Origin of the sequence: Streptomyces sp. NPDC091371, from assembly GCF_040684275.1 — a bacterium.
GTDB lineage: Bacteria > Actinomycetota > Actinomycetes > Streptomycetales > Streptomycetaceae > Streptomyces.
This window is the reverse complement of sequence record NZ_JBFBFP010000004.1, coordinates 170,049-226,049: the sequence shown is the minus strand read 5'-3', so window position 1 is coordinate 226,049 and position 56,001 is coordinate 170,049. Positions and strand designations below refer to the sequence as shown.

General features: G+C 73.0%; 51 protein-coding genes and 1 pseudogene (2 of these 52 running past the window's edge). 31 read left to right on the top strand and 21 right to left on the bottom strand.

Translation table 11 applies throughout. The features are described from left to right. Together AB0O21_RS07870 and AB0O21_RS07865 are read left to right on the top strand one after the other, a co-directional pair. Window positions 1-180: the final stretch of an aldo/keto reductase gene (locus AB0O21_RS07870; protein ID WP_365167767.1), read on the top strand. The gene continues 768 nt to the left of window position 1, outside the view; the window shows 180 of its 948 coding nt (coding positions 769-948); the start codon falls outside the window, past its left edge; its stop codon occupies window positions 178-180. A 204-nt stretch (window positions 181-384) separates the two neighbouring features. Continuing rightward, window positions 385-1,053, top strand: a complete 669-nt coding sequence (locus tag AB0O21_RS07865; protein WP_365167569.1) for a transcriptional regulator — start codon at window positions 385-387, stop codon at window positions 1,051-1,053. Window positions 1,054-1,118: 65 nt separating this feature from the next. Here the strand turns inward: AB0O21_RS07865 and AB0O21_RS07860 are convergent, their stop codons facing one another. Next, a complete protein-coding gene (locus AB0O21_RS07860; protein WP_365167566.1) occupies window positions 1,119-2,516 on the bottom strand; it encodes a nucleobase:cation symporter-2 family protein in 1,398 nt (465 codons plus the stop codon). 302 nt (window positions 2,517-2,818) lie between these two features. Next, a complete protein-coding gene (locus AB0O21_RS07855) occupies window positions 2,819-4,114 on the bottom strand; it encodes an MFS transporter (RefSeq protein WP_365167764.1) in 1,296 nt (431 codons plus the stop codon). A gap of 154 nt (window positions 4,115-4,268) precedes the next feature. Here AB0O21_RS07855 and AB0O21_RS07850 point away from each other — a divergent pair, with 154 nt between their 5' ends. Next, window positions 4,269-5,354, top strand: a complete 1,086-nt coding sequence (locus AB0O21_RS07850) for an AI-2E family transporter (protein ID WP_365167563.1) — start codon at window positions 4,269-4,271, stop codon at window positions 5,352-5,354. Continuing rightward, the gene (locus AB0O21_RS07845) at window positions 5,344-7,365 is read left to right on the top strand and encodes a prolyl oligopeptidase family serine peptidase (protein WP_365167560.1); all 2,022 of its coding nucleotides are present in this window, start codon (window positions 5,344-5,346) and stop codon (window positions 7,363-7,365) included. The genes AB0O21_RS07850 and AB0O21_RS07845 overlap by 11 nt, the downstream gene beginning before the upstream one ends. Before the next feature lie 54 nt (window positions 7,366-7,419). Here the strand turns inward: AB0O21_RS07845 and AB0O21_RS07840 are convergent, their stop codons facing one another. Continuing rightward, window positions 7,420-8,115, bottom strand: a complete 696-nt coding sequence (locus AB0O21_RS07840) for a TetR/AcrR family transcriptional regulator (protein ID WP_365167557.1) — start codon at window positions 8,113-8,115, stop codon at window positions 7,420-7,422. A gap of 130 nt (window positions 8,116-8,245) precedes the next feature. Between AB0O21_RS07840 and AB0O21_RS07835 the strand changes: the two genes are divergently transcribed. The 8 genes from AB0O21_RS07835 to AB0O21_RS07800 all read left to right on the top strand — a co-directional run bounded on the left by AB0O21_RS07835 (window position 8,246) and on the right by AB0O21_RS07800 (window position 18,174). Further along, window positions 8,246-9,928 carry an amidohydrolase gene (locus AB0O21_RS07835; RefSeq protein WP_365167554.1) on the top strand — a complete coding sequence of 561 codons (1,683 nt, stop codon included), beginning with the start codon at window positions 8,246-8,248 and terminating at the stop codon, window positions 9,926-9,928. 72 nt (window positions 9,929-10,000) lie between these two features. Beyond that, window positions 10,001-11,656 (top strand): ABC transporter substrate-binding protein, encoded by a 1,656-nt coding sequence (locus AB0O21_RS07830; protein ID WP_365167552.1) that lies wholly within the window; start codon window positions 10,001-10,003, stop codon window positions 11,654-11,656. Further along, window positions 11,653-12,636 (top strand): ABC transporter permease, encoded by a 984-nt coding sequence (locus tag AB0O21_RS07825; protein WP_365167549.1) that lies wholly within the window; start codon window positions 11,653-11,655, stop codon window positions 12,634-12,636. The genes AB0O21_RS07830 and AB0O21_RS07825 overlap by 4 nt, the downstream gene beginning before the upstream one ends. Then, window positions 12,633-13,538, top strand: a complete 906-nt coding sequence (locus AB0O21_RS07820) for an ABC transporter permease (RefSeq protein WP_365167547.1) — start codon at window positions 12,633-12,635, stop codon at window positions 13,536-13,538. Before AB0O21_RS07825 ends, AB0O21_RS07820 begins: the two co-directional genes overlap by 4 nt. Then, on the top strand, window positions 13,538-14,512 hold the full coding sequence (locus AB0O21_RS07815; RefSeq protein WP_365167762.1) for an ABC transporter ATP-binding protein: 975 nt from the start codon (window positions 13,538-13,540) through the stop codon (window positions 14,510-14,512). The genes AB0O21_RS07820 and AB0O21_RS07815 overlap by 1 nt, the downstream gene beginning before the upstream one ends. Continuing rightward, window positions 14,509-15,354, top strand: a complete 846-nt coding sequence (locus AB0O21_RS07810; protein WP_365167544.1) for an ATP-binding cassette domain-containing protein — start codon at window positions 14,509-14,511, stop codon at window positions 15,352-15,354. Before AB0O21_RS07815 ends, AB0O21_RS07810 begins: the two co-directional genes overlap by 4 nt. Before the next feature lie 112 nt (window positions 15,355-15,466). Continuing rightward, entirely contained in the window at window positions 15,467-16,399 is a 933-nt protein-coding gene (locus tag AB0O21_RS07805; protein WP_365167541.1) for a GNAT family N-acetyltransferase, read from the top strand. A 131-nt stretch (window positions 16,400-16,530) separates the two neighbouring features. After that, entirely contained in the window at window positions 16,531-18,174 is a 1,644-nt protein-coding gene (locus AB0O21_RS07800; protein ID WP_365167540.1) for an alkaline phosphatase D family protein, read from the top strand. A gap of 3 nt (window positions 18,175-18,177) precedes the next feature. Here the strand turns inward: AB0O21_RS07800 and AB0O21_RS07795 are convergent, their stop codons facing one another. Then, window positions 18,178-18,609, bottom strand: coding sequence for a nuclear transport factor 2 family protein (locus AB0O21_RS07795; protein WP_365167538.1), 432 nt, complete (start codon window positions 18,607-18,609; stop codon window positions 18,178-18,180). Window positions 18,610-18,712: 103 nt separating this feature from the next. On the opposite strand from AB0O21_RS07795, the gene AB0O21_RS07790 reads away from it, so the two are divergent. Continuing rightward, window positions 18,713-19,282, top strand: coding sequence for a PadR family transcriptional regulator (locus tag AB0O21_RS07790; RefSeq protein WP_365167536.1), 570 nt, complete (start codon window positions 18,713-18,715; stop codon window positions 19,280-19,282). Continuing rightward, window positions 19,269-20,066 (top strand): SGNH/GDSL hydrolase family protein, encoded by a 798-nt coding sequence (locus AB0O21_RS07785; protein WP_365167534.1) that lies wholly within the window; start codon window positions 19,269-19,271, stop codon window positions 20,064-20,066. Before AB0O21_RS07790 ends, AB0O21_RS07785 begins: the two co-directional genes overlap by 14 nt. Here the strand turns inward: AB0O21_RS07785 and AB0O21_RS07780 are convergent. Further along, window positions 20,042-20,722 carry a TetR/AcrR family transcriptional regulator gene (locus tag AB0O21_RS07780; protein WP_365167532.1) on the bottom strand — a complete coding sequence of 227 codons (681 nt, stop codon included), beginning with the start codon at window positions 20,720-20,722 and terminating at the stop codon, window positions 20,042-20,044. The two genes, AB0O21_RS07785 and AB0O21_RS07780, sit on opposite strands and share 25 nt — an antisense overlap. Window positions 20,723-20,904: 182 nt before the next feature. Between AB0O21_RS07780 and AB0O21_RS07775 the strand changes: the two genes are divergently transcribed. The 3 genes from AB0O21_RS07775 (at window position 20,905) to AB0O21_RS07765 (ending at window position 23,300) form a co-directional block, all read left to right on the top strand. Continuing rightward, window positions 20,905-21,669, top strand: coding sequence for an MBL fold metallo-hydrolase (locus AB0O21_RS07775; protein WP_365167530.1), 765 nt, complete (start codon window positions 20,905-20,907; stop codon window positions 21,667-21,669). Between the two features lie 51 nt (window positions 21,670-21,720). After that, a complete protein-coding gene (locus AB0O21_RS07770) occupies window positions 21,721-22,614 on the top strand; it encodes an alpha/beta hydrolase (RefSeq protein WP_365167527.1) in 894 nt (297 codons plus the stop codon). A gap of 128 nt (window positions 22,615-22,742) precedes the next feature. Continuing rightward, the gene (locus tag AB0O21_RS07765; RefSeq protein WP_365167525.1) at window positions 22,743-23,300 is read left to right on the top strand and encodes a hypothetical protein; all 558 of its coding nucleotides are present in this window, start codon (window positions 22,743-22,745) and stop codon (window positions 23,298-23,300) included. 11 nt (window positions 23,301-23,311) lie between these two features. On the opposite strand, the gene AB0O21_RS07760 is transcribed toward AB0O21_RS07765, so the two are convergent. Together AB0O21_RS07760 and AB0O21_RS07755 are read right to left on the bottom strand one after the other, a co-directional pair. Further along, window positions 23,312-24,592 carry a hypothetical protein gene (locus AB0O21_RS07760; protein ID WP_365167523.1) on the bottom strand — a complete coding sequence of 427 codons (1,281 nt, stop codon included), beginning with the start codon at window positions 24,590-24,592 and terminating at the stop codon, window positions 23,312-23,314. Between the two features lie 59 nt (window positions 24,593-24,651). Continuing rightward, window positions 24,652-25,170 (bottom strand): GNAT family N-acetyltransferase, encoded by a 519-nt coding sequence (locus AB0O21_RS07755; protein WP_365167520.1) that lies wholly within the window; start codon window positions 25,168-25,170, stop codon window positions 24,652-24,654. Between the two features lie 89 nt (window positions 25,171-25,259). Between AB0O21_RS07755 and AB0O21_RS07750 the strand changes: the two genes are divergently transcribed. The 3 genes from AB0O21_RS07750 to AB0O21_RS07740 are packed head-to-tail and all read left to right on the top strand — an operon-like array spanning window position 25,260 to window position 30,400. Continuing rightward, the gene (locus AB0O21_RS07750; protein WP_365167517.1) at window positions 25,260-26,099 is read left to right on the top strand and encodes a hypothetical protein; all 840 of its coding nucleotides are present in this window, start codon (window positions 25,260-25,262) and stop codon (window positions 26,097-26,099) included. Beyond that, on the top strand, window positions 26,099-28,258 hold the full coding sequence (locus tag AB0O21_RS07745; RefSeq protein WP_365167515.1) for a bifunctional serine/threonine-protein kinase/ABC transporter substrate-binding protein: 2,160 nt from the start codon (window positions 26,099-26,101) through the stop codon (window positions 28,256-28,258). Before AB0O21_RS07750 ends, AB0O21_RS07745 begins: the two co-directional genes overlap by 1 nt. A gap of 6 nt (window positions 28,259-28,264) precedes the next feature. After that, window positions 28,265-30,400, top strand: a complete 2,136-nt coding sequence (locus tag AB0O21_RS07740) for a bifunctional serine/threonine-protein kinase/ABC transporter substrate-binding protein (RefSeq protein WP_365167513.1) — start codon at window positions 28,265-28,267, stop codon at window positions 30,398-30,400. On the opposite strand, the gene AB0O21_RS07735 is transcribed toward AB0O21_RS07740, so the two are convergent. The 5 genes from AB0O21_RS07735 to AB0O21_RS07715 form a co-directional block, all read right to left on the bottom strand. Continuing rightward, a complete protein-coding gene (locus AB0O21_RS07735) occupies window positions 30,393-31,007 on the bottom strand; it encodes an LPXTG cell wall anchor domain-containing protein (RefSeq protein ID WP_365167511.1) in 615 nt (204 codons plus the stop codon). The genes AB0O21_RS07740 and AB0O21_RS07735 overlap by 8 nt on opposite strands. Window positions 31,008-31,112: 105 nt before the next feature. After that, window positions 31,113-33,185: an RICIN domain-containing protein gene (locus AB0O21_RS07730; protein ID WP_365167509.1), complete on the bottom strand. Its 2,073-nt coding sequence runs from the start codon at window positions 33,183-33,185 to the stop codon at window positions 31,113-31,115. Window positions 33,186-33,511: 326 nt separating this feature from the next. Then, window positions 33,512-34,321, bottom strand: coding sequence for a Cof-type HAD-IIB family hydrolase (locus AB0O21_RS07725; RefSeq protein WP_365167507.1), 810 nt, complete (start codon window positions 34,319-34,321; stop codon window positions 33,512-33,514). A 94-nt stretch (window positions 34,322-34,415) separates the two neighbouring features. Next, window positions 34,416-35,414, bottom strand: a complete 999-nt coding sequence (locus AB0O21_RS07720) for a family 1 glycosylhydrolase (RefSeq protein ID WP_365167505.1) — start codon at window positions 35,412-35,414, stop codon at window positions 34,416-34,418. Beyond that, window positions 35,314-35,757, bottom strand: coding sequence for a PTS transporter subunit EIIB (locus tag AB0O21_RS07715; protein WP_365167502.1), 444 nt, complete (start codon window positions 35,755-35,757; stop codon window positions 35,314-35,316). Before AB0O21_RS07715 ends, AB0O21_RS07720 begins: the two co-directional genes overlap by 101 nt. A gap of 643 nt (window positions 35,758-36,400) precedes the next feature. Here AB0O21_RS07715 and AB0O21_RS07710 point away from each other — a divergent pair. Continuing rightward, window positions 36,401-38,278 (top strand): DNA/RNA non-specific endonuclease, encoded by a 1,878-nt coding sequence (locus AB0O21_RS07710; protein ID WP_365167500.1) that lies wholly within the window; start codon window positions 36,401-36,403, stop codon window positions 38,276-38,278. 138 nt (window positions 38,279-38,416) lie between these two features. Here the strand turns inward: AB0O21_RS07710 and AB0O21_RS07705 are convergent, their stop codons facing one another. The 4 genes from AB0O21_RS07705 to AB0O21_RS07690 form a co-directional block, all read right to left on the bottom strand. After that, window positions 38,417-39,193, bottom strand: a complete 777-nt coding sequence (locus AB0O21_RS07705; RefSeq protein ID WP_365167498.1) for a polysaccharide deacetylase family protein — start codon at window positions 39,191-39,193, stop codon at window positions 38,417-38,419. Between the two features lie 100 nt (window positions 39,194-39,293). Next, window positions 39,294-39,836, bottom strand: coding sequence for an FABP family protein (locus AB0O21_RS07700; RefSeq protein WP_365167760.1), 543 nt, complete (start codon window positions 39,834-39,836; stop codon window positions 39,294-39,296). A gap of 117 nt (window positions 39,837-39,953) precedes the next feature. After that, a complete protein-coding gene (gene fusA / locus AB0O21_RS07695; RefSeq protein ID WP_365167496.1) occupies window positions 39,954-42,011 on the bottom strand; it encodes an elongation factor G in 2,058 nt (685 codons plus the stop codon). 288 nt (window positions 42,012-42,299) lie between these two features. After that, the gene (locus AB0O21_RS07690; protein WP_365167494.1) at window positions 42,300-42,704 is read right to left on the bottom strand and encodes a DUF2254 family protein; all 405 of its coding nucleotides are present in this window, start codon (window positions 42,702-42,704) and stop codon (window positions 42,300-42,302) included. A 561-nt stretch (window positions 42,705-43,265) separates the two neighbouring features. On the opposite strand from AB0O21_RS07690, the gene AB0O21_RS07685 reads away from it, so the two are divergent. From AB0O21_RS07685 to AB0O21_RS07665, 5 genes and pseudogenes are all read left to right on the top strand, one after another. Further along, complete coding sequence (locus AB0O21_RS07685; RefSeq protein ID WP_365167491.1) at window positions 43,266-46,016, top strand: LuxR C-terminal-related transcriptional regulator; 2,751 nt, start codon at window positions 43,266-43,268, stop codon at window positions 46,014-46,016. Window positions 46,017-46,094: 78 nt separating this feature from the next. After that, on the top strand, window positions 46,095-46,292 hold the full coding sequence (locus AB0O21_RS07680; protein ID WP_365167489.1) for a hypothetical protein: 198 nt from the start codon (window positions 46,095-46,097) through the stop codon (window positions 46,290-46,292). A gap of 27 nt (window positions 46,293-46,319) precedes the next feature. Next, window positions 46,320-46,724: a hypothetical protein gene (locus tag AB0O21_RS07675; protein ID WP_365167487.1), complete on the top strand. Its 405-nt coding sequence runs from the start codon at window positions 46,320-46,322 to the stop codon at window positions 46,722-46,724. A gap of 159 nt (window positions 46,725-46,883) precedes the next feature. Next, complete coding sequence (locus AB0O21_RS07670) at window positions 46,884-47,717, top strand: hypothetical protein (protein ID WP_365167777.1); 834 nt, start codon at window positions 46,884-46,886, stop codon at window positions 47,715-47,717. After that, window positions 47,714-47,911, top strand: a pseudogene (locus AB0O21_RS07665) (FAD-dependent monooxygenase); the annotation flags it as partial. The gene AB0O21_RS07670 and the pseudogene AB0O21_RS07665, both read left to right, overlap by 4 nt. A gap of 200 nt (window positions 47,912-48,111) precedes the next feature. Here the strand turns inward: AB0O21_RS07665 and AB0O21_RS07660 are convergent. From AB0O21_RS07660 to AB0O21_RS07650, 3 genes are all read right to left on the bottom strand, one after another. Continuing rightward, window positions 48,112-48,723 carry a dihydrofolate reductase family protein gene (locus AB0O21_RS07660; protein ID WP_365167484.1) on the bottom strand — a complete coding sequence of 204 codons (612 nt, stop codon included), beginning with the start codon at window positions 48,721-48,723 and terminating at the stop codon, window positions 48,112-48,114. Between the two features lie 111 nt (window positions 48,724-48,834). Next, on the bottom strand, window positions 48,835-49,680 hold the full coding sequence (locus tag AB0O21_RS07655; protein WP_365167481.1) for a hypothetical protein: 846 nt from the start codon (window positions 49,678-49,680) through the stop codon (window positions 48,835-48,837). Window positions 49,681-49,727: 47 nt separating this feature from the next. Continuing rightward, window positions 49,728-50,345, bottom strand: coding sequence for a hypothetical protein (locus AB0O21_RS07650; RefSeq protein ID WP_365167479.1), 618 nt, complete (start codon window positions 50,343-50,345; stop codon window positions 49,728-49,730). Between the two features lie 137 nt (window positions 50,346-50,482). Between AB0O21_RS07650 and AB0O21_RS07645 the strand changes: the two genes are divergently transcribed. Both AB0O21_RS07645 and AB0O21_RS07640 read left to right on the top strand, forming a co-directional pair. Beyond that, complete coding sequence (locus tag AB0O21_RS07645) at window positions 50,483-51,160, top strand: response regulator transcription factor (RefSeq protein WP_365167476.1); 678 nt, start codon at window positions 50,483-50,485, stop codon at window positions 51,158-51,160. A 115-nt stretch (window positions 51,161-51,275) separates the two neighbouring features. Then, entirely contained in the window at window positions 51,276-52,649 is a 1,374-nt protein-coding gene (locus tag AB0O21_RS07640) for a HAMP domain-containing sensor histidine kinase (protein ID WP_365167757.1), read from the top strand. Here AB0O21_RS07640 and AB0O21_RS07635 read toward each other — a convergent pair. Next, a complete protein-coding gene (locus tag AB0O21_RS07635; RefSeq protein WP_365167474.1) occupies window positions 52,576-53,007 on the bottom strand; it encodes a VOC family protein in 432 nt (143 codons plus the stop codon). The two genes, AB0O21_RS07640 and AB0O21_RS07635, sit on opposite strands and share 74 nt — an antisense overlap. A 90-nt stretch (window positions 53,008-53,097) precedes the next feature. After that, entirely contained in the window at window positions 53,098-53,868 is a 771-nt protein-coding gene (locus tag AB0O21_RS07630; protein WP_365167472.1) for an MBL fold metallo-hydrolase, read from the bottom strand. 117 nt (window positions 53,869-53,985) lie between these two features. Between AB0O21_RS07630 and AB0O21_RS07625 the strand changes: the two genes are divergently transcribed. From AB0O21_RS07625 to AB0O21_RS07615, 3 genes are all read left to right on the top strand, one after another. After that, on the top strand, window positions 53,986-54,657 hold the full coding sequence (locus tag AB0O21_RS07625) for a hypothetical protein (RefSeq protein WP_365167470.1): 672 nt from the start codon (window positions 53,986-53,988) through the stop codon (window positions 54,655-54,657). A gap of 97 nt (window positions 54,658-54,754) precedes the next feature. Further along, a complete protein-coding gene (locus AB0O21_RS07620; protein WP_365167467.1) occupies window positions 54,755-55,570 on the top strand; it encodes a PP2C family protein-serine/threonine phosphatase in 816 nt (271 codons plus the stop codon). A gap of 72 nt (window positions 55,571-55,642) precedes the next feature. Beyond that, window positions 55,643-56,001: the beginning of an MASE1 domain-containing protein gene (locus AB0O21_RS07615; protein ID WP_365167464.1), read on the top strand. The gene runs 595 nt beyond the window's last position; only the first 359 of its 954 coding nucleotides appear in the window; its start codon is at window positions 55,643-55,645; its stop codon lies beyond the right edge, outside the window.

Genomic DNA, 56,001 nt, shown 5'->3' with positions numbered 1-56,001 from the left:
CCCGAGTCGGTGCTGCTGTGGTGGCTGACCCGGCATCCCGCCGCCATCGCCCCGGTCATCGGCACCGTGAACCCGGAGCGGATCAGGGCCTGCCGCGACGCGGCGACGCGCGAGCCGGACCTCACGCACGAGGAGTGGTACGAGCTCTGGACCACGGCCCGCGGCGTCCACCTGCCCTGAAACCTTGACCCGGGCGTGACCTTTGAATCCAAGGTGAATGGATGGTTCCGCCCCATCGAACATCTGTTACTGTGCCCGCGCTTGGTGTTCATCCATCAATCCGTCTCCCCTCGCGCGCCGCCGGGCCCGAGGGTGCTGCGAGGTGTCTCGTACGTGTACAGCACTCCGTTTTCCCCCGCCGAGGCCAGAGCCGCGCGAGCGCGCATGGGTCTGTCCGTCGAACAGGTGGCCCACTCCATGGCGGCCTGCGGCGTCCCCGTCCACCCCCAGGCCGTCCTCGCGTGGGAGCACGGCTCCCACGCGCCCTCGGACGTCCAGCTCTTCTCCCTCGCCTCCGTGCTGTGGTGCGACACGGCCACGCTCATGGGCATCGAGCCGCGGACCCTGGCCGAGCACCGGCTGGCCCGCCAACTCACCGTGGAGCGGCTGGCGTACCGCATAGGCATGGGCCCGGCCGAGTACCGCGCGGCCGAGGACGCGCGGCAGTGGCACGGGGACGCCCGGCAGACCAGGGCCCTGGTGGAAGCGCTCGGGCTGTCCCTGCGCGGGCTCGTCGGGATCATGGGCCGGGTGGAGGAGTTGGAGGAGTGCCTGCGCGCGGCCGTGGCGGGGCGCTGGAAGACGTACGTCGAGCCGGTGGCGGAGATCGTCGTGGTCGACGAGACCAGCGTCGGCGACGCGCTGCGGGCGATGCACGCCGAGCTCGCCGGTTTCTCCGAGCGGTACATGGGCCACCTGGTCGCCCGCAACGACGACGTCCGGCTCAAGGAGATCGCGGCCGAGCGCGCCGCCTTCCTGCGCCGACTCGTGGACCACTTCTGGGAGTTGATCGGCGAGGCCGGTGAGGCGCCGCCCTTCCCCGCAGGGGGCTGACGGGCGCGCGCCGCGCGCCGGGGAGCCCCCGGCGCGCGGCCGTCCACCTGGACGTCGGACCCGCCTCAGCGGGCGGGTTCTCCGATGTCGTCCCAGTCGATCTCCATCGTGGTGCGACTGGTGAAGACGTTGAACAGCAGGTTCAGCGCGATGGCCGTGAGGGCGCCCAGCGTGATCCCGCTGTCGAGCACGGCCCGTACGTCCTCCGGCATCCGCGCGAAGAACGACGGGACCGTCGCCGGCAGCAGCGCGGCGCCCAGACTCACCGCCAGGATCAGGGTGTTGCGCTCCTCCCGCAGGTCGACCTTGCCCAGGATCTGCACCCCGACCGCGGCCACGATGCCGAACATGGAGATCGCCGCCCCGCCCAGCACCGGATGCGGGATCGAGGCGACCAGGCTGCCCGCCTTCGGCAGCAGCCCCAGCACGACCATGAACACCCCGGCCGCGACGACCACGTACCGGCTCATCACCTTCGACATGCGGACGATGCCGATGTTCTCGGCGAAGGCCACGTACGGGAACGAGTTGAGGACACCGCCGAGGACCGTCGCCGCCCCGTCGGCGCGCAGCGCCCTCGCGACCGTGTCGGCGTCGACGTCCTTGCGGGTGATCTCCCCGATGGCGTAGACGTCACCGGTGGTCTCCACCATGGTGATCAGCATGACGACGAGCATCGCGGCGATCGGCAGGAGCTCGAACCGCGGCATTCCGTAGTGGAAGGGGGTGGTGACCCCGAACCAGTCGCTGTCGCGCACCGCCGAGAGGTCGACGTCCCCGAAGACCCACGCGACCGCCGTGCCGCCGACGAGTCCGAGCAGGACGGCGAGGCTGGACAGGAACGGCTTGCCGACGCGGACCATCGAGAGGATGAAGAGCAGCGTGCCCAGGGCGTAGGCGAGGTTCTTCGGGTCCCCGTACGCGGAGGTGCCGATCAGGTGCGCGCCGCCCGCCGCGTCCTGCAGGGCCACGGGTATCAGCGTGATGCCGATGATCGTGAGGATCGTGCCGATGACGACCGGCGGGAAGTACTTCACCAGCTTGCTGAACAGCGGCGCGAACGCGAACGTGGCGATGCCCGCGGTGATCACCGCTCCGTAGACGACGAGCAGTCCGGCCGTGCCGCCGCCCGCCCCCGTCCCGATGGCGATCATGGGGGAGACCGCGGTGAAGGTGACGCCCTGGACCAGGGGCAGCCGGGCGCCGACCTTCCAGACGCCGAGGGCCTGGATGATCGTGGCGATGCCGCAGGTCAGGAGGTCCGCGTTGATGAGGTGGACGAGCTCCTCGCGGGAGAGCCCGAGCGCGTTCCCGACCAGGACCGGGACGATGACGGCCGCCGCGTAGAACGCGAGGAGGTGCTGGAAGCCGTAGAGGGCGAGCTGGGGGACCGGCAGCAGTTCGTCGACGGGATGCGTCGGCCGGGAGGACTGCCGGGAGGACTGACGGGTGGTGCGTGCCATCTCTGCCTTGCCTTGCGAGGTAGGTGAATGAGAAGACCGCCGCCCTCGAGCCCTGGGTGGCAGGGCGAGGGCAGGCCGGGTCGTACCGAGCCGACGCCGGGCGGTGTTGCCGACAGCGCGTCGCTCTGCACGATGAGAATTGCGTCCCGGATTGACGGGATCTTCTTCGATCGGCGTATCGGAACCGGATTTACCCATGGGATCCGAAGGTCGTTCGACCGGAGGGCGCTCACCATAGCCAAAGCCGGTGTTTCCTCGCGAGTAACCGCGGCAGCGCCGTCAGCCCCCGGCCACGGCCCGCGCTACGGCCGCAGGGCCATGCCCTCCCGCTCCTTCGCCATCTCCCGCTCCTGCGCGGCCCGCCGCAGCCGCGCGTCCTCGTCCGTGTCGGCGTCGTACGAGATCAGCTTCGGCAGCAGCGCGGCGAGGACCGCCACCGACGCCACGCAGGCCAGACCGCCGCTCCAGAACGCGGTCCGGGTACCGGTCCACCCGGCCATGGTGCCCGCCCGGACCTGGCCGAGCTGCGGGCCGACGCTGTACGAGAGCACCTCGATGCCCGCGAGCCGCCCCCGCAGCTCCTCGGGGATCGTCTGGTTCCAGATGGTGCCGCGCCCCAGCCCGCTCAGCATGTCCCCGGCGCCCGCGACCGCCAGGCACAGCAGTACGAGCCAGATGCCCGGGGCCCAGCCGGCGGCCGCGACCGCGAGCCCCCACACCATCGCACCGCACACCACGAGCAGCCCGTGCCGGCGCACCCGCGACAGCCAGCCGCTGGTCACGCCCAGCAGCAGCGAACCCACCGCGCCCGCCGCGTACATCAGGCCCAGCGCCCACACGGCGTCGAGCTCGTCCGCGAGGAAGGGGTAGATGGCGTTCGGGAACGCGAAGAACATCGCCGCCAGGTCGACGGCGTACGTGCCGAGCAGCACGGGCCGGCTCCACGCGTACCGCGCGCCCTCCGCGATGGACCGGAGCGAGGGTCGCTCGGCGCCCTCCGACGCCGGAGCCGGGCGCAGCCGCAGGCACAGCAGTACCGAGACCACGAAGCCGGCGACGGTGACGGAGTACGCGGCGGGGTATCCGGCGTAGGCGACGACCACCCCGGCCAGCGAGGGACCGGCGATCGCGCCGAACTGGTAGCGCAGCCCGTTCAGCGCGGCGGCCGCGGTCTGCTGGTCGTGCGGCACGATCCGCGCCATCAGCGAGTCCAGGGCCGGGCGCTGGAGCCCGGTCAGCGCCGACACGCCCGCCGCGACCACGTACAGCGGCCACAGCAGCGGCTGCGGGAGCAGGGCGTTCATCAGAAGCACCAGCGCGAGCACCCCGAGCCCGGCCTCGGTCAGCAGGATCATCCGGCGCCGGTCCACGGCATCGGCGAGCGCGCCCCCGTACAGCCCGCACACCACCAGCGGAACCAGCTCCACCGCACCCATGGCCCCCACGGCGAGCGGCGAGTCCGTCAGGTGCTTGATCTGGAGCGGCAGCGCGATCATCGCCATGAACGAACCGAGGAACGTGACGATGCCCTGGTAGAACAGCAGCCGGAAATCGGGGCTGGACCGCCAGGGGGCGAGGTCGGGGAGGACGGCGGCCATACGGGATCTGCTCACGACGTGCCATGTTCCGCCCGCGCCGGGCCCCGCGGCAACGGATTTTCGGCGGGCCGGCGCAGCGGCGCCCGGCGCCACGGACGGGGGAATCCGGCTCCCGGCGTGTGGCAACGCGGCTCCGCCGTGGGAGCCATGGACCATGCAGCCGGTGTCACCTCTCCTGCGTACGGCCGCGTCGTACGCCTGGCGCCTGCTGGTCGTCGGCGCCGCCGTCTACGCGGTCTTCGCCGTGCTGGGCCGGTTCCACGAGATCGCCGTCGCGCTGTTCCTCGCGCTGGTGGTGGCGGCGCTGCTGTCCGCGCCCACCCGCAGGCTCGCCCGCACAGTGCCGCGGTCGCTCGCCGTCGCCCTCTGCCTGATCGGCAGCGCGGCGCTGCTGCTCGGCGTGCTGGCCCTGGTCGGCGAGGCGGTGGCGGGGGAGAGCACCACACTGGTCCGGGAGTTCCGCCAGGGACTCGACAGCATCGAGGAATGGCTGGAGAAGCCGCCCTTCCGGCTGAACCCGGACGCGCTCTCCAACATCCAGGCGCGGGTCGGCGAGTACCTGTCGACGCACCGCTCCACCCTCCTCAGCCGGGCCGCCAGCGGCGCCGGGCAACTGGTGCACGTCCTCACCGTCGTCGCCCTCGCCCTCTTCTGCTCCGTCTTCTTCCTCTACGGCGGCGACCGGCAGTGGGCGTGGTTCTGCGCGCAGCTGCCCGCCCCGGCGCGGGGCCGCGTGGGGATCGCCGGGCGCGCGGCCTGGCGTACGTTCACCGGCTACACCCACGGGATCGTCATCGTCGCGGCCGTGAACGCCGTCCTCGTCGGGCTGGCCCTGTACCTCCTCGGGGTCCCGCTGGCCGTTCCGCTGGCACTGCTGGAGTTCCTCGCCGCCTTCATCCCCCTGGTGGGATCGCCGGTGGCCCTGGCCGTCGCCGCCGTGGTCGCGCTCGCCGCGAAGGGGCCGCTGGTCGCGGGACTGGTGATCGCGCTGATCGTGGTCATCGGCCAGATCGAGGGCCACCTGCTGCACCCGCTCGTGATGAGCAGGGCGGTCCGGCTGCACCCGCTCGTCGTGGCGATCTCCGTGGTCGCGGGGACCATCGCGGCCGGAGTGGTCGGCGCGGTGGTCGCGGTCCCGCTCGTCTCGGTGGTCTGGTCGGTGCACACCGCCCTGCGCGAGGACCGCCTCGCGGCGCGGACCCGCGCCGGGCATCCTGCACAATCGGCGGATGAGCGATGAAGACCCCTACCTCTGGCTGGAAGACGTGTCCGGCGAAGAAGCCCTCGCCTGGGTGCGGGAGCGCAACGCCGAGACCGTTGCCGCGCTGACCGGATCACCCCGGTTCAAGGTGCTGGAACGCGAGGTCCGCGAGGTGCTCGACGACGACGGCCGGATCCCCTGGGTCGCCCGCCGCGGCCCGCACCTGTACGACTTCTGGCAGGACGCCGACCACGTGCGCGGCGTGTGGCGCCGCACCACGCTGGAGGAGTACCGCACCGAGCGGCCCGCCTGGGAGGTGGTCCTCGACCTCGACGCGCTCGCCGAGGCCGAGGGCGAGAAGTGGGCCTGGGCCGGTGCGGCCGTACTGGCCCCGGAGTTCCGGCACGCGCTGGTCATGCTGTCGCGGGACGGCGCGGACGCCTGCGTGGTGCGCGAGTTCGAGCTGGAAACCCTGGAGTTCGTCGAGGACGGCTTCGCCGTCGCCGAGGCCAAGACCCGGGTCGGCTGGATCGACCGGGACCGGATCTGGATCGGCACGGACTTCGGCGAGGGCTCGATGTCCGGGTCCGGGTACCCGCTCCAGGTGCGCCGCTGGCGGCGCGGCACCCCGCTCGCCGAGGCCGAGAAGGTCTACGAGGGCCGGCCCTCGGACATGACGGCCTCCGGCTGGCACGACGACACGCCCGGCTTCGAGCGGGATTTCGTCCACCGCCAGATCGACTTCTGGAAGCAGGAGCTGTTCCTCCTCTCCGAGGACGAGGGCAGCGGGCCGCTGAAGATCGACGTACCGGACGACGCGAGCGCCCACGTCCACCGCGACTGGCTGACCGTCACCACCAAGTCGCCCTGGCTGGGCCACCCCGAGGGCACCCTGCTCGCCTTCGGGTTCGAGGCCTTCCTCGCGGGGGACCGGGAGGCGGAGGTGCTGTTCACCCCGGACGAGCGCACCGCGCTCGCCGGCTACAGCTGGACCCGGAGCCACCTCATCCTCAGCACCCGCGCCGACGTCTCGTCCCGGATGGAGCTCCTCACCCCGGGCCCGGACGGCTGGCGGCGCGTGCCCCTGCCCGGCGTACCGCCGCTGTCCACGGCCTCGGTCACCTGCACCGACCCGGACGCGGGCGACGAGTACTTCCACCACGTCACCGGCTTCCTCCAGCCCTCCACCCTCTACCGGGGCACGGCCGGCGGGGACAGCGAGAGCCTCAAGCAGGAGCCGGGGCTGTTCGACACCGAGGGCCTCGCGGTCCGCCAGTACTTCGCGACCTCCGCGGACGGCACGCGGGTGCCGTACTTCGTCGTCGGCCGTGAGGACAGCCCGGGCCCCGGGCCCACGCTGCTCTACGGGTACGGCGGCTTCGAGATCTCCATGGTCCCGGGGTACAGCGCGGTCACCGGGCGCGCCTGGCTCGCGCGCGGCGGCACGTACGTGGTCGCGGGCATCCGGGGCGGGCACGAGTACGGGCCCGCCTGGCACAAGGCGGCCCTCGGCGCGAACCGGGTCCGGGCCTACGAGGACTTCGCCGCGGTCGCCCGGGACCTCGTCGCCCGGGACATCACCACGCCCGCCCAGCTGGGCATCGAGGGCGGCAGCAACGGCGGGCTCCTCATGGGCGCGATGCTCACCCGCGACCCCGAGCTCTTCGGCGCGGTCGTCGCCCACGTGCCGCTGCTGGACATGCTCCGCTTCCACAAGCTGCTGGCCGGCGCGAGCTGGATCGCGGAGTACGGGGACCCGGACGACCCGGCCGACCGGACCCACCTGGCACGGATCTCCCCGTACCACCAGGTCCGCACGGACGGGCCCCCGTACCCGCCGCTGCTCCTGCTGACCTCGACCCGCGACGACCGGGTCCACCCCGGCCATGCCCGCAAGATGGCCGCCCGGCTGCGCGAGCACGGGCATCCGGTGTTCTTCCACGAGCACCTCGGCGGGGGCCACTCGGGCGCCACGGACCACGGGCAGACCGCCTTCAACGAGGCGCTCGTCCACACCTTCCTGTGGGAGCGGCTGACCCCGCAGAGGTGACCGGACGGCGAGCGGCGCGGCCCAGTCCCGGCCGCGCCGCCGTGCGCGTGCGGGCTATGCTCCGCGCAGCGTCCGGACCCGCGTCTCGATCGAGGTGATCAGCGCCTCGACCCGGGCGTGGAAGATCTGTTCGTCCGTCACCGCGGCGAGCTCGCTGCTCAGTCGGGTGATGTGGGGGAAGCCCTCGGGGTCCACCAGGCGGTACTCGCGGTTCCAGGAGTTCTCGTCCGCCTCCCGGATCTCCGGGTCGAACAGCAGGTAGGCGGCGCGCTGGCCCACGTACGCGAGCACGGAGTCGCCGACCATCCGGTAGTGGACGGCGGCCTCGGCCCCTTCGAGGCCGGCCTCCGTCACCGCGCCGAGGATGAGCTCGACGACCCGGAACTCGTTGGGCCTGCGGGTGGTCCGGCTGGCCATGGTCGAGCCGACCACCGGGTACTTGAGTGCCACTTCGAGGGAGCCGTCGGCGAGCGCCCGCAGCCGGTCCTTCCAGTCGAGGCCCTCGGGGATGCTGTCGAGCACCTCGCCGAGCGTGCGGTCGGCGACGGAGAGCAGCAGGTCGTCCTTGTCGCGGAAGTGCCGGTAGATCGCGGTCGGGTCGGCGCCGAGTTCCTCGCCGAGTCGTCGGACGGTGAAGGCGTCCTCGCTGCCGCGGGCCGCGATGCGCAGGCTGGCTTCGATGATCGCGTCGGGTGTGAGCTGGCTGCCCGCGCGCTTGGACCGGGTGGTGGTCTCAGATGACTTCGGCATGGTGCGGTCAGTGTATCGATTTGGAACAGAGCCAGCGCAACATCGTTGACAACATTGTTGCGCTCCCGTTCACTCCTCCTCAACGAACAAGCCGAGCGGGCTTCTCCCCGCCGAGCCGGAGGATGCGTCGATGGGCAAGACCACGCAGCGGGCCGACACCGTCTTCGTAGGAGGGCGGGTCTTCACCGGGACCTCACCCACCCCGATCGACGCGGCCGTCGCCGTGGCGGGCGGCCGGATCCTCGCCGTCGACGACGAGGCGGCGGTACGGGCCCTCGCCGACGGCGCCACCGAGGTCGTCGACCTCGCCGGAGGACTCCTCATCCCGGGCTTCCAGGACGCCCACGTGCACCCGGTGGTGGCCGGCGTCCAGATGCTCGGCTGCGACCTGAGCGAACAGCGCACCATCGACGGCTACCTGAGCGTGGTCGCCGCATTCGCCGAGGACCACCCCGACGCGGACTGGATCCGCGGCGGCGGCTGGTCGATGGACGTCTTCCCCGGGGGCACCCCGACCCGCGCCATGCTCGACGCGATCGTCCCCGACCGGCCCGTGCTGCTCAGCAATCGCGACGGCCACGGAGCCTGGGTCAACACCCGCGCGCTCGAGATCGCCGGCGTCGACCGCACCACCCCCGATCCGGCCGACGGCCGGATCGAGCGCGAGCCCGACGGCAGCCCGGCCGGCACCCTCCAGGAGGGCGCAGTGGAACTGGTCGCCCGCCACGTGCCCCTCGCCACCCCGGACGAGGCCCACGCCGGCCTGCTCGCCGCGCAGGAGCACCTGTTCTCCCTGGGCGTGACCAGCTGGCAGGACGCCATGATCGGCGCCTTCCCCGGCCACCCCGACAACTACGGCGTCTACCTGCGCGCCGCCCGCGAGGGCTCCCTGCGCGCCCGCGTCGTCGGCGCCCTGTGGTGGGACCGCGAACGCGGCCTGGAGCAGATACCCGGACTGGAGGAGCGCCGCCGCACCGGACAGGTCGGCCGCTTCAACGCCACCAGCGTGAAGATGATGCAGGACGGCATCGCCGAGAACTTCACCGCCGGCATGCTGGAGCCCTACCTCGACGGCTGCGGCTGCCCCACCGGCAACTCCGGGCTCAGCTTCATCGACCCGGAGGTCCTCACCGAAGCCGTGTCACGGCTCGACCGCTCGGGCTTCCAGATCCACTTCCACGCGCTCGGCGACCGCGCCGTGCGGGAGGTGCTCGACGCGCTGGCCGTCGCCCGCGCGGCCAACGGCGCCAACGACAACCGGCACCACCTCGCCCACCTCCAGGTCGTCCACCCCGACGACATCGGCCGCTTCGCGACCCTGGAGGCCGCCGCCAACATCCAGGCACTGTGGGCCGCGCACGAACCGCAGATGGACGAGCTCACCATCCCCTTCCTCGGACCCGAACGGGCCGCCCTCCAGTACCCGTTCGGCGACCTCCAGCGTGCCGGAGCCCGGCTCGTCGCGGGCAGCGACTGGTCCGTGAGCAGCCCCAACCCGCTGTGGGGGATCCACGTGGCGGTGAACCGCTCCGTACCGGACGAGGCCCCCAACGCGACGGAGGCCTTCGAACCGGCGCCGCCGTTCTTCCCCGAACAGGCCCTGACCCTCTCCCAGGCGCTCACCGCCTACACCGCCGGCAGCGCCTGGGTGAACCACCTCGACGAGGTCACCGGCACCGTCGAAGCCGGCAAGTACGCGGACCTCGTCGTCCTCGACCGCGACCCCTTCGCGCACCCCCCGCTGGAGATCGCCGACACCCGCGTGCTGCGCACGTACATCGACGGCGAACAGGTCTTCGCCGCCACCGACTGAGCCCCCGGCCGGTCCGCCCCGGCCGGACCCGCGTCACCACCCCACCGAGCTCATCCCTCAGGGAGTCAGACGATGTCTTCAGCCCGTACGAGAACCCCGCTGCCCCGCCGCACCGTCGCCGCCGCCCTCGCCGCGGCCGCGGTGCTCGTCACGAGCGCGTGCAGCGGCACCGCGAACCCCGCGAAGGACGGGGCGGTCGCCTACGAGATCACCGACCGGACGCCCGCCGCCGCCGGGAACCTGGACTCCTTCACCTGGTCGACCTACGCGGAGCCGGCCACCATCGACTACGCCCAGTCCTTCGACTACCCGCCGAACCAGATCCTCGCCAACGTCTGCGAGAGCCTGCTGCGCTGGAACCCGGACCTGACGACCTCGCCGAACCTCGCGACCTCGTTCCTCAACCCCACGCCCACCACCTGGGTCTACCAGATCCGCCCCGGCGTGCGCTTCCACGACGGTACGAAGCTCACCGCCGACGACGTCGTGGCCTCCCTGCGCCGCAACTTCGACCCGGAGACGGCCAGCGTGTGGGCAGGCCCCTTCCGCAACGTCAAGTCCGTGGACAAGACCGGGCCGATGGAAGTCACCGTCACCCTCACGCAGCCCGACTCCAAATTCAGCAAGTACCTCGCGGCCGGCCCCGGCACCGTGGAGTCCGCCGCCACCCTCGCCAAGTCCGGCAAGAACTACGGCAATCCGCAGACCGGCGTGAACTGCACCGGTCCGTTCGCCTTCGACACCTGGACCGCCGGCCAGTCGCTCACCCTCAAGCGGTTCGACGACTACTGGAACCCCGCGCTCAAGGCCAAGTCCGGCCAGGTCAAGTTCGTCTTCCTCGCCGACCCCACCACCCGTGTCAACGCCTTCCAGAGCGGCGAGGTGGACGGCGGCTGGATGGTCCCGCCGAACGCGTTCGCCCAACTGGGCGAGACCCAGGCCGGAACGCTCTACTTCGGCCGCAACACCACCGTCGCCGACGAGGTCGTCAGCAACCTCAAGGGCCCCCTCGGCGACCCACGGGTGCGCCAGGCCCTGCTCATGGCCACCGACCGCAAGGGCATCGTCAAGGCCGGCGCCGGCGGGGTCGGCGAGGTCGCCCACTCGCTCGTCACTGACAACCTGTGGGCCGACGCCCCCGACGCGGTCCGCGACAAGCTGCGACAAGACCTGCCGAAGTACCCGTACGATCCGGCCAAGGCCAAGGCACTCGCCGCCGAGGCCGGAGTGAACGGCCAGAAGGTCGTGATCGCGACGAGCCCGCTCGACTCGCAGACCACCATCATCACCCAGGCCATTGCCCAGGCCGCCACGGCCATCGGCCTCAAGCCTGAGATCAACTCCCTCTCCGCGGAGAAGTACAGCACCCTCTTCACCGACCCGGCCGCACGCGAGGGCATCGACCTGTTCCTCACCTTCTGGTACACGTCGATCACCGACCCGCTCGACATGTACGGCGCCCTCCGCACCGGCGACTACAGCAACTACGGCAACTGGTCCAACCCCGCCTTCGACGCGGCCGTCGACAAGGCCATCGCCTCCTACGAACCGGGCCTGCGAGCGGAAGCCAACGCCGAGGCCCAGAAGATGGCCCTGCAGGAACTGCCCTGGCTGCCCCTGTACACCCAGCCCGTCAGCCTGTTCCTCGGCAAGAGGGTCACCGGAGTCCAGCCCTCCATCGCCTACCTCTACTACCCGTGGGCGGCTGAGATCGGAGCCAAGGGATGACGGCCCTCGCGGCGAACGCCGTCGCGACCAGGGCCGCACGGGTGCTGCGCCGCCTGGCCGGCATGGCGGCGACCCTCCTCGTCACCTCCTTCCTCGTCTTCTCTTCCCTGTTCCTCGCCCCCGGGGACCCGGCGAGCTTCCTCACCAAGGGCCGCAGCCCCAGCCCCGAGCAACTCGCCGAGATCCGCCACCAGTACGGCTTCGACGAACCGTTCCTGGTCCGGTACTGGAACTGGCTCGAAGGAGTGCTGCACGGCGACTTCGGCCGCTCGTACCTCTTCCACCAGGACGTCAGCTCGGTCATCTGGTCGCGGCTGCCCTCCTCCCTGCTGCTGATCGGGGTGTCCGCCCTGATGATCGCCGTGTTCGGCATCGGCTCCGGGATCGTCGGCGCACTGCGCCGCGGATCGCGCACCGACCGCTCGCTGATGCTCATGGTGACGGTGGGCGCCGCGGCACCTGCCTTCGTCGCGGCCCTGCTGCTCAGGTCGGTGCTGGGCGTACGGCTGGGCTGGTTCCCGACGATCGGCAACGGAACGGGCGTCCTGGACCGGCTGCACCACGTGATCCTGCCCGCCGCCGCCCTGTCCGTGACCTTCACGGCCCTGGTGACCCGGGTGACCCGCTCGGCCATGCTCGACGAACTGCGCCGCGAACACGTGGAGGTCGCCCTGAGCCGCGGAACCCCGCGGCGCACCGTCATCCGGCGCCACGTCCTGCGCAATGCGCTCGGACCGATCGTGACCGTCTCCGCGCTCCTCGTGTCCGGCATGCTCGTCAGCACCGCCATCGTGGAGACCGCCTTCGGAATGTCCGGAGTGGGCTCCCTGCTGGTGCAGTCCGTGGACCAGCTGGACTTCCAGGTGGTCCAGGCGATCGTGCTGCTGGTGGTGGCCGCGTTCGTCGTCGTCAACGCCCTCGTGGACCTCGTCCAGCCACTGATCGATCCGCGCACGGCGGCGGCGGGGAGCGCCCGATGAGCACGCTGCACGAAGCGGGGACCAAGCCCCGCACACCCAACGCCCCGCGCCCCGCGCGCACCCGCCCCGACCGGTTCGCCCGGCTCCGCCGCCTCGGCGGCGGACCGCTCCAGCGGACCTGCCTGGTGCTGCTCGTCCTGTTCGTCCTGGTCGCACTGTTCGCCCCGTGGATCGCCCCGCAGGACCCGACCTTCGGCCAACTCGGCGACACCCTGCTGGGGCCGAGCCCCGAGCACTGGCTGGGCACCGACCAGGGCGGCCACGACACCCTCTCGGCACTCATCGTCGGCACCCGCACCAGCCTCGCCGGCCCGCTCGCCGTCGTCCTGTTCTCCACCGTCCTCGGCATCGCCGTCGGCCTGTTCGCCGGCTGGCGCGGCGGCCGGCTCGACACCGCCATCGGCCGGGTGCTGGACGTGCTGTTCGCCTTCCCCGCACTGCTGCTGGCCATCCTCGCGGTCGCCCTGTTCGGCAAAGGGATGACAGCGCCGGTGATCGCCATGGCGATCGCGTACATGCCCTACACGGCACGCCTCGTACGCGGGCTCGCCGTCCAGGAGAAGTCCCGCCCCTACATCGCCGCCTACCGGGTACAGGGCCACTCCGGCCTCTACGTCACCGTCCGCGGACTGCTGCCCAACATCGCCCCGACCCTGCTCGCCCAGTCGACGGTGAACTTCGGCTACGCACTCCTCGACCTCGCCGCGCTCTCCTTCCTCGGGCTCGGCGTACAGCCCCCCACCCCCGACTGGGGCGCCATGATCAACCAGGGGCAGGCCGCCGTCCTCCAGGGGCAGCCGCTGTCCGCGATCGTGCCGGCCGTGGCGGTCGTCCTGGTCGTCGTCGCCTTCAACGTCGTCGGGGAAGACCTCGGCGACCGGCTCGCGGGGAGGGACTCGTGATGAATCTGCTCGCCTACGACGACCTGCGCGTCACCCTCCCCTCGACGGCCCGCCCGGTCCTCGACGGCATCGGCCTCACGGTCGCGGCCGGGGAGGTCGTCGCCCTCGTCGGCGAATCCGGCTCCGGCAAGTCCGTCACCGCCCGCGCCGCCCTCGGCCTCTTCCCCGAGGGCGCCGAGATCGGCGGCCGGGTCCGGGTGGACGGCACCGACCTGGTCGGCGCCGACCCCGCGAGCCTGCGCGACGTACGCACCAACAAGGCGGCGATGATCTACCAGGATCCGCGCGCCGCCATCAACCCGGTGCGCCGGATCGGGGACTTCCTCACCGAGCCGCTGCGCCTCGTCCACGGCTGGACCAAGGCGCGCGCCGCGACCCGGGCCGCCGAACTCCTCGACGCGGTCGGCCTCCCGGATCCCGTCCGGCACCTGGGCCAGTACCCGCACGAGCTCTCCGGCGGCATGCTCCAGCGCGTCGTGATCGCCGCCGCCCTCACCACCGAACCGAAACTGCTGCTCTGCGACGAGCCGACCACCGCGCTCGACGTCAGCACCCAGGCCGAGATCCTGGCCGTCCTGGGACGGCTGCAGCGGGAACGGGGCCTCGGGCTCCTCCTCATCACCCACGACATCGAACTGGCGGCCTCCGTCAGCGACCGGATCTACGTGATGTACGCGGGCCGGATCGTGGAGACCGCCCCCGTGGCCGAGCTCTTCGCCGCCCCCCGGCACCCGTACACCGCGGGCCTGCTCGGCTCCTCCCCGCCGCTCGCCGGCCCCCAGGCCCGGCTGAACCCCATCCCCGGCGCCCCGATGGGGCTGCTGGAATCCGCGCCCGGCTGCGCCTTCGCACCGCGCTGCCGGTTCGCCGAACCGGGCCGCTGCGACCAGAGCCCGCCGGCACTCGAACGGCACGGCCCGGCCGAGGCCGCCTGCCACCGCGTTGCCGAACTCACCCGCCAGGAGGACAGTTGACCAGCGGAGAACTCCTGAAAGTCACCGGCCTGCGCAAGACCTACCGCACCGGAGGCACGGAGGTCGTCGCGGTCGACGACCTGTCCTTCTCCCTGCGTACGGGCGGCGCGCTCGGCATCGTGGGGGAGTCCGGTTCCGGGAAGACCACGACGGCCCGGATGCTGATCGGCCTGGAACGCCCCGACGCGGGCGAGATCCTGGTCCAGGGCACACCGCTGGCGGCCTCCGTACGGGGGAGGCCGGCCCGGCTGGCGAGGGCCAAGGCCGTCCAGATCGTGTTCCAGGACCCGTATCTCTCCCTGGACGCCCGCCTCACCATCGGCGCCACGATCGACGGGGTGCTCCGGCTGCACGGCACGTCCGACCGCACGGCCCGCGCCGCGCGGGTCCGGGAACTGCTCGCCCAGGTGGGCCTCGGCGACCGCGAGGCCGCGGCCCTGCCCCGGCGGCTGTCAGGCGGGCAGCGCCAACGGGCGGCGATCGCCCGGGCGCTGGCGGTCGAACCGGCCGTCCTCGTGCTCGACGAGGCGGTGTCCGCGCTGGACGTCTCCGTCCAGGCACAGGTGCTGAACCTGCTGTCGGACATCCGCCGCGACACGGGCATCGGCCTGGTCTTCGTCAGCCACGACCTGGCCGTCGTGCGCTACGTGTGCGACGAGGCGCTCGTCATGTACCGGGGCCGCACGATGGAACACCGTCCGGTCTCCGAGCTCCTCACCGACCCCCACCACCCCTACACGAGGCTGCTGCTGGCCTCCGTACCCCGACCGGGCTGGGACCCCGACTCGATCAGCCGCCGCCGCCGCGAACTGGACCCCTTCAGCGGCACCGCGACGACATGACGCGGGGGCCGGGGCCCCGGAGCGGGGCCCCGGCGGAAACGGCTGGCCGGAGGCCGGGCCGGGGGATAGGTTCGGGGGGGTCTTGACCGTTCCCGCTCCCGAAGGCCGCCAGGTGACACTGATCCGTTCCGCACATCCCCACGAACTCCCCGCGCTCCTCGCGTATCCGGACGACGCCGAGCGCAACGCCGCGACCCGTGCCTACCTCGACGGGCTGCTGGAGGCGAAGTGCACCCGGCCCGACTGGTGCCTGGTCGCCGAGGACGGCGAGGGGAGGCCGGTGGGGAGCGTGGTGCTGTGGACCCTCCCGGGGCAGGAAGTTCCGTACGCCTTCGTACTGTTCGAGGCCCCTGCCGGGGACCCGCAGGTGGGGGCGGCCCTGCTGGAGGCGGCGGCCGCGAAGGCGCGCGAGCTCGGTGCGCGGGAGCTCGAGCACGTCGTGGACTCGCCCGCGCAGGCACCGCAGTTCCAGCGGGAGCCGGAGCGCCGGGGCGAGCTGCTGCGGGGCGCCGGCTTCCGCGTGGTCCGCGACGGGCGCAGGTTCGGGCTGCGCGTTCCCGACGCGCTGCCGGCCGACGATCCCCGGCTGACCTTCCGATCGCTCGCCGAGCTCGGCCCCGGCCCGTTCGTCGACCTCCTGGAGGAACTGCTCGCCGAGACCGCGGACGCCCGGCTCGCCGAGGACGTACGGACCCACGGTGCGCGCGGGGCGGCAGAGCGGCTCTTCGAGGAGACGGCGGAGCTGGCGCACGAGCCGGGCTGGTGGGAGATCGGCTACGACACGGACGGCACCCCCGCGCTGATCAGCCTGCCGGCCCGCAACCCGAGCGTGCACGTGATCGGCTTCGTCGGCGTAGCCCCCGCACACCGGGGCAAGGGCTACGCCGCCTCCGCCGTGCTCCGCGGCACGCGCGTCCTCGCGGCCGCCGGCGCCGCGGAGATCCGCGGTGACTGCGACGCTGCGAACACGGCCATGGCGAAGGCCTTCACTCGGGCCGGCTACGAGAACTTCGCCGACAGGCTGGAGTACAGCCGCGCCCTGTGACCGGACGGATGTCGGCTGTCCGGGTGGCGGCCCGGGCGTCCGGAAGCAGGTTCCGGTTCATGGCCGGTCCGTTCCGCGAGGATGGCTTCCGCTCCAGCAGGTGATGCTGACGCTACTTCAGGAGGCCACCGGTGCCGTCCACGATCGATTCTTCCTCCACCCCTGGCGGCCCCCGGCCGCCGGCGATCAGCCGACGCGGACTGCTGGTCGGTGCGGCCGTCGCCGCGGGGGCTCAGGCGTTGGGCATCCGTACAGCCCACGCGGAGCGGGTCCAGCAGGACCCGTTCAAACTCGGTGTGGCCAGCGGTGATCCGCTGCCCGACGGGATCGTCCTGTGGACGCGGCTGGTGGCCGACCCCTATGACGCTGCCTCCATGGGGACCAGCCCCGTGCGGGTGGAATGGGAGATCGCCGCCGATCCGCAGTTCCGCCGGGTCGTCCGGCGCGCCGCCGCGGTCGCCCACCCCGAACTCGCCCACAGCGTCCACGTCGACGTACGGGGCCTGGCCCCGGCCCGTGACTACTGGTACCGCTTCCGGCAGGGCGCGGAGCTCAGCCCGGTCGGCCGGACGCGCACCGCCCCGGCGCCGCGCTCCCGCCTGGGGGGCCTGCGGCTCGGCGTGGTCAACTGCCAGAACTGGCAGAACGGCTACTGGCCCGCCTACACCGCGCTCGCCGAGGAGGATCTCGACGCGGTGCTGCACCTGGGCGACTACATCTACGGGTTCGACCCCAGGAGCGCCTACCCCGACCGGCTGCACACACCCCCCGCGACCCCGGGCCTCGACCAGCTCGTCACCCTCGCCGACTACCGGGCCAGGCACGCCCAGTACAAGACCGACCCGGCGCTGCGGGCGGCCCACGCCGCCTTCCCCTGGATCGTCACCTGGGACGACCACGACGTCGAGAACAACTACGCCGACCTCGTGGACGAGATCGGCGACACCGGCGCCCGCTTCCAGGACCCCGCCGCCTTCGCCCTTCAGCGCGCCGCTGCCTACCAGGCCTACTACGAGCACCTGCCGCTGCGGCACCGCATCGATCCCGGCTCACCGGACTACCAGCTCTACCGCCGGTTCGACTTCGGCGACCTGCTCCGGCTGAACGTGCTGGACACCCGCCAGTACCGTACGGACCAGCCGGGTGGATTCCCCGGCGACTTCGGCCCCCCGGCGGCCGGCACGCAGAACACCGCCGGCACGCTCACCGGCGACGTCCAGGAGAACTGGCTGAGGCGCGGACTGGCCTGGTCCCCGGCCCGGTGGAACGTCATCGCCCAGCAGGTGATGATGAGCCAGATCCGGCTCCCCAACTTCTTCAACCCGACCCAGCCGCTGCCCCCCATCGCCAACCTCGACCAGTGGGACGGCTACGGCCCCGCCCGCACCCGGCTGCTCACCTTCCTGCGCGACGCGGGGGTCGCGAACCCGATCGTGCTCGCGGGGGACGCCCACTCTTCCTGGTTCAGCGATCTGCGGATCGCACGCGACGATCTCAGCAGCGATCCGGTCGCCGTCGAGTTCACGGCCACCAGCGTCAGCTCGGACTTCCCCATCGCCTTCGATGCACCGCTCAAGGCGTACAACCCCGTCCTGAATCCGCACGTCCGCTATTTCGACGGGTCCCGCCGCGGCTATCTGCGGTTGAACATCGACCGGCAGCGGTGGATCACCGACCTCCGGACCGTCGACAGCATCGCGGTCCGTCAGTCGCCGGTGCGGACCACTGCCTCCTGGGCCGTGGCGGCCGGTGAACCGGGCCTTCAACCGGCCTGAGCGTCAGGCGCCGGCGGGATCGGGGACGAGTCCGTCGGCGATCAGGCCGGCCAGGACGGCCTCGCCCAGGACGCGCACCGCGGACTGCGGGCGGACCATCACCGTGAACTCCTTTACGCGGCCCTCCCCGTCGAACTGCAGCAGGTCGATCCCGTGCACCTCCTTGCCCCGCACGGTGGCCCGGAAGGGCAGGATCGCCGACGGGGCCTCGGCCCCGTCCCCGCTGGTCTGCGCCGTTCCCTCGAAGTGGCCCACGTACCGCAGGTCCTCGAAGGTGCGCAGCAGCACGCCGAAGAGGCCCAGCACCATCGGCTTGCCCTCGAAGGGCCTGAACTTGACCGGGCTGTACAGCCGGATGTCGTCGGTGAACAGCTCGTCCAGCGCGGTCAGATCGCGCTTCTCCACCGCGGTGCGGAAGCGTTCGGCCGTCTCCATGACCCCTCCTCGTGCCCAAGAACTACCTACTCATGAATATGAGTAATCATGTTCATGAGTAGGATGCAGAGGAGAACGGGAAAAGGGAAGGGGGGCTGCTTCCATGGCGTTGAGACATGCCGTGCTGGCGGCGCTGCTGGAAGGCGAGTACAGCGGCTACCAGTTGACGAAGGTGTTCGACCTCGGTGTCGCGAACTTCTGGTACGCGTCGCCCCAGCAGCTCTATGCGGAGCTGGCCAAGCTGGAGCAGCAGGGCCTCGTGGCCGGGCGCGAGGTGGTCCAGGAGTCGCGGCCCAACAAGCGGCTGTTCCACGTCACCGACGCGGGCCGGGCCGAGCTGGAGGCGTTCGCCGAGGGCCGCTTGAAGCCGTCGGTCATCCGCGACGACCTCCTCGTCATGGTCCAGGCCGCCGACGGCATCGACACGGAGCCCGTCATCAAGCAGCTCGAAGAGCGCGCGGCCGAGGCCGAAGCCAGGATCGAGGACCTCGGCGAGCTGCTGGGCCGGATCCGCGGCGACATGGACGAGGAGGAGTTCCTGCTCCGCGGCGAGGGAGTAGGCGGATACCTGACGGCCCTGCGCGGCGTGGCCTTCGAACAGGGCCACCGGGACTGGTGCCTGCGCGCCATGTCCGTACTGAAGGAAAGGCGGGCGGCCCGTGCCGAACGGTGAGTACCTGCGATACGTCGCCCTGGGCGACAGCCAGACCGAAGGGCTCGGCGACGGCGACGACACCGTCGGCCACCGGGGCTTCGCAGACCGGCTCGCCGAGCACCTCGCGGCCGCCGAACCCCGGCTCCAGTACGCCAACCTGGCCGTACGCGGACGCGTCGCCGCCCAGATCCACGCCGAACAGCTGGCACCGGCGCTGGCCATGCGCCCCGACCTGGCCAGCGTGGTCGCCGGGGTCAACGACCTGCTGCGGCCCTCGTTCGACGCCGCGGTGACGGTCGGGCACATGGAGGAGATGTTCGCCGCGCTGACGGCGGCCGGCGCCGACGTGGTGACCGCGACCTTCCCCGACATCGGGAAGATCGCGCCCCTCGCCCGGCCCCTGCGCCCCCGGGTGTCCGAGCTCAACGACCGCATCCGCGCCGCGGCTGCCCGGCACGGGGTGACCGTCGCGGAGACCGGCCGGGAGGCCGTCTCCACCGACCCGCGGCTGTGGGCGGTCGACCGGCTCCATGCGAGCCCGCTCGGCCACGAGCGGATCGCCGCCGCCATGGCCCACGCGCTCGGGCTGCCCGGCAGCGACGCCGGCTGGGCCGACCCCCTGCCGCCCCTCCCGCAGGCCTCGGGGATGCGCACGGCGGTGGCCGAAGTGCGCTGGCTGGGCGGCTTCCTCGGCCCCTGGCTCGGCCGCCGCCTGCGCGGCCGCTCCTCCGGCGACGGCCGCACGGCCAAGCGGCCCCGGCTGCTGCCGATGGACGCCTACGAGGTGGGCGGTACGGCGTAGCGCGCCAGGAAGAGGTCGACGCCCGAGGTGACCACGCGGGTGAGCTCCGCGTGGTCGATCTCGGAGTCGGGGGCGAACGTGCGGACCAGCTGGAGGATGCCGACGGTGGCGCCGAGGAGCTGCTGGGCGGCGAGTGCGGGATCGGGGGCGTCGAGCCTCCCGAGTTCGCCCAGCTCGGCGATGGCCTGCGTCAGCGGCCCGTTGTTCATGTCGTACGTGACGCGGTACCAGAGCCGGCCGAGCTGCGGGAAGCGGTCGATCTCGCCGATGACCAGGCGGCGCAGGGACATGATGTCGGGGCGCAGCAGCACGGTCGCGAAGTCGGAGGTCAGGCCGATCAGGGCGGCCCGCAGGTCGGGGGCCTGCGTGAGGGTGGAGTTGCAGGGCTCCAGGCCGGCGTACGTCTCGGGCAGTATGCCGGCGATGACGGCGAGGAAGAGCCGCTCCTTGTTGCCGAAGTGCTTGTAGATCGTCGCCTTGGACACGCCGGAGCGGCTGGTGATCGTGTCCATCGAGGCGGCCGAGTACCCCTCGGCGAGGAACTCCGCGACGGCCGCGTCGATGATCGCCTGACGCTTGCGCTGGGCGTTGTCGGAGGGGTCCGGAATGATCGGGATGCCGTATGCGTCCGTGGGGTTCGTGGCGTCGGCGTCCATGGGTGTCCTTCGGTTGGGTGGGGGGTCTCAGTATATGAACTGAACGGTTCGGTAGAGACGCGCCCTCCCCAATGAACTACACCATTCGGTTCATTGTCAATACTGAACTGTTCAGTTGACGAAGTGAACTGATCGGTTTAGTTTTGGTGCATCGAGATCGCCTCACCCTCGGAGCGCCAGCCATGTCCTCCTCGATCACCGCGACCCACCTCGGCACCGCCACCGTCCTGCTGCGCATCGGCGAGCTGACCGTCCTCACCGACCCGGCCCTCGACCAATCCGCGACCCAGTACCCGGCCGCGCGACCGCTGCGCCGCACCGCCGGAGCCGCCCTCGCGGCCGCCGACCTCCCGCCCGTCGACCTCGTACTGCTCTCCCACGACCAGCACGCCGACAACCTCGACGTATCGGGCCGCGAGGTCCTCGCCGGCGCCGGCCGGGTACTCACCACGCCCGAAGCGGCCGGCCGGCTCGGCAGCGACGTGGAGGGGCTGGCGCCCTGGGAGAGCCGGAAGGTCACCGTCGGCGGCACGACCGTGCACGTGACGGCGACCCCGGCCCGCCACGGGCCGCCCGGCACCGAGGGGGCGACCGGGACCGTCACCGGTTTCGTGGTCCAGTACGACGGCGGCACCCTCTACATCTCCGGCGACACCGTCCGCCACGACGCGCTCGACGAGATCGGCGAACGCTTCGCCGTCGACACGGCCTTCCTGCACCTCGGCGACGCCCACTTCCCCACCAGTGGGGACAAGGCCTTCTCGCTCAGCGCCGCCGAGGGCGCCGAACTCGCCCGCACCCTCGGCGCCCGCACCGTGATCCCCCTGCACTTCGAGTCCTGGGAGCACTTCACCGAGGACCCGGCCCGCATCGAGGAGGCCTTCGCCGCCCCCGACCTCGCCGGCCGCCTGCGCCGGCTGACGCCGGGCGTGGCCGAGGAGATCTGACCCCCACCGCCGACAGCGCCGTCACCCACCACGCACCCTTCGGAGGAACAGATGTCCAGCGACACCCCGAACACCACCCGGGTACGCCACCACACCATCGAGATCAAGGGCCTGCCGGTCTTCTACCGGGAGGCCGGCGACCCGGCCAATCCCACCCTCGTCCTCCTGCACGGCTTCCCCAGCAGCTCCGCGATGTTCCGCAACCTGATCCGCGAACTCGCCGACTCCTACCACCTGATCGCACCCGACCACGTCGGGTTCGGCCAGTCGGCCACCCCGCCGGTCGAGGAGTTCCCGTACAGCTTCGAGAACCTGACCGACATCACCCTGGCGCTGCTCGACACCCTCGGCGTCGAGCGGTTCGCGCTGTACATCCAGGACTACGGCGCCCCGATTGGACTGCGCATCGCCAGCCGCAACCCGGAGCGGGTGACCGCGATCGTCAGCCAGAGCGGCAACGCCTACGTCGAGGGCTTCACCCCCTTCTGGGACGTCCTGTTCGCGCACGCCAAGGACCGCGCGCCCCACGAGGCGGACGTCCGGGAGCTGCTGACGGCCCGGGCCACCCAGTGGCAGTACACCCACGGCGTCCCCGCCGACCGCCTCGACCGGATCAGCCCGGACACCTGGACCCTCGACCAGGCCTACCTCGACCGCCCCGGGAACAAGGAGATCCAGCTCCAGCTCTTCTGGGACTACCAGTTCAACCTCGACGGCTACCCGGCCTTCCAGGAGTACTTCCGCACCCACCGCCCCCCGCTGCTCGTCACCTGGGGCAAGAACGACGAGATCTTCGGAGCGGCCGGCGCCGAGGCCTTCGCCCGCGACCTGCCCGACGCCGAGATCCACCTGCTGGACGCCGGCCACTTCGCTCTGGAGACCCACGGACCCGAGATCGCCGCCCTCATCCGCGAATTCCTCGGCCGGGTCCCGCTCCGACCGTGACCCGGCGGGCGTCGTCCATCCCGTGCGTTCACGCGGAATCAATATGGGGGACATCCGGTGTCAACCTCCACCGTCGGCCCGCTTCTGATCCACGATCGGCGGACACAACCCCGGCCAAGGAGGACCCCATGACCACGCCCTTCGCGTCCGACGACCGTCACCGCAAGCCGTACGAGGCGGAGCTCCACGCGCTGCTCGCGGACAGGTTCGTCTTCGACGGATCGCAGACCGTACTGGAGCTGGGCGAGGGCTCCGCCGGCTCGGACGGCCCAGGCCCCCGGCCCGGCGCGCTCGCGCTGTCACTGGCCGCGGTGGTCGACCACGTCTACGCCGTCCACCCGGATCCGGCCGTGCTCGCGGAGGGGGGCCGGCTCGCCGAGGAACGCGGATGTCCGAACCTCTCCTGGCTGGCGGGCGACGCCTCCGCCGTCACCCGCCTCTGCCTGCCGCGCATCGACCTGGGCGTCATCGGCGGCGCCGTCCGGCGGACGGACCTCGAGCGGCTGCTGCCCGACCTCGACACCCTGCTCGCGCCCCGGGGAGGCATCGCCCTGATCACCTCCCCGGACGAGCTCGAGGAGTCGGCCGACCGGCTCGCGAAGTCCGTGTTCTCCCGGACGGAGACCCTCACCCCCGAGCGGCCCGTCGCCTTCGCTGCCATCGTCGCGACGAGACCGGGGCGCTGACGTACGTCGGCTCAGCTGCAGCCGCCCCCGCCCCCGCAGCTGCTGGAACAACTGCTGCCACAGCTGCTGGACGAGCCGCAGCCGCTGGACGAGCCGCTCCCACTCCCGCTGCCCGAATCGGAGCTCCTCGCAGCCCACTCCTCCCGGCGACGGGCCTCCCGCTCCCGTTCCTTGACACGGTACGAGGTCTCGCGCGGCCACCACGATCCCGGCCTGTCGCGGCGCTCGGGAACCAGCTGGACCGCCATGACGTCGGCGTCGATGGTGGCGGCGGTGATCGCCGCGTACTCGAGGACGATCTCGGCGCCCTCGAACGGCAGGCCGTACAGCAGCGCCTCGAAGGGCTCGGCCTTCGGGTCGATGTCGTGGTGCTCGCTGCGCAGCCGGGCCTCGGTGCCGCCGACGAGGGTCCTGGTCCGCTCCTCGGTGTTCCCCCCGCGGTCCCGGAAGGCGATCAGCGCCGGAGCGTCGGTGGTACGGGCGTCCGGGTACAGCCACATGCGGCCCGAGTAGCGGGCGCGGACGCCCACGCGCAGCACCGGCTGGGGCCGGGTGCGCAGCCGCCGGGCGGCCAGCTGCGCGGTGAGGCCGCGGCCGAGCAGGGGAGTGCCCGGGATGAGCGGCAGCAGGGCGAGGACCTGCTGGCCGACGGCGTCGTACGGGGCTTCGCCGCCCTGGGCGCCGCGGTCCTGGACCAGGCCCCAGGCGAGCAGAGCGACGGCGGCCAGGCACAGTCCGCCGCCGATGAGCATCAGCCGCAGGCCGCGCCGACGGTGGGCACTGGGGAGCTTGGAGGGGAGCGGCACGCGGGTCTTCCCGGCGGCGGCGAGGGCGAGTTCGCGCTGCCTGCTGCGGGAGGCGAGGCGCCACAGCGCCCCGGTGAAGGCGTACGCGCAACATCCGAGGATCAGCCACGCGCCGACCAGGCCCGCGGTGTCACCCGCTTCGGAAGCCGGGGGCAGGGAGATGCCGGCGGTCACCGCGACCACCGCCGTGGACACCATGGCCGCCGCCGGCAGGAAGCGGAACCACAAGGGGAGGCAGAACAGCAGGATCGCGGCCCAGTAACCGGCCCAATCGGTGCCGACCCGGCCGACCTCCTCCGGCTCGTTCCAGCCGACCAGGATCGACCCGGCGACCACGAGCGGGGCGAGGACCCAACCGCCGACCGCGGGCGAGAAGAAGCCGGGCGTCCGCGCCGCCCACCACTCCCGGGCGTCGCCGACGGCCCAGTCACCGGCGCCCTCTTCGGGTATCGCGGCCGGGGGCAGGAACTTGACGTTGTCTCTCACGACGTCAGTATGCGGAGCCGTCCGCGCAGGCCAGAAGGGGGTCCCTTGCTACGGATTCGCTACAGCGTGCGGCGCATGCAGACCCTGGGCCACCGGTCCAGGCCGTGCTCCGCCTCCCGCGCCCGGATCTCCCGCAGGCCCGGAGTGAGCGAGGAGTCCTCCAGGGCCCGGAAGCCGCAGCGCTCGTAGTACGGGGCGTTCCACGGGACTTCGGTGAAGGTGGTGAGGGTCAGGGCCGGCGCCCCCTCCTGTACGGCCCGCTCCGCGAGATGCTCCAGCAGGGCCCGGCCGATACCGCGGCGCGCATGGTCCGGGCGCACCGACACCTGCTCGACGTGCAGGCCGCCGTCCACGCGGTCGGCGATCAGGTACGCGACCGGGGGCGCGGCCCCGGCATCGTCCCCGTCGACCGCGACCCAGGCCAGCCCGGTGGTCAGGTAACGGGCGAGTTCCTCGACGGGCAGGGGCTCGTCGTCGGCGATCTCCGGCATGCCGATGTCCCGGAAGCACAGCCCGGCGGCCCTCTCGATGTCCTGGAGGGCGGTCAGTTCGTCCCGGCGTGCGGCTCGAATACGCATGGACCGCATTCTCCCACTCCAAGATCCCTTTTACGTAAGGGAGTTCATTGGATCCGGGCCTGGGTACGATCGCTGCCGTGGGGGGAGACATGACACAAAGAGGCAGCTCCGCGCTGCGCACTTTCGGGTGCCTGGCCGCGGGCTTGTTGGCACTGGCGGGCTGTTCCAGCGGGGGCGGCGGGAAGAGCGGCGGCGAGCGGACCCCGTCGGCCACGGCGTCGACCGCGGCCGGTACGCCCGGCACGCCCGCACCCGCGCCGTCGGCCACGGCCGCCGCTCCGCTCGTCCCCGACCTGGACGAGTCCAAGCAGCCCCGGACGGCCGCCGAGGCCCGCGCGCTCATCGGCCGCATCGTCATCGGCCAGGAGTCCTTGGGCCCCGAGGTGGTGCGCGCCACCCCGTTCGAGAGCAATCCGGCGCGCTGGCCCGTCCTCGGCGAGGACTGCGTCTGGCAGACCGCGGGCCTGCCCGAGGACGTGCTCGCCACCAGCACCCGCTACTTCCAGGTCCCGGCCAAGGACGGCCACGGCCTCGTGCGGATTAACGCGACCGTCACGGTCCACCGCAACCGCCAGGAATCCGGCTGGGAGACCGCCCACGCCATGGAAGAGATCCTGCGCTGCCCCGACCAGCGGCTGCGCGCCGGCGAGGAACTCAAGGGCCTGATCGGATTCTCCCTCTACCAGGGGCAGGGGCTGAACGGCTGGACCGAGGACGCCTTCACCGAATCCGGGGAGTACGTCAGCAAGGAGGGCGGCGGCCCCCACCCCTACCTCTGGTCCCAGGGGCAGTTCGGGCCGGTCACCATCGCCGTGGCGGGCAAGGGCGCGGAGGGCTTCACCTCCGAGGCGCTGAACACGCTCGTCGTCCAGGGCACCGCCCGGATGATGCTGCAAGCGAAGCAGGCGCTCGGAAAGGCGGCGGGCTGATGGAGCGGCTGAACCCCTCGGACCCCTCGCGGATCGCCGACTACCGCCTCCTCGGGCGGCTCGGCGCGGGCGGCATGGGCGTCGTCTACCTCGGGCGCACCGACGACGGCGCGCTCGCCGCCGTCAAGGTGATCCGCGCCGAGTACGCCGACGAGGCCGACTTCCGGGCGCGCTTCCGCCGCGAAGCGGAGATCGCCGCCGAAGTGGACAGTCCGTGGGCCGTCCGGATCACCGGCGCCGACCCGGACGCGCACGAACCGTGGCTGGCCACCGCCTTCGTCGCCGGACCCTCCCTCGCCGAGGCCGTCGCGGCCCACGGGCCGCTCCCGCTGCGCGCCGTACGGGTCCTCGGCAAGGCCATGGCCAAGGCCCTCGGGGTGATGCACGCGCAGGGCCTCGTGCACCGCGACGTCAAACCCGGCAACGTGCTGCTCGGCATGGACCGGCCCCGGCTCATCGACTTCGGGATCGCGCGCGGCGGCGAACACACCGCCCTGACCTCCGCGGACGCCGTCCTCGGCACCCCCGGCTTCATCCCGCCCGAGCAGGCCGAGGGCCGCCCCGCCGAACCGGCCGGCGACGTCTTCGCGCTCGGCTGCCTCCTCGCCTACGCCGCCACCGGGCGGCTGCCCTTCGGCAGCGGCACCGTGGAAGCGGTGCTCTACCGCACCGTCCACGACGAGCCCGAGTTCGGGCCGGAGGTCCTCGCGGATCCCGAGCTCGCCGCGCTGCTGCGGACCTGCCTCGCCAAGCACCCCGACATCCGCCCCACCGCCGAGGAGCTCGACGAGGCGCTGACCGAGGACGCGCCGGGGGAGGGCACCGCCTGGCTGCCCGATCCGGTCGTCGCCACCATCGCCGAGCGGGCCGCCGCCCTGCTCGCCCTGCCCGGCATCGACGAGACCGTCGCCGACCCGGACGCGGCCCCCGCCCCCGGCGCCGAGCCCGCACCCTCCCGCAGGCGCTTCCTCGGCCTCGCCGCCGGCGGCGCCGTGCTCGCGGCGGGCGGCGGCCTGGCCGCCTGGCTGGCGCTGCGCGAGGACGACAAGCCGAAGAAGGGGGCGGCGCCCGCGCCCCGGCAGTGGGTGATCGGCGTACAGGCCGACCTCTCCGGCCCGCAGAAGGCCCTCGGACAGGCCCAGGAACGGGGCGTACGGCTCGCAGTCGACGCCTTCAACTCCCGTAAGGACAAACCCTTCACGCTCACCGTCGCCACCGCCGACGACGCGGGCCGGGCCGACCGCTCCGCAGCCGCAGCCACCGGCCTCATCGCCAACCGCGACGTGCTCGCCGTGATCGGCCCGACCGGCAATGCCGCGGTCACCCCATGCCTGGAGCTGTACGGCGAAGCGGCCCTGCCCCTGCTCACCGTCTCGGCCCTGGCGACCTCCTTCGGCGTCAGCGACCGGCGCAGCTTCTTCCAGACCAGCGCCCTCTCCATCGCCCAAGGATCCGCGGTCAACCTCCAGTTGGCCGGGAAACAGGGAGTCCGCCGCCTCGGTGCCCTCTGCGACCGCGAAGGCGACGCGGAGGGCTGGCAGGCAGTCCAGCAGGCGAACCGCACCCTCGCCTACGTCGCCCCGCAGGCCACCTTGTACGGACGCGTCGTCCCGCGCGGCACCGCGGACCTGGCTCCGGTCGTGGGCGACATGCTGGCCCACGGGATCGACTCCTTCTTCTACTCCGGCACCGCAGCGGGCGCCGCCAAGGCCGCCGGGCTGCTTGCCGCCGCGGGCTTCAAGGGGCCCCGCGTCGCCGACTACACCCTGGCGGGCCCGGAGTTCCTCACCGCAGCCGGCCCGGCCGCCGAGGGCTGGCAATTCCTCGCCCCGTACACCGGCCCGGACGCCCCCGAGGTCGCCGAGATGGCCCGCGCGCACCGGGCAGCCCACGGCACGGCGCCCGAGGTCTGGACGGCGGAGGCCTACGACGCGACCGCTCTGGTCATCGACCGGCTCGTGACCGCGGCCGGCGGCGGCGCCCGTCCGGCCCGCGCCGAGCTGCTCTCCGCCCTCGCCAAGGGCTCCTTCAAGGGCCTGACCAAGGAGTACGTCTTCGACAAATACCAGCAGGTGAAGGGCAGCGCGTACTACGTGCACCAGGTGGACGGCGGCCGGATCCGGTACGTGGGCCCGGTCACCGCGCCCACCGCGACGTAGCGGCGGATGCGCCCCCTCCTGCCCGCCGATCCGGCCGCGATCGGCGGAAACCGGCTGCTGGGCCGCCTCGGCTCGGGCGGCATGGGCACCGTCTACCTCGGCCGTTCCCCCGCCGGGAACCTGGTCGCGGTCAAGGTGATCCGCGCCGACCACGGCGCGGACCCCGCCTTCCGCGCCCGGTTCCGCCGCGAGGCGGAGGCCGCCGCCGGGCTGACCGGGCGCTGGGTGGTCCCGGTGGTCGCCGCCGACCCGGAGGCCCGGGAGCCCTGGCTGGCCACCCCGTTCGTGCCCGGCCCGGCCCTGTCCGAGGCGGTGGGCGGCTACGGTCCGCTGCCCGCCCGGAGCGTACGGATCCTGGGCGCGCGGCTCGCCGAGGCCCTCGCCGAGGTGCACGCGGCCGGGCTGGTCCACCGCGACGTCAAGCCGGGCAACGTACTGCTCGCCCCGGACGGCCCCCGCCTCATCGACTTCGGGATCGCACGCGCGGCCGGCGCGCCCACCCTGACGGCCGCCGACGCGGTCGTCGGCACCCCCGGCTACCTGGCGCCGGAACTGGCCCGCGCGGGCGGCCCCCCGCCGGGCCCGGCCGGCGACGTCTTCTCCCTCGGCTGCGTCCTCGCGTACGCGGGGACCGCGCGGGGCCCCTTCGGCGGCGGACACCCGGCCGCCGTGGTCTTCCGTACCGTCCACGACGAGCCCGAACTGGACGGGCTCCCGGCAGAGTTGCTGGAGGCCGTGGGCGCCTGCCTGGCGAAGGACCCGGACGTCCGGCCGACGCTCGCGGAACTCGCCGCCCTCCTCGGAGACCCTCCGCAGGAGGCCGCCGGCGCGGACTGGCTGCCGGCCCCGCTGCCCCGGCTCATCGCCGAGCGCTCCACCCGGGCCCTGGACCTCCCCGCCCCCGAGCCCACCCGGATCGACACCCCGCAGGTCCCGGCGCGCGGCCTCACCCGCAGGCGGCTCCTCGCGGCGGGCGGGGCCCTGGTCGTGACCGGCGCGCCGATCGCCTGGTTCAGCACGCGCGGGAACGGCGGCGGCAAAACCCCGGCCGGGTCCGACCGGGACCTCCCCGTCCTCACCCTCGGCCTCCAGGCCGATCTGACCGGGCCCGGCAAGGCCACCGGCCAGGCGCACGAGCGCGGCATGCGGCTGGCCGTCGACCGGCACAACGCCCGCAAGGACGCCGTGTTCCGGCTGGCGCTGCGCGTCGCCGACGACGGCGGCGACCGGGGGCGCGCCGCGCAGGCGGTGAAGGAACTGGCCGCGGACCCCGCCGTGGTCGCCCTCACCGGGCCCACCTGGGAGGCCGCCGTGCCCGACCTCGCAGCCGCGAGCAGCGCGGCCGGTCTCACGCAGCTGCTCGTGTCGGTGGCAGGCCCCGGCGACGCCCGGATCCAATGGCGGACGCTCTGCGGCACCCGCCCCGCCGAGGACGCGTTCGCCGAGCCGTTGATCCACTACCTGACCGTGGTGCGGCCCTCGCGCCGCACGGCGCTCGTGGAGGAAGCGGCCGGCGCGGGAGCGGCCTGGCAGCTCAGCCGCGAGCTCCAGCAGAGCCCCCCGGCGGCGGGCTCGGTGAGCGTCCACCGGATGCCCGAAGGCGGCTCCGACTTCGCGGGCGTCGTACGCGCGCTGACCGATGCCGGAGCGGAGGGCGTCGTCTACGCGGGCACCTCTCCGCAGCGCGCGGCCGGCCTGGCCCGTGCCCTGACCGATGCCGGGTTCCGGGGCCCCCGGGTCGGCATCCAGTACGTCATGGAGCCGGAGTTCCTGACGTCGGCCGGCGGCGCGGCCGAGGGCTGGGCGTTCAGCGCCTTCTTCACCGACCCCGTGGCCGTGCCGGCCGCCGCCGAGTTCGTGTCCGCGCACCGGGCCGCGTACGGAGAAGCGCCCGCCCGCTGGGCCACCGAGGCCTACGACGGCGTGGGCCTGGTCGCCGACGCGCTGACAGGGCTGGCGGCGGAGGCCCGTGACCGGGCGGGCCTGGCCCGAAGGATCTTCCGTACCGCGCACGAAGGCCTGGCCAAGCCGCTGGCCTTCGACGCCGACAGCCACGAACTGCCCAGGAAGCGCACGTCCCACCTCTACCGCGTCGAGTCGGGCGCGTACCGCTACCTGGGCTTGTACTCCGAGGTCACCTGAGCCGGAGCCTGCGCCTGCGGCGGATCAGGATCCCGGTGGCCGCCCCCGCCAGGGCGAGTACCGCCACGCCGGCCGTCGTCCACCACAGGCCGCTGTCGGTGCCGGTGTCTTCGGTGCCAGGCTCCGGGGTCGGGGCGGGCGCGGTGACGGGCGCGGCCGGGGTGGTGGCCGCCGGGGGCGCGGTGGAGGCGGCAGGGGTGCCGGTGGTCGGCGCCGGGTCCACCACCGGTACGGCGACCTCGAGTTCGCCGTGGCCGAGCGCCGGGAAGCCCACGTCCACGGTGACCTTCCAGGAGCCCGGCGGCAGAGCCTCCGCCGTGGTCCACGCGGCCCGCGAGGCGCCGGTGTCGCGGACCAGGCGCCAGGGCCCGAGCGTGCGCGAGCCGTCCGGGTTCGTCGCGTTCACGGTGGCGGCGACGGCCTCCTCGACGGCGTCCCCGTCGTTCTCCCAGGTGATGTCCGCGGTGACCCGGCCCTCCCGTTGCCCGGTCACCACCACCTTCACGGTGTCCCCGTGGGCGTGGGCCGCGACGGGCGTCAGGAACATGAGGCCGAGTACGGCGGCCAGGGCGGTCAGTACGGTCGGGGAAGCGATCTTCGTGCGCATCGTCGCGGTGCTCCGCTCGGGAAGAGGGGTCCGGCGGACGGCCGCCGCGCGGGGCGGCCGTCCGCCGGGTGGATTTCACGGCAGCGGTGGATCAGCTACCGGCCGTCAGCCGGCCTTCTGGAGGGTCCAGACCTGGGTCGCGCGGCCGTCCGCGCGCTGGAGGTCGAGCAGCCAGTTCCCGTAGTAGGGGCGGCTGCTCACGGTGAGGGCGAAGCCGCCGCTCGGGTCCGTGACCGTCACCGCACCGGACTTCGACGTGACCCGCCAGGCCTGCGCGGCGCTCCCGCCGCACGGCTCCTGGGCGACCCACATGCCCGCGGCCGGGGTACCGCCCGGCTGGAGGCACTTGCCGGAGACCGCGGACCGGATGCGGACCTGCCCGCCGCCCGCGTCGTCGAAGTACCACTGCTGCTGCGCGTACCCGTTGGCGCGGGCCCCGACGAGGACCGTGCCGTCGGCGGTGCGGCCGCCCCACAGCTCGGCGGCCATGCCGGTGCTGCCGTTGCCGAGCGTGTACTTCGTGCCGGGGGTGGTGGTCGCGCCGCCGCCGCCCGTGCCCGACGCCGTGCGGAAGGAGGTGGTCTTGCCCGGTCCGCTGTCGCGGCCCGATCCGTCGCGTACGGACACGGCGACCTTGTACTCGGTGTCGGGGCGGAGGTTGTAGATGCGCAGCGACTGGGACTGGACCCAGGTCAGGTGCTTGCCGTTCAGCAGGACCTGGTACCAGGCGGCGCCGTCGACCTTCGGCCAGCTGACCACCACGGAGTCGGACCGGATCTGGCCCGCGGTCACCGCCGGGCCCCCGGTGGGCTGCTTCGTCGGGCTCGACGTGGGCTTCTTGGTGGGGGTCGGCGTGGGGGTGGGGTCGGTGCCGCCTCCGCCGCCGCCCTTGGAGCGCATCAGGAACTGGTTGTCGGCGATGTTCCAGTGCGTGGCCAGGTAGCTGCCGGCCTTGGGGCTGGTGTGGAAGTAGTCGTCGTGGTTGCAGTCGAGGATGTTCTCCGACGCCTGGTTGGTGCAGATGTTGCGCATCTGCGGGTAGTACGGGGTGTCGGAGTAGCACATCACGTCGAACTCGTCGGTGCAGTGCGCGCCGCGGCTGGTGTTCGGGGCGCTGTTGTTGACCGCGCCCAGGTTGTGGCCGAGTTCGTGCGCGGCGGTGTGGCCACCCCAGCAGCCGGAGTCCGTACGCCCGTAGGAGGGGCCGAAGTTGCTCTGGTTCGCCTGGCCGGGGCGCTCGTCGCCGTTGAAGGTGCCGATGCCGCAGTAGACCTGGGCGTCGGCGAAGATCATGTACTTGCGGTCGCGGCGGTCCAGGCCCTTGCCGGCCAGCGCGGAGTTCGTCGCGCTGAACTCGGCCAGCGCCGAGGCCGGGAGCTCGATGTTCAGCACCGTCGGGGTGCAGTCGGCGGCCGTCACGTACCGGATGTGGCGGACCCCGCCGGTCTCCTGGGCGCTCGTCGCGTAGATGAGGTCGGCGTCGGCCGCCCACTTGCGGAACGAGGCGGCGTACTCGGCGTACCGGTCGCGGCCGGGGGCGTGCACGTACACGACCTGGACCCGGTTGCCAGTGCTGCCGTCGCCGTCGCACTGGACGGTCTGCCCCGCGGGTCCGGCGGCGACGGTCTGACCCCCCGCCGGGGCGGCGGGGGCGTCGGCCTTGGCCTTGGCGGACCCGGCGTCGGCGGCGGCGGGCGCGTCCTGAGGACGCCCGCCGCCTTCCGTGGTGGCCGGGTCCTCCACGGAGGGGTGGGAGGGATCGGCGGCCGCGGCCGTCTGCTTGACGGCGGGTGGGATCTCCTTGGCGATGTCGACGCCCTGCGGCGGGGCGTCGGGGCCGTGGGTGCACAGGCCGCCCTGGGTGCGGTACACGCCCACGCACCGGTCGCCCTTCGGCGCGGCCTGGAGGCCGTCGTAGACCATCCCGCGGGCGCTCTCGTTGGCGGGAGCGCCGGACAGCGGGGCCGGCTCCTGGTCCCGGGCGGGTTCGGCGGCCATCACGGCCGTGTCCGTACCGGGGCCCGCGGCCTGTCCGGGGGCGGCGGCCTCGGCGCCGTCGCCGAGTCCGGAGTAGGCGATGCCTGTGGTGATCACCGCCGCCGCGGCCATGGCGGCGGTGAGGAGTATCAACCGCCGGGGTTTGCGGCGGTGTTCGCGTCGTCTGCGTCGTCCTGTCATGGGCACCTCAAGTCGTTGGTCGGATGACTGGGTGCGCGGAAGCCTGCCAGACGAATGTGCCGGAGAATTCGGACAAAGGTGAGAGGTGCTCAAGAAATCGTTCTGTTACCTGATGCTCAAATGTGATGAACAATCAACTGCCCATTAAACAAGGCGAGTTACGCGCGTCGCATTGGATTGGTCCAGTCCTTCTCCCGGCTTTCGTTATCGAATCGAGATAGAGCGGGTTTGCTTGTTGACGGGAATTCAGTCAGGGATTCATCCAATTACTACCTGCCGAATTCCCGCCGTTACGACCCGTGAGTAACCGTCAGCCCCCGCCGCCCTCACACCCGCCCGCACTGCTCCAGCACCACCGCGACCCCGTCCTCGTCGTTGGTCGCGGTGACCTCGTTCGCCACCGCCTTCAGCGCCGGGTGCGCGTTGGCCATGGCCACCCCGTGCCCGGCCCACGCGAACATCGGGATGTCGTTGGGCATGTCGCCGAAGGCGATCGTGCTCGACGCGTCGGCCCCCAGGGCCTCCGCGGCCAGCGCCAGCCCCGTGGCCTTCGACAGCCCCAGCGGCAGCAGTTCCACGCACCCCGGTCCCGCCATCACCACGGTGACGAGCTCACCGGCCGCCTCCCGGGCGGCGTCGGCGAGTTCGTCGTCGCTCAGCTCCGGATGCTGGAGCATCACCTTGCCCACCGGGCGGTCCCACAGCCGTGCCACGTCCTCGACCCGTTCCGACATCTCCTCGGCGAGCGGCATCAGTTCAAAGCCGGGGCCGGCCACCACCGGGTCCTCCAGCCGCTCCGGGATCGCGGCGAGCGCCAGCGCGCCGGTGCGGTCCGCCACCTTCGCCACCGCCGCCCCGGCCACCGCGCGGTCGAGCCCCACGGAGCGTACGAGGGTGTGGCTGCCCGCGTCGTACAGCTGGCCGCCCTGGCCGCAGACCGCGAGGCCCCGGTAGCCGATCTCGTCGAGCGTCGGCTTGGCCCACTGCGCGGGCCGCCCCGTCACCACCACGTGCCGGGCCCCCGCGCCGGTCGCGGCGGCCAGGGCGGCCTTGGTCCGCGCCGAGACGGAGTGGTCGCTGCGGGCGAGGGTCCCGTCGAGGTCGGTGGCGATGAGGCGGAAGGGGAACGCGGTCACGGCTGGTCTCTCCAGTTCGGTGGGGGGAAGGGGAGGGCGGAACCCGGGTGGCCGGCCCCCTGCTTGGAGGGGGCCGGCCACCCGGGCAGGGGTCTCAGCTCTCGCCGTTGGACTTGATGAGCTGCTGGTACCAGAAGAAGCTGTCCTTGCGGATGCGCCGCAGCTCCTTGAGGTCGAACTCGTCCCGGTCCACGTAGATGAACCCGTACCGCTTGGCCACGCCCTGGTGGGTGGAGATCAGGTCCATCGCCGACCAGGGGTGGTAGCCGATGACGTCGACCCCGTCGGTGACCGCGAGGCGCATCTGCTCGACGTGCTCGGCCAGGTAGTCGATCCGGTAGCCGTCGTGGATCTCCCCGTTCTCGACCGTGTCGTAGCCCCCGAGGCCGTTCTCGGTGACCATGACCGGCAGCCGGTAGCGGTCGTACACGTCGCGCAGCGTGGTCCGGAAGCCGATGGCGTCGATCTCCCAGCCGAACTCGGTCGTCGCCAGGTTCGGGTTGCTCACCGCGCGGAAGACGCCCGGCTCGCCGACCGCGAGCTGCTGGTCGCCGCCCTCGAAGGTCACCTCGCCGTTGTCCAGGGGGGCGGCCACCGTGGCGGTGGTGTAGTAGTTGATCGCGACGAAGTCGGCGCGGGCGGCGGAGAGGGTCTCCAGGTCGCCTTCGGCGAGTTCGGGGGCGATCCCCTTCTCCGTCATCCAGGCCCAGGCGGTCGGGTTGTAGGTCCCGTACGCCGCCATGTCGAGGTACAGCCAGTTGCGGATGGCGTTGTAGTCGGAAGCGGCGAGGACGTCCTCGGGCCTGCTGGACGCCGGGTAGACGACGGAGATGTTCGGCGCGGGCCCGATCTTGGCGGCGGCAGCATGTCGTGGCAGAGCTTCGTCACCCGGGCCTGGGCCAGCATCATGTGGTGGTTCTGCTGGTACAGCTCGCGCTGCGGGTCGTCGGAGACGGTCCCGGCGGTGCCGATGGCGGCGCCGTGCAGGATCATCATGTTCTGCTCGTGACGTCGACGAGCCGCGCGAGCGGATTGCCGCTCCGCCGGGCCCCGCCCCTGCTCCCGCCCTTGGCCGCGCCCGACCGCTCCCCAAGCCCGGAGATCTTGAGGATCTCCCCGTGGGCCTTGGCCACATCGTTCCCGATGACCACCTGGAACTGACCGCCGCTCTCGACGACGGTGATCACACCCGGGGCTGCCTCGGCGGTGGCCCTGTCCGCTTTCGAGGGGTCCTTGAGGACGAAGCGGAGGCGGGTGGCGCAGTGTGCGAACGAATCCACATTGGATTCACCGCCGACAGCCTTGAGGACGGCCGGGGCCGTCTGTGCGTAATCCACGATGAGCTCTCCCTGCATCGCGCCGGAGTTCCGCGGGACGCCTTCGTCCCGAGGTGCCACCAGTCTCGACGAGGCAAAGAAGAGGTAAAGGAAGGCCAAGGTCCCGAGTCGGACACCCCTTCGGCTCCTCTTTGCCGGCCGGGGACGGACGCGAACTGGCCCGGCTTCCCCTGGACAGCGCGGCCTCCGGTTCGCACCACCTGTCCCACCCGGACGGCATCCACCTGGGTCTGTGCATCGGCATGGGTCAGGGCGGCATTCCGCTCCACTGGGCGCGCTGGGATGGCAGCACGCTGACCGGTTGGGACCTCAACCGGACCATGGACCGCATCCTGATGGACGTTCACCCCGGGATTCCGGGCTTCCTGACGGTCGAGCACTACGGAGCCGACCTGAGCCTGCACGCACTGGACGGCGCCGTGCTCGCCGAGGCGGCGCCCGAGCTGTCCGGCGGTCGCGCGTCCGCTCGGAGACGGCACCTGGCTCACCTTCGACGGCGGAAGCGGGGCGCCCCTCCGGCAGGGGTGGGACGGCCGGTCCTGACCGACGATCAGAGCCGGCCCGCCGGCAGCCGGACCGGCGGCCGGAACCCGTCCGCGGCGCGGGGGCCCACCCGCGCTCGACGCGCCCGGCGACCCCCGCGGTCGTACGCTGGAATCGTACGTATGGGCGGGAAGCCCCAGGCTGTTCGCGTCGAATTCAACTACCTCGGGGGAAGTCACTTGCCCGAAGGGAGCCCCCGATGGCTACCAAAAAGCGTACGTCCGCCAAACCGAAGGCGGCCACGTCGGCCGACGGGGAGGAACAGCTCGTCACTTCGCTGAAGCAGTTCATCCGTACCCGCGGGTCGGGCTACCTCAAGGACCCCAACGTGTCCTCGATCGGCATCGGCTACAAGGAGAAGGACGGGAAACGGGGCAAGGAACTGACCCTCCAGTTCACGGTGGACCAAAAGGTCAGGCCGGAGCTCGTGGGCGATCTGAGCAGCGTGGCGATACCGAAGCTCATCGACATAGGCGGCGGCGTCAAGGTGCCGACCGACGTCGTGCAGCGCAGCTACAAGCCGCACTTCCTCGTCGTGGCCGAGGAACAGACGCCGGAGCGGCAGAAGCGCGTCGTCCCGGTCCGCCCCGGTGTGAGCGTCGGGAACGTCAAGGTGTCCGCCGGAACCCTCGGGTGCATCGTCTTCGACAAGAACGACGGATCCACCTGCCTGCTGAGCAACTGGCACGTGCTGAACGGCCGCAAGGGCAAACTCGGCGACGACGTCGTGCAGCCCGGGACGGCCGACGACAGCCGCCTCGCCCTGAACCGCCTCGGCTCCCTGCGCCGCTCCCACCTCGGCAGGATCGGGGACTGCGCCGTCTCCACGCTCACGGACCGCGAGTTCGACACGGACATCCTCGACCTGGGTGTCACGCCGGCGAAGCTGGGCGAACCGCAGATCGACGACAAGGTCGTCAAGAGCGGGCGTACGACGGGAGTCACGCACGGGGTCGTGACCCGTCCCTTCGCCAAGGTCAGCATCGACTACGGATCCCCGGTCGGGGTGCGGGAGATCGAGTGCTTCGAGATAAGCCCCGACCCCGGCAAACCCCCGGACGGGGACGAGATCAGCCTGCCCGGAGACTCCGGATCGGCGTGGATGTTCACCACGCGCACCGGCAAGCCCACAGACGTCCTGGCAGGGCTGCACTTCGGCGGTGAGGGGGACGCGGACCCGGAGGACCGGGCGCTGGCCTGCTTCCCGCAGGCGGTCTTCCAGGAGCTGAAGATCACCCTGGACCGGCCGGCCCTCGAATCGCTGGAAGCCGTGACGGGCTACGACCCGGGCTTCCTCTCCGTCCCCGTGGGGACGCCGCAGCTCAATCCGTCGATCAAGGCGGACGCCGTCCTCCTCGACGGGTCCGAGGTGATCCCGTACACCCACTTCTCGCTGGCGCTGAGCAAACCGCGGCGCTTCGCCTTCTGGGTGGCGTGGAACATAGACGGCGCGACACTCAAGAAGCTCAGCCGCAGCGGCATCGAGTTCGTCAAGGACCCGCGCCTGCCGGCCACCGCACAGGTCAGCAACGAGCTGTACAAGGACAACCGGCTCGACCGGGGCCACATCGCCCGCCGCGCCGACCTCCTGTGGGGCGCGCTGCCAGAGGCGGAGAAGGCCAACAAGGACTCGTTCTTCTACACCAACATCACCCCGCAGATGGACGACTTCAACCAGAGCGCGCGCAACGGCGTCTGGGGAAGGCTGGAGGACGCCGTCTTCGAGGACGTCGACGTCGACGACCTCAAGGTGAACGTGTTCGGCGGCCCGGTCTTCCACGAGGACGACAGCGTCTTCCGGGGCGTCCAGCTGCCGCGGGAGTTCTGGAAGGTCCTCGTCTACTCCGAGGGCGGAACGCTCAAGTGCAAGGCGTTCCTGCTGACCCAGAGCCTGGCAGTGGCCGAATCGCTCGAACTCGACGAGTTCCGCGTCTTCCAGGTGAAACTGGGCGAGGTCCAGAAGCGGGCCCGGATCCGCTTCCCCGCCGTCATGGCGGACGCGGACACGCTGGTGGTGCCCGAGTCGCTGGACGACCGGACGCCGCTGGAGAGCCTGGCCGACATCGACTGGTCTTGAGACGGCCGGGTGGACCTGTACGCGTCGCACCTGGAGGAGCCCTCGCCCACGGCGACGAGCACGTGATCAAACCGACCGACACCGCGCTCGACGTCGGAGATGACCGGGCGCTCGCCGCCGCCCTCCGCTCGGCCGAACTCAGCGAGCCCTTGCGGAGGTGAGGAGTTCGCGCAGGTCGATGACCTCGTAGCCCGCGTCCTGGACGGCGTCGATGATGCGGGGGAGTGCCAGCGCGTCGAGGACGACACCGTCGCCCGTGCTGCCCACGTGCATCTGGAGGATCGCGCCGGGAGCGAGCGCGTCCACGGCCCGCTCGACCGCCTCGTCGACGCTCATCCCGCCGTCCGGGCCGAGGTAGCCGTTGGTGTCGGTGGTGAACTCGATCGCCGCGTAGCCGAGGTCGTTGACGTCGGCGACGGATTCCTCGGAGGTGGCGCTGTAGGGGAACCGGAAGAACGGCAGCGGCTCCGCACCCGACGCCGCACGGATCGCCGCATCGGCGCGGCGCACCTCCTGCGCCCGCTCCTGCGTGCTCAGGTCGTCGAAGTAGGGATGGCTGTGGGAATGGTTGCCCAGGCCGTGCGCGGCGCCCATGGCGCGCACCGCGGCGGGGTGCGCCTCGGCGAACAGGCCCGTGGGGAAGAACGTCGCGGAGAGCTTGCGGCGGCGCAGCTCGCCGAGGACGGTGTCGATCCCGCTCTCGTCCCAGGCGGCGTTGAAGGTCAGGGCGACGACCTCGCGGGAGGTGGGGATCCGGCGGATCTCCTCGCCGAGGAGCTCCGCGGGCGGCCGCGGACCCGCGAGCACCGCAGCAGCCGGGTCTGACGCCGACGCCGATGCGACCGGACACGGGGCGAGCCCCGCGGCCGCCAGCGACAGCGCCGCCAGCGCGGCGCGTCGTACCGGATCCACCATCGTCGCTCCCTCCAGCCCGGCCGCCGCGTCACGGCCTGCGACGACTATGGAGACCCCGGGCCGCGGTGCCCGGCAGGCCGTGCCGGGCACCCGGGTGATCTCAGACGGGCATCCGGCGCAGCCGGGTCGTGAGGTGGTGCTGCAAGGGCTGACCCACCGCCGCCATGTCGTGCGTGACCGTCATCTCGCCCTCGCCCAGGGCGTAGTGGCGCCGCGTCCCAGTGACCTCCTTGGCCAGCGGGGTGAGTGCCACGTCCTTCGTCTCGATCTCGATCTCCGTGTCCGAGACCCGTCCGACGTACGTCTCGACGATGCCGGTCGGGTGCGCGAGCACAACCTCCAGGGTCGCGTCGGGCGTCACCCGCCACCAGCCCGCCTCGCGCCCCGCCGGGCGGACGGGAGCACCGGACCCGTCGATCAGCCACGCGCGTGCCTCGTAGCGCAGGAACGGCCGGCCGTCGTGGCTGAAGGTGACCTCCTGCTCGTACCGGAAGTCGCTCTCCAGGGTCGGGTACTGGCCCTCCCCCCGCCCGTGCCAGCGCCCGATCAGGGGCAGGACGGGCTTCAGCAGCGGGTGCGGCTCGGGCCCCTCACCGAGGACGTGGGTGTCAGGGTACGGATTGTCCTGCGCCGACTCGAACATGTTCACCTTGCCTGTGTACGAAGATCCCCGGGCTCCGCAGCCTAACGCCCGGGCACCGGCCGGACCCGCCCGTCCCGAGGACCGGGACGGGCGGGTCGGACGAGCGGCTGCCGCCGGCTACCGGGTCAGCACCACCCCGGCGACCGAGGCCGGAACCGGTGCCAGACCGGCCGGCCGGGTGGTGAAGGTGCCACGGCCCTGCGTGCGGCCGCGCAGCCGGGACGCGTAGCCGAACAGCTCGGCCAGCGGCACGGCCGCGGTCACCACCGCGGCCCCGGATCCGGCGGTGGAGGCCGAGACCCGGCCCCGGCGTGCCGCGAGGTCACCGAGGACGCCGCCCACGGCGTCCTCGGGGACGCTCACCGTCACCTCCACGACCGGCTCCAGCAGTTCCACCGTGCTCGCGCGCAGCGCCTCGCGCAGACCGAACCGGCCCGCGGCGCGGAACGCCGGCTCCGAGGAGTCCTTGGAGTGGGTCGCCCCGTCCGTGAGCGTGACCCGCACGCCCGTCACCGGGTACCCGCCGAGCGGTCCCTCGGCGAGGGCGTCCCGGCAGCCGGCCTCCACGGCACGCGCGTACTCCTGCGGCACGCGCCCGCCGACGACCACCGACCGGAACTCGAAGCCGCCCGCCTCGCCCAGCGGCTCGACATCGAGGACGACGTGCGCGAACTGCCCGGCGCCACCGTCCTGTTTGACGTGCCGGTAGACCAGGCCGGTCACCCCGCGCACCACGGTCTCCCGGTACGACACCTGCGGCCGGCCGACGTCGACCTCCACCCCGTGACCGCGGCGGACCTTCTCCACCGCGACCTCCAGGTGCAGCTCGCCCATCCCCGACAGCACGGTCTGACCGGTCTCGGCGTCGGACCGCACCGCCAGCGAGGGATCCTCCTCGACCAGCCGTGCCAGCGCCGCGGCCAGCCGCCCCGTGTCCGTGCTGCGACGGGCCTCGACCGCCACCGACACCACCGGGTCCGCCACCGACGGCGGCTCCAGGACCAGCGGCGCCCCCGGCGCGCACAGGGTCGTGCCCGCCCGGGCCGCCTTCAGCCCGATCACCGCGACGATGTCACCCGCGCTCGCCTCCTCCCGCTCCTCGTGCCGGTCCGCCTGGACCCGCAGGATCCGGCCGACCCGCTCGGTGCGGCCCGTCGCCGGATCCAGGACGGACTCGCCCTTGCGCAGCGTGCCCGCGTAGACCCGTACGTAGGTGAGCCGGCCGGTGGCCGTGGCCGTCACCTTGAAGGCGAGGGCCGCGAACGGCTCCGCCGGGTCGGGGGCGCGCTCCTGCTCCGCGCCGCCCGCCACCGTCCCGCGCACCGGCGGCATGTCCGCCGGCGAGGGCAGGTACGCCAGTACGGCGTCCAGCAGCGGCTCGATCCCGCGGTTGCGGTACGCCGAACCGCACAGCACCACCACGGCATCCCCGCGCAGCGTCAGCTCCCGCAGCGCGCGGATCAGGGTCCGCTCGGTCAGCGCCGACGTCGCGCAGAACTCCTCCAGGGCCTCCGCGTGGAGCTCCGCCACCGCCTCCTCCAGCGCCCGGCGGCGCCGTCCGGCCTCCTCCCGCAGCGACTCGGGGACGGGACCGGCCTCGTACGCGTCGGACCCGGCACTCCAGAGCAGTGCGCGCATCCCCAGCAGGTCGACGACCCCGGTGAAGGCGTCCTCGCGCCCGACGGGCAGCTGCACCACCAGCGGAACGGTGCCCAGCCGCTCCCGGATCGAGGCGACGGCCGTGTCGAGGTCGGCGCCCGCCCGGTCCAGCTTGTTCACGAACGCGATCCGCGGCACGCCGTACCGGTCGGCCTGGCGCCACACCGACTCGCTCTGCGGTTCCACTCCGGCGACGGCGTCGAACACCGCGACGGCGCCGTCCAGCACGCGCAGGGAGCGCTCTACCTCGTCGGCGAAGTCGACGTGGCCCGGAGTGTCGATGAGGTTGATGCGGTGTCCACCCCAGGAACAGCTGACGGCCGCGGCGAAGATGGTGATGCCGCGATCGCGTTCCTGGGCGTCGAAGTCGGTGACGGTCGTGCCGTCGTGGACCTCGCCGCGTTTGTGGACGGCGCCGGTCGCATACAGGATGCGTTCGGTGATAGTGGTCTTGCCGGCGTCGACGTGGGCGAGGATGCCCAGATTGCGGACGGCGGTGAGAAGGGTGCTGCGCATGGCCCGAGGCCTTTCGGATGACGAGGGAGAGGGCAGCGCGATTCCCGGACGCGCACCTCGCCCGCGCCGGCCGGACGGCCGCACGGGGAGGGCGAACTCAGCTGTGCGTCACGGGCATACGGTGCCGGCCGCGCGGCCGGCACCGCACGCTCCGAGACACCGGGATCACGTCGTACCGGGAACGGGGAGCGAAAGCGGCGGTGCGGTCAACGCACATGGCTCGGCTCCCCTTTCTCTTCGCTCGGCATGAGGCGGCGCGGTGCCCCCTCGGCAGCGCGTGTGGCGAGTCTAGGCAGCGAACGCGCCCCGGGGCACGGGAATTTCCGGGGGCACGCACCGCGACCGCGTGTCAGCCCGGTCCCGCGCAGCGGAAGCCGATGTTGCCCGTCGAGGACTCCGGGGTGTTCCCCATCCGGACCGGACCGGTCGGCGGTCCACTCCCAGACGCCGCAGGAAGTCCTCCCAGCCGGGCAGCGGGACCACCAGCCGTACGGCACCTTCCGCGTCGGTGACCTGGCGCGGGCCGGCCCGGGCCCTGACGGACCGGCCGAGCAGGCCTTCGATGCCGTCCAGGGCCTGGACGGCGGTGGCGGGGTCGTTCACGGCGGGGGACAGGGCCCGCAGCGCGATGTCGGCGAGCAGCCGGAAGGTGAGCATCGGGTCCTGGTCGAAGGTCCGCTCGTCCCCGGCCACGAGCCCGTCGAGGACGGCGGAGGCCGCCAGTTCGCCCTCGCATCGGCCAGGGCGGTGCCGTGCCGCAGCAGGGCGCCCGGGACCTCGCGCAGCACGACGACCGCGTCCGCGTCCCGTGCGACGCCGAGCAGCAGTTTCACGTCCACCTGTTGCAGGACGGCCGGGGGGTGCGGCCAGACGACCGTCGAACGCGCGGGCGGCAGCCGCGCCGGGTACGGCTTTCCACGTGCCCCTCGGGGACCAGCTCGTAGGCGACCGCCGCGATCAGGGCTCCCGAGCCGAAGCCCAGGACCAGGCCCGTCGTCCTGGCGACGGCCGGTAGTGAAAGGCCAGCCAGGCACCGATGAGCAGGGAGAACGCCGCGAGGGCGCCCCATCCGGCTGCCGCGAGAGCGTTCATCGGACCTCCCGGACGGCCGTCGGGCCCGCCGCAGGGTTCCGCCCGTGCGGGCCTGAGTGCGTTGCCATGGGACTTCCAGTCTCGAAAGCCGCCGCCGGGCACATCACCCGGAATAGGTGACCCGACTGGTGATCACCACCGAACGCGGCTTCAGTGGAGGGTGTGGGCCGATCACAGGCCGTACCTCCGGCGCAGGGGAGCCGGGCACCGGGCGGCGACCCGATGCTCACGGTCAGGTTCACCGTCCCGGCCGTGCCGAAGCACCTCGTCCACCGGCCCCACCTGCTCAAGCGCCTGACGGCCGGGGTGGAGGGGCCGCTCACCCTCGTCACGGGTCCGGCCGGCTCGGGCAAAACGGTGCTCGCCGCCCACTGGGCCGCCGAGGGGACCGCGCCCGGCCCCCTCGCGTGGCTCACCGTCGAGCCCGGCGACGCTCCCGGCGCGTTCTGGGCGTACCTCCTGGAGGCCCTCCACCGGGGCGGGGCGGCACCGGCCGCCGGGGTGGGCCGGCCGAGCCGCGCCGAAGGGGTGACCCGCTCGTTCCTGGTCCGCCTGGCGGAGGGGCTCGCCGAGTCCCCGCGGCCCGCGGTCCTCGTGCTCGACCAGTTCGACACGGCCGGGGCGCCCGGGATCGCGGAGGGACTGGACTTCGTACTCCGGCACGCCGCCGCGGGCCTGCGCGTCGTCCTCACCAGCCGGACGGACCCGCTGCTGCCCCTGCACCGCTACCGCGCGGCCGGGGAGATCGCGGAGATCCGGTACGCGGACCTCGGATTCGCCGACGAGGACGCCGAGGCCCTGCTGGAGGACCACCGGTTGGAGATCTCGCCGGAGGGGATCCGGCTGCTGATGGAGCGGACCGAGGGCTGGGCGGCTGGAGTGCGGCTGTGCGCCCTCGCGATGCAGAGCAGCCCGGACCCCGAGGCCTTCCTCCGCCAGTTCGCCGCGGACCGCACCACCATCGCCGACTACCTCCTGCGCGAGGTGCTCGACGCCCAGCCGGAGCCCGTACAGGACCTGCTGCTGCGCGCCAGCGTCACCGACCGGATCCATCCGGCGCTCGCCGACGCGCTGACCGGCCGGGACGACGCCGCCCGGACACTGGCCGACCTGGCCCGCGACCACACGTTCCTCGAACGGGTCGACGCCTCGGACTGGTACCGGCCGCACCCCCTCTTCGCCGAAGTCCTCCGCGCACACCTGCGGCAGCGCCGGCCCGGCCTCGAACCCCGGCTGCGCGGGCGGGCGGCGCGCTGGCTCGCCCGGACCGGGCGGCTCACGGAGGCGGTGGCGCAGGCCGCCGCGGCGGGTGACTGGCCGTTCGCGGCCGGGCTCCTCGTCGACGGCCTGGCGCTCGGCCGCCTCTTCACCGGCCTGGAGGCGGACCGCCTCGGGCGGGCCTTCGCCGCGATGCCGGCCGGTACGCCGGGCGCGGCTCCCGCACTGGTCGGCGCGGCCTGCCGGCTCGCGGAGCAGGACCTGCCCGGGTGCGAGGCCGGGCTGCGGCGGGCGGACTCGTACATCGGCCCCGCCACCGCCGCCGCCACCGCGTCCGGCCCGGCGGTCAGGCTCGGCCGCGCCTTCGTCGGCGTGCTCGCGGGGCGGCTGGCCGGTGACCCGGCGGCCACCGAACGGGCGGCGGCCGACGCCGACCGCCTGCTGCGCGAGGTCCCCGGACAGCTGCTCGCCGAGCGCCGTGAGATCAAGGCCCTGGTGCTGGCGGCGCTCGGCGCGGCCGAGCTCGGTGCGGGACGCCTCGACCGCGCCGAGTCCGCCCTCACCGCAGCCGTCGAGGCGTGCGGGGCGCCGGGGGCGGCGGGCAACTCGGCGACCGCGGGGTCTCCGGAGACTCAGGGGACTCCGGAGACGGCGTACCCGCTCTGCGACGCGCTCGGCTCGCTGGCCCTCGTCGAGCTGAAGGGCGGCCGGCTGCGGCAGGCCGCCGGGCACGCGCGCGCGGCGCTGGCCGCCGCAGAGGACTCGGCGCTCCCGCCCGAGCGCCGGCCCGGCGTGGCCCACCTGGTCCTCGCGGGCGTGGCCGCCGAGCACGACGACCTGGCGGCCGCCCGGCGCCACCTGGACCGGGCCACGAGCGGTGCGGGGCCCCGACCGGAGCCCGCGGCCGCGGTCGGGGCCGCCGTCATCGGCGCCCGGATCGCGGCGGCCGAGGGCGACGGGCGGGCCGCGATCGCCGCCCTCCACGCGGTGGCGGCCGCCGGGGTCCCGAAGCCGTCGCAGGCGTGGGCGCAGGCCGAGCTGGCCGTGGCCGAGTCGGCCGTGCACCTGGCCCACGGTGACGCTGCGGCTGCCCTCGAGGCCCTGGACCGCGTGGACGGGACGGCCCGCGACCGGCTGCCGGAGCACGCGGTGGCCCGCGCCCGGGCCCTCCTCGCCGCCGGACGCGGCGACCACGCCCGGGAGGTACTCGCCGCCCTGCCCGCCGACGACCACGTCCCCGTGCCGGTACGGGCCCGGGCGTGCCTGCTCCTGGCGGAGGCGGCCGCGGCGGACGGCGCGGCCGCGGAGGCGCACCGCAGGCTGGCCGAATCGCTCGGCATCGCCCGGGCCGAGGAGCTGCGGCGGATGTTCTCCGAGAGCGGTCCCTGGGTACGCCGGACCCTGCGCCGGGACCCGGCACTGGCCCGCCTCCACGGCTGGCTGCTCTCCCGCGCCCCCGCGCGGGCGCACGCCCCGCCGGCGGCCGGGCCGCCACCCGTACTGGAGCCGCTGAGCCCGAGGGAGACCGAGGTGCTGCGCAAGGCCGCAGAGCTGCTGTCCACGGAGGAGATCGCGGCCGAGCTGTACGTATCGGCCAACACCGTCAAGACCCACCTGAAGAGCATCTACCGCAAGCTCTCCGTCACCCGGCGCAGCGAGGCCGTCCACCGGGCCCAGGACCTCGGGATCCTGTGAGCCGGGGCTCCTCCCCGGCAGCGGCATCCCCCGTACCGGGCGATGCCGCGAGCCCGGGCGAGGGCCGACGATGAGCCCATGCGCTACGAATTCCGCATCTCGGGCGTCGTGCCGGACGCACTCGCCGCCGAATTCCCCGAGCTCGCCAGGATCCCCGTACGGGAACAGACGCTCCTCCACGGAACCGTCACGGACGAGGCACACCTGTACGGGCTCCTCACGCGCTTCCAGTCGCTGGGGCTGCGGGTGCTCGAAATGCGCCGGCTGCCCGCCTGACGTCGAACCAACTGTGAGGTGATTTCCATGGCTCAGCCGACACCGGCCGCGGGGTACGGGAAGACGAGCGGGGGCACGGTGTTCGCCGCGGTCCTCCTCCTGGTCACCGGAATCCTCGCGATCTTCCAGGCCATCGCGGCCATCGCGAAGGACGACGTGTACGCGCGCATCGGCAGCTATGTCTTCGAATTCGACCTGACGACGTGGGGCTGGATCCACCTCGTCATCGGAGTCATCGTCGCCCTCACCGGAGTGGGGCTGTTCGCCGGTTCGGAGCTGGCCAGGGGCGCGGGCATCGCGATCGCGGGCCTCAGCGTGATCGTCAACTTCATGTGGCTGCCGTACCAGCCCTGGTGGTCGATCATCATCATCGCGATCGACGTGTTCATCATCTGGTCCCTGTGCACGAGGTGGACGCCGACGGCCGATTGACGCCTCCGATCGGCAACCCGATCGACGACCTCCCCCGTTCGGACCGTCGATTCCCGGCCCGATACACCCGTGAGGACGCCATACTCGGCCAACCCTCGCGCTCCCCGCCCCCGTCCGGACAGCATCGGCATCAGCATCGGGACGACGGAAGGAGCGGGGATGCGGGGCGGTTCGGTCGCAGTGGTCGGCGGGAGCATCGCGGGCTGTGCGTTCGCGTCGGCGGCCGCGCGGGCAGGCGCGGAGCAGGTGGTGGTCTACGAACGCACCCGCGGCCGGATGGCCGACCGGGGAGTGGGTCTGTGCGTCCACGACGACTGGGCCGCCGAACTCACCGCCGCGGGCACCCTGCCCGCGGGAGTCCCCACGCACCGGCTCACCCGGCGCCGGTGGGTGGTACGGGACGCCGCGGAGCCGGCCGGGAAGCCGTTCTGGGAGCAGCCGTTCCCCTTCCACTCCTACCACTGGGGCCTGTTGTGGAGCGGGCTGCGGGAGGCGACGCCCGCCTCGGTGGTCTACCGGCAGGGCGTCACGGTGGCCGGCGTGACCGGGGGCGGTGCCGGGGCCGAGGTGGCGCTGGCGCCGGCGGACGGGGGAGCGGGGGCGGCCGAACGCCACGACCTCGTCGTCGGCGCCGACGGCTACCGCTCGGTGGTCCGCGACGCCGTCTGCCCCGGATCCCGGCCGCACTACGCCGGATACGTCTGCTGGCGCGGAAACTTCGACGCCCGGCTGCTGGAGCGGCTCGGCGCGGACGTCTGGCCCTCCGACGCCGTGACCACCGTGTGCTTCCCCGGCGGGAGCTGCGTCGTCTACCGCATCCCCGGACCGGACGGCACCCGCGTGAACTGGGTCCTGTACGCCGTTCCCCCGCGGGGCACCCTGCGCCTCGACGACCCCACGAGCTTCCCGCCGGGACACCTGACGGCGGAGCTGGCGACCGGCCTCGCCGAGTTGCTCGACCGGGAGTTCCCCCCCCGTACTGGGCCCGCCTGATCGCGCTGACCCCGCCGGAGGACACCTTCGTCCAGCCGATCTACGACCTGGAGAGCGCCCGTACCACCGCCGGGCGTGTCCTGCTGGCCGGTGACGCCGCCACGGTCGTACGACCGCACAACACCAGCGGGGCGGCCAAGGCCCTGCAGGACGCCGCCGTCTTCGCCTCCGCCTGGCGCGCCGCCGGGTCCTGGGAGGACCTGCTGGACGTCTACCAGACCGCGCGGGGCGCGGCCGGGCGGGAACTGGTCGCCCTGGCCCGCCGCCTCGGCCGCGCCCAGGTGGAGCAGACCCCCGACTGGACCGCGATGGGCCGGCGCGAGGCCGAATCCTGGTGGCAGGGCCAGCTCGCGGGCGCCCCGGGCATCGGTGGCCAGGCCATGCCCTCCGGCGGCTAGTGCTGCGGCAGGTGGGTCTTGGCGTCGTCGTAGGTTCCGTGTCCGGACGAGGTGACGGGGGAGTAGAACAGGTTCAGCACGCCCGTCGCGAAGGCCTCGCAGGAGAGCAGTTCCAACGGCGCCGGGGCATCGCCCTCCTCGAAGAGCCGCAGGCCCTTGCGGACGGCGATGGGGTGCACCAGCAGGTTCAGCTCGTCCAGCAGTCCCGCGGCCAGCAGTTGACGCACGACGGAGACCGAGCCGCTGATCCAGACGGTACCGGTGCCCGGTTCGTTCTTCAGGGCCGTGACCGGCGCGACGAGATCGCCCCCGACACGCTCGGAGTTGCGCCAGCCGGATTCGAGCGGCCGGTTCGACACGACGATCTTGCGGGCGTCTCCGAGCAGCTTCGCGAAGGGGGCGTCCTCGCCGCCGGCCGCCTCCCGTCCGGGCCAGGCCCCGGCGAAGCTGTCGTAGGTCCGGCGGCCGAGGAGCAGGGTGTCGGCCGTGCCGAGGGTGGCGTCGACGGCCGCCCCCATCTCGTCGTTGAAATAGGGGAAGTGCCATTGGTCGGGCGCCTCCACGACGCCGTCGAGGGAGATGAAAAACTGCGCCGCGATCTTCCGCATGCCGGCCCGTCCTCCACAGAAGCCGTCCTGTTCTGACGCTCCCAGTAGACGCCGCCGCCGACCGAACCGGTCGGCGGCGCGTCCGGACGCCCGGTCGGCGGCGCCGCCCGGTCAGCCGATCGGCTGCCGGGCCTCCGCACGTACCTTGAGGGTGGTCTCGGCCATCTTCGGGAGGTCGACGGACCGGGGGGCCTGCTGTGAGGTCTCCGGCGTGACGACGGCGACCGAGGCTCCCGTGTTCCCGTCCGCCCAGGCACACATCGGCAGGGTGACCGTGGCACCTTCCTGCTTCGAGGTCAGCACCTGGCACGAAACGGTGATGTCGGAGCCGTTGGGGGTGATGTCCCGGGCGGGGACCGCGACGGTCGCGCCGTCGGCGTCCGCGGCACCCTTGAGCATCTTCCTGCGGGCGCCCTCGGGATCCTTGAACTGGCCGTACATCCCCGAGAAGACGAGCACGCCAGGCGCCTTCGAAGAGGCCGAGGTGTACTGGCCGACCGCCGGCTCGGGGTTGCGGATCTTCGAGTCGTAGGTGTTCTTGAGCGCCTTCTTGCCCTCGGTCTGCGACAGGTCCTGGGCCAGCTCGTACCGGCCGTCGAGGAGGGTCTTGGGCACCGTCAGTTTGTATTCGGCCGCGGGGAAGCCGGCACCGCTCGCCACGGCTCCCGCCTCCGAGAGCCGGTTCACCGCGAAGCCGAGGACGCCGAGCCCGACCAGCGAGCCCACGACGATCCAGACCACCATGCCGGTCCGGCTCTTGCGCGGCGGCGGTCCCATCGGCGGCTGCCCCCACGCGCCTTGGCCGGAGTAGGGCTGCTGCGGATACGGCTGGTGCTGCTGGGGGAACGGCTGCGGCGGGTACTGCTGCTGCGGGTACTGCGGTGCGCCGTACGGATTCGGGTGCTGCGCGGGCCCGTACGGGCCGGGGGGCTGCTGGGGCGGCGGGGGCATGCTCATGGCTGCACGCTACTTCAGCCGGGCGCGCGGCCGCCGCCCCGGCCCGCTCACCTCCCCGACAGCGCCACGTTGCCCGTGACCGCGCCGTCCGTGCCGGACACCGTGACGGCGTGCCGGACGCCGTCCGGACCGAGCACCACCGCCAGCCACGCGCTGCCGCCGCCCTCCTGGCCGACCACCCGCAGGCTCTCGACCTTGCCGCCGGCCACCGCGGCGGCGGCCTTCTCCGCCGCCTCGCCGATGGCAAGCGACGGGATCGGCGCGGGCGCCGCGCCGCGGGGCAGGCCCGGGCCGTCACCACCGCGTGCCCCGGGCCCGCCGGGCAGCGCCTCGCGGTGCTTGCCCATGCCCTCGGGACCGGCCTTGCCCATGCCCTCGGGCCCCGCCTTGTGCAGGCCCCCGGGACCGCCCTCGCGCACCTCGAACCGGACCGGACGGCCATCGCCGTGGTGGTCGGACACGGCGGCCGCGGTCACGGCCGCCGCCCCGGCCCCCACGAGCACCACGGCCGCGCCGACCGCCGCCCAGCGGGCACCCCGGCTCCGCGGAACCAGGCGTCCGAGGCGGTCGGGCTTCGCCGGCGGGGCGGACGGCTGCTCGGACTGCTCCGGCTGCTGCTCCGGCTGCTGCTCGGGCTGCTGCGGCGGGGGGAAAGACTCAGGCATACGGGTACTCCTCAGGACCACCGGGCACCCCGCCCGGCTGTTCGCCCAGAGCATGCGAGAGGGAACCTGAAGCCCACCTGAAGCCGCCTGAAGACCCCTTCAGCCGGGCGGCCGGGCGGCCTGAGACCCTGGGCGCCATGCGCGTACTGGTGGTGGAAGACGAACGGCGGCTCGCCGTGGCCCTGCAGCGGGGGCTGCAAGCCGAGGGGTTCACGGTGGACCTGGCCCACGACGGCCCGCAAGGGCTGTGGATGGCCACCGAGCACGACTACGACGTCATCGTGCTCGACATCATGCTGCCCGGCCTCAACGGCTACCGGGTCTGCGCCCGGTTGCGCGCGGCCGGCAACGAATCGGGCATCCTCATGCTCACCGCCAAGGACGGCGAGTACGACGAGGCGGAGGCCCTGGACACCGGCGCCGACGACTTCCTCTCGAAGCCGTTCTCCTACCTCGTCCTCGTCGCCCGCCTGCGCGCGCTGGGCCGGCGCACCGGCCGCCGGAGCCCGCAGACCATGCGCTTCGGCGACCTGCTGCTCGACCCCGCCCGGCACCTCTGCTCCCGCGGCGACACCCAGATCCGGCTGACGGCCAGGGAGTTCGCCGTGCTGGAGTACCTCGCCCGGCGGCCCGGCGAGGTGATACCCAAGCGGGAAATACTCGAACAGGTCTGGGACAGCGCCTTCGACGGCGATCCCAATGTCGTCGAGGTGCACATCAGCGCCGTGCGCCGCAAGATCGACGCCCCCTTCGGCCGGGCCGCACTGGAGACCGTACGGGGCGCCGGCTACCGGCTGGCGGCCGACGGTGGCTGAACCCGCGGCCCCGCGCCGCCCCTTCCGCCGTCTCCGCCGTCTCGGCCATACGCTCCGAGTCCGACGCCCGTGGCCCACGACCGTCCGGGGCCGGGCCACCGCGGGCGCCGTCGCCGTGGTCGCGGCCGCCCTGACCCTGGCCTCGTACGCCCTCCTCGGGCTGCTCGAATCCAACCTGCTCCGGGGCGCCGAGGCGGACGCGCTGCGGCAGGCCCAGACCGTCGCCCGGCTCGCCGCCGCCGGGAACCTGGAGCGCGTGCGGCCGCTCGTCCACGGCGTGGACTTCGTCCAGGTCGTCGACGCCGACGGCCGGGTCCTGCTGGCCACCCCCAACCTGGCCGGCGTACCGCCGATCCACCCCGCCGAACCCCTGCCGTCCGGCCGCCGCGTCCACACCTGGAAGGTCCGCCCGCTCGGCGACGAGCACCGCCAGCGGGTCGTCCAGGTCACCGCGCAGACCCCGGACGGCATCCTCACCGTCTACGCCGGTACCTCCCTGCGCGACGTGGACGCGGCCGACGACATCACCACGGCCGCCCTCGCGTTCGGCGTGCCGCTGCTCCTGGCCACGGTGGCCCTCGTCACCTGGCGGGTCACCGGGCGCGCCCTCGAACCCGTCGAGGCGATCCGCGCCGAGGTGGCCGCCATCACCGACCGCGACCTGCACCGCCGCGTCCCGGTACCGGCCACCCGCGACGAGGTGGCCCGGCTCGCGCAGACCATGAACACCACCCTGGACCGGCTGGAGGCCTCCGGCGCCCGCCAGCGCCAGTTCATCGCGGACGCCTCGCACGAACTGCGCAGCCCCATCACCGTGCTGCGGACCCAGCTGGAAGTGGCCCTCGCGGTCCGGGACCCGCAGCTGTTGCCCGAGCTGATCGGCGGGGCTCTCCAGGACATCGAGCGCCTCCAGCAGCTCGCCGCCGACCTGCTCCTGCTCGCCCGCATCGACGCGGCCCAGCCCGTGGCGGCCGTCCCGCTGGACCTGACCGCGCTCGTCGGGGCAGCCGTCGAGGCGCGCGTCGGCGACCGCGTCCCCGTACGGGCGCCCCAGGCTCCGCCGCTCGTGGTGAGCGGCAGTGAACTGTGGCTCACCCGCGTGGTCACCAACCTCCTCGACAACGCCCAGCGCTTCGCGGACCGGGAGGTCCGGCTCGTCCTGCGCGCCGCCCACGGCACCGCGGTGCTGGAGGTCACCGACGACGGCCCCGGCATACCCCCGGAGGACCGGGAGCGGGTCTTCGAGCGGTTCACCCGCCTCGACGACGCCCGCAGCCGCGACCACGGCGGCGCGGGCCTGGGCCTCGCCATCGCCCGCGACCTGACCGCCCACCACGGGGGCACGCTCACCGCCGAGGACTCCCCGGGCGGGGCCCGCATGGTCGTCCGCCTGCCGCTGGCGCCGACGGGGGCACTCAGCGCTCCGACAGCTCCGACGGGGCCTCCTGCACGATCCAGCCGTTCCCGTCCGGATCCTGGAACGTCATGAACGAGTTCCAGGTGTCGCCCTTCCCGTCCTCCCAGCCCGCAGGGCCGAGGTGCCGGACGGGCGACACGTCCACGCCCCGGTCCACCAGCTCGGCACGGGCCGCCTCGATGTCCGTGACACAGAGCTGGAGGCCCTGCAGGGACCCCGGCTCCGCCCGCTTCGCCCCGGGCGCCGGCGGCAGGCCCGATTCCAGGGCGATGGAACAGCGTGAGCCGGTCGGGGTCAGCTGGAGGATGCGCACCCCGGGAGGCACCTCGTCGTCGAGGTCGACCCCGAAGCCCACTTTGCCGGCGTAGAACTCCTTCGCCCGGTCCAGGTCGGTGACGGGCACCAGGACCACTTCGAGTGTCCAGTTCACGGAGAGCCTCCTCACGGGTGCCGGCGGGTCCGGCGGTTCCCACCGTCGCCCACGAGGCCCGCCCCGCGCACGCCGAAACGCCAATGACCGCTAGCGGATGACGAACACCGCGCCGGGCGCGGCGTACTCCACGGGCCCCTCGTAGCGCCCGGCTGCGCGGGTCACCGCCTGCTCCGGCGTGAGGAAGGGCCCGACGTGCGTGACGACCAGCCGTCCGGCCCGGGCCGCGCTCGCCGTGTCACCGGCGTCCTCGGGCGTGTGGTGCACCGGCTCGCCGCCGGCCGGCGCCTCGGCGCTGTCGGCCTCGCACAGCAGCAGGTCGCACTCCTCGGCCAGCGCCGTCAGCGCGGCGCACGGGGCGGTGTCCCCCGAGTACACCAGGGACGCGCCCGCGCTCTCGATCCGTGCGGCGAATGCGGGGATGCCGTGCGCCACCGACCGGCTGGTCAGCGTGAGCGAACCGACGCGCGCGCGGTGTCCGTCGTACAGCTCGTGGACGGCGAACGCGGACTCGACCGGGCTGCGGGACGCCGTGTTGGTCAGGAAGTCCGCCAGCCGGTCGGCGATGCCCGGCGGCCCGTACAGCGGGATCGGCGCGGCGAGCCGCACGTCCGCGAAGAGCGCGCCGTAGTACGCGGTGAGCAGGTCCGCGGTGTGGTCCGCGTGCAGGTGCGAGATCCATATCGCGTCCAGCTCGTCGAGCCGCACGTGCCGCCGCAGCTGCGCCAGGGTCCCGGTGCCCGCGTCCACCCACACCCGGGTGCCGCCGCCGGACACCAGGTAACCGGAGCAGGCGTTGTCCACGTCGGGGTAGGGCGTCGCGGAACCCAGGACGGTCAGACGGAGAAGATCGCTGGTCATCGGGGGAGTCTACGAAGGGCGCGCTCCACTCGGAACGACGAGTCCCAACGGGTCACGACCGCGAACCCCGCGGCCCCGCCGGGCCCCCGCCCGCCATCGCCGGCGATAGCGTGAAGGATGCCTGTTCTGCTCGTGCTCCTCGCGGCAGGCGGTTGCCTGCTCGTTCTCGGGGCCCTGGTCCTGCTCCGGTTCCCCGACCGTCCGGGCGGCAACGTAGAGGTGGAGTTCGGCGGGCAGACGGTGCGCATCAGTTCCCTCGGCGCGGGACTCCCCCTCATCGCCATCGGCGCCGCCCTGCTGGCCCTCGCCTTCCTCAAGCCGCAGCCGAGCGGCTCCACCCCGCCCGCCACCTCTCGTCCGGCCACCTCCGCGGGGCCCACCACCTGCCACGGGAGGCTCCTCTCGGACATTCCCGAGGACCGCCGCAGGACCCTGGAAGCCGGTGCCCGTGCTCAGCCCCTCCTCCGCACCGACCAGTCGAAGACCGGGGACTTCGTTATCACGCTCAGTGACGGGGGGAGCGCGGTCGGAGCGGTCCGCATGCGGTTCCTCCCGTCCGGCCAGATCTTCCAGGTGGTCTCCGTGACGGACGCCCGGTGCGCGCCCGTCGAGGACTTCGTCAACGAGATCCGTCCGGCCGGCGACAAGCGCGTCCTCCAGAACTGGGACACCCTCCGCATCCGCCTGGCCGACCGGACCTACACCCTCAGACCCGGATCCTCGAACGGCGCCGTCAGCGCGGACTTCGAGCGCGACACCGGCGAGGACCCGTCCGCTCCGACCGGATGAGACGCGCGCGCCGGGCGGACCGGAAATACGATGAGGGCGGGCTTTTCGCACGGCGGAAGCAGAGACGAATGGATGCACCTGCACCTCGGAGCGGTCCGTGACCCCGCGGCGCGCCCCGCGGGTGACCAGCGCCGAGCTGCTGACCACCCTGAGGCGGCTCGCCGCCCAGACCCGGGAAGGGGTGGAGCTCCAGCAGGCTCGGGTGGAGCTGGCCGTGGCCCTCCAGCGCGAGCTGCTGCCCGCCTCGCTGCCCGGCCTGCCGGGGCTGCGGAGCGCGGCCCGGTACGCGCCCGCCCGGGACGGCCTGGACATAGGCGGCGACTGGTACGACGGCTTCCGGCTGCCCGAGGGCGCCCTCGCCTTCTCCATCGGCGACGTACAGGGCCACGACGTCGAGGCGGCCGCCTTCATGGGGCAGGTCCGCATCGGGCTGCGCGCCGTGGCGTCCGTGGTCGACGATCCCGGCGAGGTGCTGACCAGGGCAAACGAGGTGCTGCTCTCCATGCAACGGGAGCTCTTCGCCACCTGCACGCTGCTCCGCTTCGATCCGGAGACCTGGGAGATCGAAAGCGCCCGGGCGGGGCACGTCCCCGCCGTCTGGGCCACCGTCGACGGCCGCTACGGCATCGCCGAGGACGCCGGCGGTCTGCCCCTCGGCATGCTGCCCGGCGGCGGCTACGCGGTGACCAGGCGCCGGCTCGCCACGGCCGGATCGATCGTCCTGCTCACCGACGGCGTGGTCGAAGGGCCGGCGTTCCCGATCGACGTCGGGCTGCAGCGGGTGGTCAGCGTCGTGCGGGACGGGGCGGGCACCGATCCCGACGAGCTCGCCGCCGAGGTGATGAAGGTGGCCGACTCCACCGGCCACGCCGATGACGCGGCCGTGCTCGTCCTCAGCCACGACGAGCCGTGACGCGGAGGGCGCCCCCGACCCCGATAGCGCGTGTCACGATCCGCCGGGACCCGGGGACTGTTGTCTGATGCTGTGGTGCGCACCGAGCGATGGCGACGTTTCCCCGCGGTCCTCCTGCCGATCCTCGCCCTCGCCGTGGCCTACTACGCGAGCGGCCGGCTCGGCCTGCGCCACCGTGTGGTCGTCGAGGACGCGGTGGTCACGCCCCTGTGGCCGCCCACCGGCATCGCCGTGGCCGGCCTGCTCTGGCTCGGCCTCCGGCTCTGGCCGGGGATCGCGCTGGGCACGTACTTCGCCATCGAGCGGATCAGCAGCTTCGACCTGCCCGGCCTGGGCATCGTGGCCGGGAACACCCTCGCTCCCGTGTGCGCGTGCCTGCTGCTGCGCTGGGCCGGCTTCCGCGTCGAGCTGGACCGGCTGCGGGACGGGCT

Coding starts and splice junctions, on each gene's coding strand:
- AB0O21_RS07630 (WP_365167472.1), bottom strand. CDS start 53,868: ATGACCAGCGATCTTCTCCGTCTGACCGTCCTGGGTTCCGCGACGCCC.
- AB0O21_RS07855 (WP_365167764.1), bottom strand. CDS start 4,114: ATGGCCGCCGTCCTCCCCGACCTCGCCCCCTGGCGGTCCAGCCCCGAT.
- AB0O21_RS07755 (WP_365167520.1), bottom strand. CDS start 25,170: ATGCGTATTCGAGCCGCACGCCGGGACGAACTGACCGCCCTCCAGGAC.
- AB0O21_RS07705 (WP_365167498.1), bottom strand. CDS start 39,193: ATGGTGGATCCGGTACGACGCGCCGCGCTGGCGGCGCTGTCGCTGGCG.
- AB0O21_RS07710 (WP_365167500.1), top strand. CDS start 36,401: ATGGCTACCAAAAAGCGTACGTCCGCCAAACCGAAGGCGGCCACGTCG.
- AB0O21_RS07835 (WP_365167554.1), top strand. CDS start 8,246: ATGGGCAAGACCACGCAGCGGGCCGACACCGTCTTCGTAGGAGGGCGG.
- AB0O21_RS07675 (WP_365167487.1), top strand. CDS start 46,320: ATGGCTCAGCCGACACCGGCCGCGGGGTACGGGAAGACGAGCGGGGGC.
- AB0O21_RS07625 (WP_365167470.1), top strand. CDS start 53,986: ATGCCTGTTCTGCTCGTGCTCCTCGCGGCAGGCGGTTGCCTGCTCGTT.
- AB0O21_RS07670 (WP_365167777.1), top strand. CDS start 46,884: ATGCGGGGCGGTTCGGTCGCAGTGGTCGGCGGGAGCATCGCGGGCTGT.
- AB0O21_RS07845 (WP_365167560.1), top strand. CDS start 5,344: ATGAGCGATGAAGACCCCTACCTCTGGCTGGAAGACGTGTCCGGCGAA.
- AB0O21_RS07730 (WP_365167509.1), bottom strand. CDS start 33,185: ATGACAGGACGACGCAGACGACGCGAACACCGCCGCAAACCCCGGCGG.
- AB0O21_RS07865 (WP_365167569.1), top strand. CDS start 385: ATGGGTCTGTCCGTCGAACAGGTGGCCCACTCCATGGCGGCCTGCGGC.
- AB0O21_RS07645 (WP_365167476.1), top strand. CDS start 50,483: ATGCGCGTACTGGTGGTGGAAGACGAACGGCGGCTCGCCGTGGCCCTG.
- fusA (WP_365167496.1), bottom strand. CDS start 42,011: ATGCGCAGCACCCTTCTCACCGCCGTCCGCAATCTGGGCATCCTCGCC.
- AB0O21_RS07775 (WP_365167530.1), top strand. CDS start 20,905: ATGTCCTCCTCGATCACCGCGACCCACCTCGGCACCGCCACCGTCCTG.
- AB0O21_RS07735 (WP_365167511.1), bottom strand. CDS start 31,007: ATGCGCACGAAGATCGCTTCCCCGACCGTACTGACCGCCCTGGCCGCC.
- AB0O21_RS07650 (WP_365167479.1), bottom strand. CDS start 50,345: ATGCCTGAGTCTTTCCCCCCGCCGCAGCAGCCCGAGCAGCAGCCGGAG.
- AB0O21_RS07820 (WP_365167547.1), top strand. CDS start 12,633: ATGAGCACGCTGCACGAAGCGGGGACCAAGCCCCGCACACCCAACGCC.
- AB0O21_RS07860 (WP_365167566.1), bottom strand. CDS start 2,516: ATGGCACGCACCACCCGTCAGTCCTCCCGGCAGTCCTCCCGGCCGACG.
- AB0O21_RS07660 (WP_365167484.1), bottom strand. CDS start 48,723: ATGCGGAAGATCGCGGCGCAGTTTTTCATCTCCCTCGACGGCGTCGTG.
- AB0O21_RS07795 (WP_365167538.1), bottom strand. CDS start 18,609: ATGGAGACGGCCGAACGCTTCCGCACCGCGGTGGAGAAGCGCGATCTG.
- AB0O21_RS07850 (WP_365167563.1), top strand. CDS start 4,269: ATGCAGCCGGTGTCACCTCTCCTGCGTACGGCCGCGTCGTACGCCTGG.
- AB0O21_RS07825 (WP_365167549.1), top strand. CDS start 11,653: ATGACGGCCCTCGCGGCGAACGCCGTCGCGACCAGGGCCGCACGGGTG.
- AB0O21_RS07815 (WP_365167762.1), top strand. CDS start 13,538: ATGAATCTGCTCGCCTACGACGACCTGCGCGTCACCCTCCCCTCGACG.
- AB0O21_RS07765 (WP_365167525.1), top strand. CDS start 22,743: ATGACCACGCCCTTCGCGTCCGACGACCGTCACCGCAAGCCGTACGAG.
- AB0O21_RS07830 (WP_365167552.1), top strand. CDS start 10,001: ATGTCTTCAGCCCGTACGAGAACCCCGCTGCCCCGCCGCACCGTCGCC.
- AB0O21_RS07790 (WP_365167536.1), top strand. CDS start 18,713: ATGGCGTTGAGACATGCCGTGCTGGCGGCGCTGCTGGAAGGCGAGTAC.
- AB0O21_RS07745 (WP_365167515.1), top strand. CDS start 26,099: ATGGAGCGGCTGAACCCCTCGGACCCCTCGCGGATCGCCGACTACCGC.
- AB0O21_RS07750 (WP_365167517.1), top strand. CDS start 25,260: ATGACACAAAGAGGCAGCTCCGCGCTGCGCACTTTCGGGTGCCTGGCC.
- AB0O21_RS07655 (WP_365167481.1), bottom strand. CDS start 49,680: ATGAGCATGCCCCCGCCGCCCCAGCAGCCCCCCGGCCCGTACGGGCCC.
- AB0O21_RS07780 (WP_365167532.1), bottom strand. CDS start 20,722: ATGGACGCCGACGCCACGAACCCCACGGACGCATACGGCATCCCGATC.
- AB0O21_RS07700 (WP_365167760.1), bottom strand. CDS start 39,836: ATGTTCGAGTCGGCGCAGGACAATCCGTACCCTGACACCCACGTCCTC.
- AB0O21_RS07680 (WP_365167489.1), top strand. CDS start 46,095: ATGCGCTACGAATTCCGCATCTCGGGCGTCGTGCCGGACGCACTCGCC.
- AB0O21_RS07840 (WP_365167557.1), bottom strand. CDS start 8,115: ATGCCGAAGTCATCTGAGACCACCACCCGGTCCAAGCGCGCGGGCAGC.
- AB0O21_RS07740 (WP_365167513.1), top strand. CDS start 28,265: ATGCGCCCCCTCCTGCCCGCCGATCCGGCCGCGATCGGCGGAAACCGG.
- AB0O21_RS07770 (WP_365167527.1), top strand. CDS start 21,721: ATGTCCAGCGACACCCCGAACACCACCCGGGTACGCCACCACACCATC.